Below are 57,671 nucleotides of genomic sequence, written 5' to 3'. Positions count from 1 at the left end.
CAGGGGGTAGGGTTTTAGTTGAAGGTGTTGATTATACCGTGAACTATCAAATGGGTAAAGTAAACATTTTAGACCCTTCTTTAGCTACAACGCCAATTGAAGTCTCAGTTGAAAACAACGCGGTATTTGGTCAGCAAACAAGAAGATTTTGGGGTTTTAATGTAGAACATAAATTTAATGATAAGTTTGTGGTAAATGCTACTATGTTAAATTTATCAGAGCGACCATTCACAACTAAATCAAATTATGGACAAGAATCAGTTAATAATACTATTTTTGGATTTAATGGGAATTACTCAACTGAAGTTCCTTTTTTAACCCGATTAGTAAATAAACTTCCAAATATTGACACTGATGTTCCTTCTAATATTTCCTTAAGAGGAGAAATAGCTTACTTAAAACCCGGTGCGTCAAAAGCAGATCAATTTAATGGCGAACCCACTACTTATATTGATGATTTTGAAGGTTCTCAATCAACAATCGACATGAGAAGTCCACAAGCGTGGTCATTAGCAAGTGTGCCATTAGAAGAAGGATTTGATGGCGATATAACCTCGAACGAACCTCCAGTTGATGCTTTAAATGTTGGTTATAAAAGGGCTAAATTATCTTGGTATACAATTGACCCAATATTTTATGTACAACCACCAGCTGGAATTTCAGATACAGATTTATCCTTTAATAGAACAAGAAGAATTTTTAGCCGAGAGTTATATCCAGTTACCGATATTGCTCAAGGACAATCTACTGTAATCAGTACATTAGATTTAACCTATTATCCAAAAGACAGAGGACCTTATAATTTTAATCCAACGCTAGCATCAACAAATCAATTTACTGATGCTGAAGCTCCTGAAAATTGGGGAGGAATTATGAGAGCAATTAATTCAACAAATTTTGAGCAATCGAATGTTGAGTATATTCAATTTTGGGTATTAGATCCTTATTATGGTAATCCTGGCGATGTAGCCGATCCAACAAATACAGGAAAAATTGTTTTCAATTTGGGTGAAATTTCAGAAGATATACTAAGAGACGGTAGAAAACTATACGAGAATGGATTGCCAGAAGTCAATTCTAACCAACCTGTTGTGTCAACGTCATGGGGTCAGGTTCCTGCATCTCAATCATTAATTTATGCTTTTGATACTAACAATGCTAATAGAGCTGTTCAAGATGCAGGTTTTGATGGATTAACTGATGCTGATGAAGCTATAAAATTCTCAGCTTTTGCCTCTCAACCGGATCCATCTGCTGATAATTATCAATTTTATTTAAGTACAGGAGGCGATATTGTTAACCGATACAAAAATTATAACGGATTTGAAGGTAACTCTCCGGTTACAGTTACAGATACTAATAGAGGTAATACTACATTTCCTGATGTAGAGGATATTAATCGTGATAATACCATGAACACGATTAATGCGTATTTTAAATTTGAAGTACCAATTTTAAAATATCCTGATACTGATGATGGGGTTCCAGTAGGTCAAAATTACATTGTAGATTCAAGAAAATTTACAGATGTATTGCCAAATGGTCAAACCGCTAAAGCAAGATGGATTTTATATAAAATTCCAATTCAAGAATTTACCGATGCTAACAAAGTAGGACCTATTAACGATTTTAGATCCATTCGTTTTATGCGTATGTACATGACTGGATTTAAAGATGAAGTTACATTGCGTTTTGGAGCTTTAGATTTGGTAAGAGGAGAATGGAGACGTTTTGTGAATTCTTTAGATATTAATGATCCAAATCCAAATGATGACGAAACAGGATTTGATGTTGTAGCTTTGAATATACAGGAGAATGGAGATAGAACTCCTATTAAATATGTTACTCCTCCCGGTGTAGTTAGAGAGCAGTTATATAACAATAACACTGTTATAAATCAAAACGAACAATCTTTATCATTGCGTGTTTATGATAAAAATGGAGGTGTTGTAAATGGTTTACAGCCAAATGATTCAAGAGCTGTATTTAAAAATGTAAGTGTTGATATGCGCCAGTTTAAAAAACTACGTATGTTTTTACACGCCGAAGCAACTGAAAATGGAGGTTTACAAGATGATAATTTAACAGCTTTCATTAGATTTGGAAATGATTTTACCGATAATTTTTATCAGGTTGAAATTCCTCTAAAAGTTACAGCTTACGGAGAATCTTCTCCTGATGCTATCTGGCCTTCAGATAACGAAATTGAATTGCCGTTGTCTTTATTAACCAAATTAAAAATTTTAGCATTAGCAAGTGATCCATCAATTAGCTATGATCCAAATGGAATTGGTTTTGTTGAAGAAGAAGATTTAGGTTCTTCAAGAAACAGATTAACCCTAGGAATTAAAGGGAATCCAAATTTTGGATTGGTTCGAACTTTAATGATTGGAATTAAAAATAAATCGGGACAAATACAACGTGGTGAAGTTTGGTTTAATGAGTTGCGTATGTCAGATATGGACAATAAAGGAGGTTATGCAGCCGTTGCTAACTTAGATTCTAATTTGGCTGATTTTGCTACTGTTTCTGCCACAACAAGAATGAGTACTATTGGTTTTGGTTCTCTTGAAGAAGGTCCAAATGAAAGAAGTAGAGAAGATGTATTTCAATATGACATAGTAACTAATTTAAATTTAGGAAAATTGTTGCCAAAAAAATGGGGAATTAATCTTCCATTTAATTATGGTGTAGGCGAACAAACGATTACACCTAAATATGATCCGTTCTATCAAGATATTGAATTACAGCAATTATTAGATGTAACGCCAAATGCTACAGATCGCTCTAATATTGAAAATCGTGCAATTGATTATACTAAAAGAACTAGTATTAACTTTATTGGTGTAAAAAAGATAAAAGATCAAGAGAAAAAAACGCATTTTTATGATGTAGAAAATTTAACTTTATCTTATTCGTTAAATGAAACACAGCGTCATAATTATGAAATTGAAAATTTAATTGATCAACAAAATAGATCAACAGTTGATTATGCTTATTCATTCAAACCTCTAACTATTGAGCCTTTTAAAGAAACGAAAAGATTTAAAAAGAGTGGTTATTATAAAATGTTGAGCGATTTCAATTTTAATTTCTTACCAACAAATATTTCATTTAGTTCAACAATATTAAGACAGTTTAACAAGCAAAGATTCCGTTTGGTAGACGTTGAAGGAATTGGATTGGGCGATCTTTATAGAAGAAATTACTTCTTCAATTATCAATACGGATTCAATTATAATTTAACAAAATCATTACGTGTTAATTATACAGCAGCATCCAACAATATTGTTCGTAATTATTTAGATGAGAATAATTTACCAATTGATGGTTTAGGTATATGGGATGATTATTGGAATACAGGAGAAGCAAATCAACATAACCAGCAATTGGTTGTAAATTATGATCTTCCAATTAACAAATTGCCAATTTTTAGTTTTGTAAAATCAACTTATACTTATACAGGTGATTATAACTGGCAACGTTCTTCTGATGCTTTTTCAAGTATTGAGGCCGAAGATGGAACTTTGTATCAATTAGGAAATACCGTTCAAAATGCTAGTTCGCACAAATTGAATACAGCATTCAATATGGATATGTTTTATAAATACATTGGTTTAACTAAAACAAAATCAAACAAGAAAAGTGTTCCAGCACCTAAGGGGAAACAAGAACCGCCAAAACCAGGTCAAAAAGTTACGGCAGCAGGAAATACTAATATTTCTAATGAACGTAATCCATTTGTTGCAGGTTTAATTGGAGTTGTTACTAGTGTCAAAAATATTCAAGTAAATTATACTGAAAATAAAGGAACTGTACTTCCAGGATACTTACCAGGTTTAGGATTCTTTGGTTCGTCTAAGCCTTCTTTAGGATTTGTTTTTGGTAGTCAGGCGGATGTTCGTTATGAGGCAGCAAGAAATGGTTGGTTAACAACTTTCCCAGAGTTTAATCAAAATTTCACTCAAGTGCAAAACACAAAATTGAACTTTACGGCTCAATTAGAAGTATTTCCAGATTTTAAAATAGATTTGAATGCTGATCGTTCCTATACTTACAATTTTTCTGAGCAATATGATGTAACCGCAGGTAATTATAATTCGCGTTCACCATACGATTTTGGAAATTTCAACATTTCAACAATTTTAATAAAAACTGCTTTTTCGCAAAGTGATGTTAACTTTTCCGAAGCTTTCCAAGATTTAAGAGATAATAGATTAACTGTTGCAAATCGTTTAGCTGAAAGTTATTATGGTTCTCAAACTTTTCCTAGAGATGCAGAAGGTTATCCTATAGGCTATGGAAAAAATAGTCAACAAGTTCTATTGCCTTCATTTATTGCAGCTTATTCTGGACAAGATGCTAGTAAAGTTTCAACAGGAGTTTTTAGAAATACACCACTACCAAACTGGAATATTAAATACACAGGTTTAATGCGTTATTCTTGGTTTAAAGAAAATTTTAAACGTTTTTCAGTACAACATGGATATAGAGCAAGTTATAATGTTAATGCATTTCGTTCTAATTTGAATGATGCTCCAGTTGATGCTAATGGTAATTTCTTTGCAAATAAAATTGTTTCGAATGTTAACTTGGTAGAGCAATTTAATCCGTTAGTTCGATTTGATTTTGAGATGAAAAATTCAATCAAACTTTTAGCAGAAATTAAAAAGGATAGAACGCTTAACATGAGTTTTGACAATAACTTATTAACAGAGGTAACGGGGAATGAATATATTGTAGGTATTGGTTATAGAATTAAAGACGTTACCATTAACTCAGCTTTAGCCGATAATGTTTCTGGAATTATTAAAAGTGATATCAATATAAAAGCTGATTTTTCATTGCGCAAAAGTAATACTATTGTGCGTTATTTAGATTATGATAACAATCAATTGGGAGGCGGACAAGATTTATGGTCTGTTAGATTAACAGCCGATTATTCATTTAGTAAGTATTTAACGGCTATTTTCTTCTATGATCATCAATTTTCACAAGCTGTTATTTCTACTTCTTTCCCAACTACCAATATTAGAAGTGGATTTACATTGCGATATAATTTCGGAAATTAAAATACTAGCAACCTTGCATAAGACATCTTTTGAAAGCTTGACTTTAATGTAAAAAAAATAACAAAAACATTTTTTTCAATTCAATAAATACAATTACATTTGTACGTCAAAAAATTATAACTAATGAATATACCAACTAATTTAAAATACACTAAAGACCACGAGTGGGTTTCAGTTGATGGTGATGTTGCAACAGTAGGAATCACAGATTTTGCTCAAAAAGAATTGGGTGATATCGTATATGTTGAAGTGGAAACTTTAGATCAAACGTTAGATAAAGATGAAGTGTTTGGAACTGTAGAAGCAGTTAAAACAGTTTCTGATTTGTTTTTACCATTATCTGGAGAAATTATTGAATTCAATGATTCTTTAGAATCAGATCCAGAAAAAGTAAACACGGATCCTTATGGAGACGGTTGGATGGTGAAAGTGAAAATTTCTGATGCATCTGAAATAGATACACTTTTATCAAGTGAAGATTACAAAGCACTTATCGGAGCGTAGTTTTTTATTTCTTGCGATACTTTGGACAGTTATAATTACGGTTCTAAGTTTAGTAAGCCTAAATTCTATTCCCCAAGTAGATGTTCCTGGTAAAGATAAGATAGTACATTTTTTATTTTATTCGATATTTGTCATATTTTGGAGCTTTTCAAAAAACAAATGGTGTTCTAATTGGAACTATAGGTTGTTAATTGTTTGTTTGGCAATTGTATATGGCATAATTATTGAGGTTTTACAAAGTGTATTGACCCATACCAGAGAAGCAGATTTAAATGATATTTTAGCCAATTCATTAGGAGCTATTGTTGGATTTGTCTGTGTATACTGTGTGAAGAATAAATTTTTTAATAAATTTTTTTAAAACATTTCTAATATTAACTATATTAGCACCTCAAAATTAAAATTATGGAAGTAAAGAAAAACCCTAATGTTGACCCAAAGAGAAATAGTGCGCTATTTTTCCTTATTGGCCTTACTGCAGTTTTATTTTTAACCTATATAGGAATAGAACTTAAATCAGAAGACCCAAGAGTTGAGGTTGAAAAATTAGATATTACAGACAATTTTGTTGAAGAAGAAGAGACCATTTTAACAATGCCTCCTGTTCAAAAATTACCACCACCACCACCGCCTGCTCCAGAAGTAATTCAAATTGTTGATAACAAACAAGTTATTGAAGAAAAGAAAATTGAAGTTACTGAAGTGAATGAAAATAAACCAGTAGTTGTTACTCAAGCTTCTAATTATGGAAGTGAAGGGGGAACGGCTGAGGAATTAGACGAAGAAGTTCCTTTTGCAGTAATTGAAGATGTTCCAGTATTCCCTGGATGTGAAGGTGTTGATAAAACAAAACGTTTAGACTGTTTCATGGAACAAATGGCTAAACACATTAAAAAGAATCAGCAATATCCTGAGAAGGCGATGGAAGATAATATACAAGGTAGAGTGTCTGTTATTTTTGTTATTGATAAAGATGGAAGTATAACTAATGTGCAGGCAAAAGGACCGAAAGGTGGAGAATTGTTGGAAAAAGAAGCTTTAAGAGTAATCTCTAAATTACCAAAATTCAAACCTGGTTTACAAAGAGGAAAACCTGTAAAAGTAAAATATAGCCAGCCGATTACATTTAAATTACAATAATATAGAATCCCAACTTTAAAAGTTGGGATTTTTTTTGGCATGTAAATTGTATAGGTTAATTAACAAACTGTTAACTATTAATCTATATAAGTCATGAAAGCAAATGTTGATTTTCCGAAAAGAACCAAAAATAGTTTTATCTATTTTCAAGTGGGTTTAATTGCAACAATGGTTGTAGTACTTTTTGTTCTTGAATTTAATTTTCAGAATAAGAAAAGAGTAGTAACTGATAATTCTAAAATTGAAATTACGTCTGAACCTACATTTGTATATAACCCTGCTCCAGCAGCTAAACCATTAGAAAGTAGAAAACCGATTGTGGTAAAAGTTCCTAAAGTTGTTAATGCTTTTAAATCAACGAAACAAGAAGTAAAAAAAGAAGATAATACAACTCCTATTGCTACTCAGGATAATCAAGGCGAAAACAATACAACATCTGCTTCTACTTCTACAGATGATCCAAAAGGAACTGTGACAGAGGAAGAGCCAAAGGAATTTACTCCTTTTTCAGTAGATAATTTGCCTATGTTTGATGCTTGTAAAGGATTAAGTAGAGCAGCTCAAAAAGAATGTTTTGACGAACAAATGGCTAAGGCTATCACAAAACATTTAATTTATCCTGAAAGTGATTTAGAAAATGGAAGACAAGGTGTTGCTCTTGTAGAGTTTGTAATTGATGAAAAAGGGATGATTACTAATGTGAAAGCCTTGGATAACAACAGAGCTACTGCTGCAATGCAAAAAGCAGCTGAAAAGGCGGTAAAAAGAGTTCCAAGGTTAATCCCAGCGATGCATGGCAAAACACCTGTAAGAATAAAATATAGTATTCCAGTAGGATTCAGAATGAAATAAATAAATATAATTGCTTTAAAAATATCCCATTTCGATGGGATTTTTTATTTTTACACATTATAACCCTAAGCGAAATGAATATCAAACAATATTTAGATTCAACATATCTAAAAACGGCAACTCAAGCTAATCTTTCTGAAACAGAGAATGCCCAAGTAGTGGTAAATTGCATCCAAGAAGCTATTGATCATAATTTTAAATTAATCATGATTCGACCTGATAAAGTGGCTTTAGCAAAAAAAATGATTCAAGAAGCGAATTCAAAAGTTACCATAGGAACGGTTATCGATTTTCCATTAGGAAATGGAACCTTGGAAGAAAAATTAGCAGAAGCCAAACAAGCTATCGAAAATGGTGCTGATGATTTAGATTATGTAGTAGATTATGAAGCTTTCAAAAGAGGTGAAATTGACGCTGTAAAAGAGCAAGTTATTCAAGGAACAAAATTAGGATTGGCTCATAATAAAATTGTAAAATGGATTATTGAAGTAGCAGCTTTAGATAATCATCAAATTGTGCAACTTTCTACTTTAATTAAAAATGTTGTGATTGCTAATTTTAGCGAAAAAGAATATGATAAAGTTTTTGTGAAATCCTCTACGGGTTTTTATAAAACCCCTGAAGGTGTTCCAAATGGAGCTACAATCCCAACAATCAAATTAATGTTAGAAAATTCATTTCCCTTACCTGTAAAAGCGGCTGGAGGTGTTCGAACATATGAAGAAGCGGTTGAAATGATTCAATTGGGAGTAAAAAGAATTGGTACATCTGCTGCAAAAGCAATTGCAAGTGGTGAAATTTCAAATAGCGATTATTAAAAATAACCAAATGAAAAAAATATATTGTTTACTATTGTTGGTTTTTGGATTAACAACATATGCTCAAAATTCTTCCAATGAGCAATTTCCAAAATTTTCTGATTGTATTAATGCTATTGGCAAACAACAAGAATCTTGTTTTTATAGTACTATTCAAAATTATTTTTATAATAACTATAAAGTACCACAAGAACTTCAAGAGCAAAATTACAAAGGAACAGTAATAGTAGTTTTTGAAGTGGATACTATTGGGAAATTTAAGGTTTTATATGCGGATGCAACTCATGAGTCTTTAAAAAAAGAAGCTAATCGTGTTTTTGAGTCACTACCAAAAATTGCTCCTGCAACTTATTCTGGAAAACCTACCTATTCAAAATTTTCAATAAAAATTAATATACCTTTAGTAGCACCAAATACACAAGAAGATATAGCAACAAAGTATGCCAAAACAAATACTGTTTTAATTGACAACAAAAAAGAATTATCGGAATACGATGATATTGTTTATAAACCATTCGAAAATCCGCAATTTAAAAGTTCAGGAATTGTACAATTTTCACATCAAAACTATGGTGTTTTCGATGCGTTAATGAATCAAGTAGGAACAAATAATCACACGGCTTCAAAACCGTATTCGTATGATGAAGTAGCTAAGTATTATGATTTTGAATCAGCAAATCAATCTTTTTTGAAACAAAAAGCATCTTGGTGGGGAAGAAAATTATGGAACGAAAATGTAGTAGCGATTCAAGGTGAAGAATATTGGTTTACCTTAAATCCCATTTTCGATTTTAGAGTAGGGAAAGATACTGAAAGTGAAGCATCTAATACTTTTGTAAATACAAGAGGTTTGATTGTAAATGGTGGACTTGGAAAACAATTGACTTTTACTACTTCTATCTATGAAAGTCAAGGAAGATTTGCCGATTACTACAATGCGTATGCAGAAAGCATCAAACCATCAGGGGGAAATCCTGCAATTATTCCGGGAATTGGAATTGCAAAACGTTTTAAAGAAGATGCTTATGATTTTCCATTGGCAGAAGCAAACATCAAATACAAACCAAATCAATTTATCGATCTTCAATTAGGATATGGTAGAAATTTCTTAGGAGATGGTTATCGTTCTTTATTGCAAAGTGATGGAGCAAGTCCTTATCCTTATTTCAAAATAAATACAACCTTTTGGAAAATCAAATATACCAATACCTATATGTGGCTAAAAGATGTTCGAAATGAGGCTACAATAGACGGAACTTACGCTACAAAATACATGGCAAGTCATTATTTGAGTTGGAATGTAACCAAAAAATTGAATTTAGGATTTTTTGAAAATGTAGTTTGGACGAATACGAATGATAGAGGTTTTGATTTCAACTTTGTAAATCCGTTAATTTTTTACAGAACAGTTGAGTTTGGTTCCTCATCTAAAACTGGAAATGCATTACTTGGATTGACATCAAAATACAAGTGGAACAATAGTGTGAATTTCTATGGTCAATTTTTAATTGATGAATTTGCAATTGGTGATATAAGACAAAGCAATCAAAGTTGGAGGAACAAATTTGCCTATCAAGTAGGAGCAAAATATTACGATGCATTCAAAGTAAAAAACTTATTGCTTCAAGTGGAGTATAACCAAGTCCGTCCTTATGTATACTCGCACAGTAATCCGTTAACTAATTACGGTCACAACAATCAGAGTATGGGGCATATGTGGGGGGCAAATTTTAGAGAATTCATTGCGATTGCACGTTACTATAAAGGAAGGTATTTTGCTGATGCGAAATTAATCTACGGCCAACGGGGATTTGATTTCAATAACGGAACCGATAATTTCAACTACGGAGGAAATATCTATTTAGATTATGATGAAAATCGCCCATACGATACCGGGGTTTCCATTGCGCAAGGAAATAAAACTACGGTTATGATTGCTGATTTACAAGTGGGATATGTTGTAAATCCGGCTTATAATTTAAAAGTTTTTGGAAATGTAATGTTGCGAAATTTTGACCCAACAGCTGAAACTGCAGCAACAATAAAATCAAACACAACTTGGTTTTCAATTGGACTAAGAAGCGATTTATTTAACTGGTATTTTGATTATTAGTAGATTTAACGAATTTTCTAAATTCTAAATTCTAAATTCTAATTTTCATATCGTATCTTTGCACGCAATTTCAAAGCGAAAAACACTAAAGTGGACACGAATACACAACCTCAAATCAAAAAATCTCTTTACAAAGACTTTGTAGAAATCACAAAGGCGCGCTTATCTATTAGCGTAGTTGTTTCTACTATTGCAGGTTATTTGTTAGGATTTAATGAGGAGCAACCTTTTCAATGGCTAGTTTTAGTGCTGTTAATCGTTGGAGGTTATTGTATGGTTGGCGCTTCAAATGTTTTCAATCAAATCATCGAAATTGAATTAGACGCCAAAATGGACCGAACTAAAAATCGTCCATTACCTTCTGGAAGAATCTCTAAACAAAATGCTTTTATTTTAGGTTGTGTTTTAACTCTTTTAGGGTTAGCCATTTTATACAATGTAAATCCTAAAACCGCTATGTTTGGTGCTATTTCGATTTTTATGTATGTTAGTTTATATACACCATTAAAAACGGTAACACCACTTTCTGTTTTTGTTGGTGCTTTTCCTGGTGCAATTCCTTTCATGTTAGGTTGGGTAGCCGCCACAGGTCATTTCGGAATTGAAGCGGGAACTTTATTTATTATTCAATTTTTTTGGCAATTTCCACACTTTTGGGCAATCGGTTGGTTTTTATATGACGATTACAAAAAAGCAGGTTTCTTTATGTTGCCAACAGGAGAACGAGATAAGAAAACAGCACTACAAACCATTTTATATACGATTTGGATGATTTTATCTTCTATAATTCCTGCTTTTGGTTTTACTGGAAACTTGTTCTTGTCTAAAACGGCAGCAGTAATTGTATTTTTGTTAGGATTATGGATGTTGTTTTATGCGGTTGAATTGCATAAGAAGATGGATGCTAAGGCAGCAAGAAAATTAATGATAGTAAGTGTTTCCTATATTTCGTTGTTGCAAATAATATATGTTATAGATAAATTTTTACGATAGTTATGGAAAATAAAATGACTTTTGAAGAAGAACAAGCTCGTAAAGGCAGAACTTACAAAATGTTGCTATGGTTCGGTATGATTAGCATCTGTATGATTTTTGCCGGACTAACAAGTGCTTATGTAGTAAGTAAATCAAGGCCGGATTGGTTGAAAGATTTTGTATTACCTTCTGCATTTGTAATTAGTACAGTAGCAATGTTAGTTAGTAGTTTTACTTTCTATTTAGCTTTACAAGCAACAAAAAAAGACAACAGAGGTAGTGCATCCATGTTTTTATTGATTACTTTAGCACTTGGAATTGCATTTATAGTATTACAATTTAAAGGATTTGGGCAAGTAATCGATAACGGTTATTTCTTTACAGGAAGTGAGAGTAATGTAACGACTTCTTTTCTTTATATTGCTGTTTTGGTTCATATTGCACACCTTTTAGGAGGGATTATTTCACTTTTAGTAGTAATTTATAATCATTATAAACAAAAATACAATTCAGCTCAAACCCTTGGTATAGAGCTAAGTGCGATGTATTGGCACTTTATGGATTTTATTTGGGTTTATTTGTTTTTATTTTTCTATTTTTTCAAATAGAAAAAAAATAATAAATTTGGGAACTTTTTAACAATTAAAAAATTTATGGGAGCGACAGTTATTTCAAACGAACACGCTTTAGACGGAGGTCCAGGGCCATTAGGAGCAACCTATGGTAAAATGATGATGTGGTTTTTCATCTTGTCAGATGCATTAACTTTTTCTGGTTTCTTAGCCGCGTACGGTTTTTCAAGATTTAAATTTATTGAAACTTGGCCTATCGCCGATGAAGTATTTAACCACTTTCCATTTTTACATGGTGTAAATGCGCCAATGTATTATGTAGCGTTAATGACTTTTATCTTAATTTTCTCTTCAGTTACTATGGTTTTAGCTGTTGATGCTGGTCATCATATGAAAAAAACAAAAGTAGCAGTTTACATGTTGTTAACTATCGTAGGAGGTTTTATCTTCTTAGGTTCACAAGCTTGGGAATGGAAAAATTTCATTAAAGGTGAATATGGTGCTATAGAAACTAAAGGAGGTTCTATTTTACAATTTGTTCAAAAGCAAGAAGATGGAACTTTTAAAAGAGTAGCTTTAGCCGATTTTGCTGCAACTTTACCAGAAGCTAGAGAGCAATTAGATAGAAATGATGGCGTTTGGTTTATGAATGAAGCTACATTGCCAACTTATTCAATAAATGAAGTAGTTGAAGGTTTCAAAGCAGATGAATCTATTTTAGTTCGTTCTGAATATTTGAATGCTGAAAAACATAAAACAGTTTTATCAAGAGAAGAGTCTTTAAAAAGATTAGCTGAGGCAAAATATGTAGTAGAAGGTGCTAACTTAGTTAGAAACGAATACGGACATAAATTATTTGCTAATTTCTTCTTCTTTATTACAGGTTTCCACGGATTCCACGTATTTACAGGAGTATTAATTAATATCATCATTTTCTTTAATGTGTTATTAGGTACTTATGAAAAGAGAAAAAGCTACGAAATGGTTGAAAAAGTTGGATTATACTGGCACTTTGTCGATTTAGTGTGGGTATTCGTATTTACTTTCTTCTATTTAGTATAATTATATAATAAAAGTATATCATGGCACACGCACACGAATCAAATACAAAAAGAATTTGGATAGTTTTCGGAATTCTATCTGTAATTACTATCGTTGAAGTTTTATTCGGTATCTATAAACCAAAATCATTATTTTTCAACAATTTCTTAGGAATGAATTTATTGAACTGGTTGTTCATCATTCTAACTATTGTAAAAGCTTATTATATTACTTGGGCTTTCATGCACATGGAAGGTGAGAAAAAATGGTTTAGAAGATCAATTGTTTGGACTGTTGTTTTCTTAATCCTTTATTTATCTTTCATTTTATTAGTTGAAGGAGATTACGTTTACGAAGTTTTTAAGACTGGTCATTTAAAGTGGATATTTTAACACTTGTTTCTCATATTTAATCCCGATTTACATCGGGATTTTTTTTACTTTTGTACGAACATAATTAGTTCATTCTGATGAAAAATAAATTAGTTTTAATTTCTCTATTTATGCTGCCAATTGCCATTTATTTGGTTTTTTCAACAGCATCGCATAATTCACTTTTTTTACCTACAATTTCTAAAAATAATAACGATATACCTTCTGATTGGATAGGGTTAAACGGTTCGAAAGAATCCATGAAAGGTAAAATAACTGTTTTAGGTTTTGTGGGAGATAAAGTAATTGAAAATCGTGGCAATTTTTTTAATTTGAATCAGAAAATATACAACAAGTATAAAGGATTTAAAGATTTTCAAATGATAATGGTGGTTCCATCAGGAAATGAGAAAAAATGTCAACAAATCATCGATGAATTAGCGCCAATTACGGGTGATATGAAAGGATGGCGTTTTGTTTTTGCATCACCAGAAGCCATTCAAGATTTCTACGATAGTTATAAATTAATTGGACAGTTAGATCAAAACAAAGGAACTCCGGCTGTTATAATAGTAGATAAAGAATTAAATCATCGTGGGAGAAAAGGTAAGAACAAAAAGGGCGAAGAAGAATACAAGGAAAGTTATAACACTATTTCAGCTGCTGATTTGCACAATGAAATGACTGATGATGTAAAAATTATTCTGCGCGAATATCGCTTAGCTTTAAAAAAGAATAAAAACGAAAGAAAAGATGCTTTCCGTGATAACATCAAAGAGAACATTGATAAACAAAATAAACAATAATGAATAATAAATCTTATATAGGAATCTCTTTTATCATTTTAATTTTTGGAATTTGGGCCGTGCCTAAAATTGTTGCTAAATTTCAAAAATCTGATTTAGTTGAAATTGGTCCAGTTCCTGAATTCAAATTAACGAATCAGAATAATAAAACTATTACGAACAAAGATTATCATGGAAAAGTATATGTGGTAGAGTTTTTCTTTACAACGTGCCCTACCATTTGTCCAAAAATGAACGAAAGTATGTTGCAATTACAAAACGAGTTTTATGGCAATCCTAATTTTGGAATAGCTTCAATAACTATTGATCCGGCTAATGATACACCTCAAGTTTTAAAAAAGCATGCTGAATTATTAGGGGTAAAACATTATAATTGGTATTTTTTAACAGGTGATAGAGATTATATATACAATTTATCTAATAAAGGTTTTAATTTGTATGCTGGTGAAAACAATAAAGTTGCTGGTGGATTTGAACATTCAGGATTATTTGCTTTAGTAGATAAAGAAGGTAAAATAAGATGCAGAAAAGATGCTCAAGGAAATCCAATTTTGTATTATGACGGACTTGATGCTGCTGGTGTTGAAGCTATAAAAGAAGATATTAAAAAATTATTAGCCGAATAGTTATCAATGCTAATCCCGAAGCTTTAGAACAATTTCATGAACATTACTAAAAATCTTATATGAACTTATATTCCTGAAATTGTTAAAGAAATTTCAAGTTTAACTTATATGACATAAATGTTTAAAAAATAAAAAATGGAAAATAGTATAGAAACAAAATATAACAAACTTATTATAGTATTATCAGTTGCCATTCCTGTGGTAGTAGCTTTGCTTTTTGGAATTAATTTAAGAAAATTAGGTTTTGATGTTCAACCCTTATCATTTTTACCGCCAATTTATGCTACTATTAACGGGTTAACAGCAGTACTTTTAATAGCTGCAGTTGTTGCTATTAAAAACGGAAACAGAAAGTTACACGAAAACTTAATCAAAGTTGCCATTGCTTGTTCGGTTGCTTTTTTAGGAATGTACGTAGCTTATCATATGACGTCTGATTCTACTAAATTTGGTGGCGAAGGAGCAATTAAATATATATATTACTTCATTTTAATAACACATGTTGTTTTGTCTATCATTATTATTCCATTGGTTTTAACAACATATGTAAAAGCTTTATCAGAACGATTTGACAAGCATAGAAAAATAGCTAAAGTTACATTTCCTATTTGGTTATATGTTGCAGTTACAGGTGTGGTTGTTTACCTTATGATTTCTCCTTATTATGCACATTAAAAAAAATAGCACAAGGAAAATAGAACAAAGAGGGTTTAAGATGAAGATTTTTTTCTTTTTTCTTTTATCTATGTTATTTTCTCTTTCAACTCAAGCCCAATGTGCTATGTGTCGTGCTGCTCTTGAAAGTGAAGAAGGTGGTGTTCAAGCCGAAGCCGTTAACGATGGAATCGTTTATTTAATGGCAATTCCATACATTTTAGTTGGTGTTTTGGGCTATGCCATTTACCGATTGAAATACGGTAAAAAGAAATAATCTATTTCAAGATTAAGTAATCACTATTAAGCTCCAAGTGTAATGATAAGTTGGAGGTACTCGGTTAATTTCGGTCAAAAACTATTCTAAACCGTCTACTTTAATATCCATTTTACCACTAGTAGTGATGAATGCAATGATAGCTTTATCTGTTAATTCTACTTTTTCAAATTCAAAATCGTTGATTGTTCCATTTACGAAAACACCTTTCATTGGAGAATAATTATTTAAATAAGGTAACATATTTTGTTTTCCTTCTTCTAAGTTTCCTTTAATGGAATAACGACAATTGGCTTGAATGCTTTTCAAAATGGTGCCATGCAATAGCCAATTTGCTGATTTCATTAAAATACTTTTTGTGTTTAAAACATAATCCATTTGGTCAAAATATATTTCTTTGGTAATTGGATTGTAATTTGGAATTCCAGTTAGATAAATAGTACCATTAATACTTCCTAAAACATCTAGGGCTATTATCATTTTACTGTCTTTTTGCCATAAATCTACTTTCTTTACTATAATCTTTCTGCTTCCAGAAGTAAATTCTTGACCTTGAAAATTTTTAGTTACAATTTTGCTAGCACTTTCAAATGTAGAAACCGCTACTACTGAAACTGTTGTTTGGTCAGGAATTCTTTCAACAGGTTTCAAAACAATCTTTGAAGCATCAAAACCATTTTTTGGTTCTTGTCCTACTATGGTTTGCATGTTACATTTCAAGCCCATATTCAGCATAATTTTGGTTTTGGTCAATTTAGCTTCAGTAACATACAATTCCATCGGAATCATTTTAAACCACGTTTCGTATTGTTCGCTTGTTAAAATAGGTTTGCTTAATTTTTCCAATGCATTCAAAACATGAGGTTTAAAATCACAAGTTTTATCTATGGCTTCATCGATTTTTTTTGAGATTTTCGATTTAAACATATTCAAAGTTGGATTAATAATGTAAGTGATAGGAATATTTTTTCCTGCCACTAAAATAGTTGGGCTTTCACTCCATTCAAAATCTTCAATTTTAGAAGTGGTAGTAAGTTTCCAATTGGTTAAATGTGTTTTACTGTTTAAAGTTATAATTCCGTTTAGATTAATTTCACGAGTGTCATTTAATCCCATAAAATCGGTTCCGTATTTGAATTTTGCCCAAATTTTCAATGGAATAACAGATACTATATTACCCTCTTTTTCATTTAATTTTATAGGAGCCGTTTTCCAAATTTTCATTTCGGTTTTATCATCATTCAAAATAGAATCGTTGTAAACTAATCCGGTTACATTTTTGTTTAATTGTTGTTCCAGTTCTTTCAATGTTATTTCAACAGGCATTGAAACAAAAGAAATCTTATTCTTAAAAACAATAGGATTATCGTTTGAAGGTGCTGGTTTTAAAGCTTCAATTTTATTTGTGGTTCCGCAAGACACGGTAAATAGGATAGTAAAAAGTAATGTAAAAACTACAAGAAAGGTTTTCATAGCAAATTAAATTTTCGACGTAAAAGTAAAATTTTAATTGATATGCTGTAACAAAATAATGAAAAAGCGGTCTTATAAGAAATGAGAATTAAAGCACGTAAAATGATAACAAAAAAAATAGTTTTTTTTCTATTGTTGATAGGTTTTCAACTTTCGGCACAAAGTAAAAAATGGACTTTGGAAGAATGTGTAGATTATGCTATTCAAAATAATATTTCCATAAAACAGTCTGAGTTAGATTTAAAGACTTCAGATATTGATAAATTAGAAGCTATTGGTGGATTTTTACCAACATTAAATGGTAATGCTAATTATAGTATTAATACAGGAGCTAGTATTAACCCGGTTACGAACCAATTTCAAAATCAAACTTTCAAATCATTTTCTGCTTCTGCTAATTCAAGTATTATGTTATTCAATGGATTGGCTAATTGGAAAACCATGCAAAGAGCTAAGTTAAATAAGATTGCAAATTCATATCGATTAGATAAAATGAAAGATGATATTGCACTTTCTATTGCAAATTCTTATTTACAAATTTTGTTTAATAAAGAGCAATTAAAAGTTCAAAAAAATCAAAATTTAATTACTAAAGAAAATATCAAAAGAACTCAAGAATTAATTCAAGCGGGCTCACTTCCTGCGGGTGATATTTATGAGCTTCAAGCTACAGATGCTTCACAGGAGCAACAAATAGTAAATACCGAAAATGCACTTTTAATTTCTAAAATTGCTTTGTGCCAAACATTGTTATTGGATGATTATGCCAATTTTGATATTTCAGACGAAGTAATTGATTTGCCATTATCTAACATTACTAACGAATCTCAAGATGCTATTTTAGAAAAGGCAAAAGAATCGGTAAAAGATGTAAAAATTGCAATAGCAAACGTTGATGTAGCTAAAAAAGATGTGGCTTTATCACGTTCTTCTTATTTGCCAACTTTAACAGGTTTTTTAGGGTATAACACGCGTTGGGCAGAAAGTACACCTTTTAGTTTTATAGACCAATTAACATTGTTTGATGGTACTGCTGTGGGTTTACAATTAAGTGTGCCAATTTTAAATGGTTTTGCTACGAGAGGAAGAGTTCAACGTGCAAAAATTAACCAGGAACGTTCAGAATTTCAGTTGAAACAAGCAGAATTAGATTTGGAAAGGAATGTGTATCAAGCCTATAATGATGTTATTAATGCAAAAAAGTCATATGAAGCAGCTCAAAAAACATTAGAGGCTAGAAAGCAATCGTTTAATTTTTCTAAAGAACGTTATGAGGTAGGCTTAATGAATTCATTTGATTTTGCTCAATCAACTTCTGCATATGAGAATGCACAATCAGAAGTGTTAAGAACTAAATACGATTACATTTTTAGAACTAAAATATTAGAGTTTTATTTCGGAATTCCATTAGTAAAAAAACAATAGTTAAAAATATAAATACTTAGTCATGTCAAAGAAAACCATATACATTTTATCAGGAACTACAATTGGATTAATTTTATTGTTAGTTGGACTTAAAAAAGGTGGTGTTATTGGAAATAACGACGATTCTAAAGTTGTCGAATTGTCTAAAGTTGCCCAAACAACAATTATTGAAACGGTTTCTGCAACTGGTAAAATTCAACCAGAAATTGAAGTAAAATTATCTTCTGAAGTTTCTGGAGAAATCATTGCTTTACCAATAAAAGAAGGACAACAAGTTAAAAAAGGAGATTTGTTAGTACGAATTAATCCTGATTTATACGAATCGGGTGTCAATCGTTCAGTTGCTTCCATGTCAACTACAAAAGCAGGATTAAGTCAGGCAGAAGCACAAGTGAAAGAAGCAAAAGCAAATTACGATAGAAATCAAAAATTGTTTGAAAAAGGAATCATTTCAAAATCAGAATGGGACAGAATTGTTTCTGCTTATGAAGTAGCATTGGCAAACAAACAATCGGCTTTTTATCAAGTAAAAAGTGCTTCGGCTACAGTTACTGAGGCAAATGATAATTTAAGAAGAACAACAATTTATGCGCCAGCTGATGGAACAATTTCCTTATTAAATGTAGAGTTAGGGGAACGAGTTTTAGGAACGCAACAAATGGCAGGAACTGAAATTCTTAGAATAGCCAACTTAAACAATATGGAAGTTGAAGTAGATGTAAATGAGAATGATATTGTAAAAGTAAACATTGGTGATTCTGCTAAAATTGAAGTAGATGCTTATTTAAAAAGAGAATTTAAAGGAATTGTAACGAGTATTTCAAATTCGGCTAGTACGGCTTTAACAGCAGATCAAGTAACAAATTTTAAAGTAAAAGTTAGAATTTTAAAAGAATCTTACCAAGATTTATTAGAAGGTAAACCTGAAAATTACTCTCCATTCCGTCCAGGAATGACGGCTACAGTTGATATTATTACCAAACGTAAAGAAAATATTGTGGCTGTTCCAATTAGCGCTGTCGTAGTAAAAGATGATACCACTTCAGTTAAGAAAGATGTTGTAGCAGAGTTAGAAAAGAAAGAACAAGAACAAAAAGGAACGGCTCCAAAAAGCGATAAAAAATACGAATGTGTTTTTGTTAAAGTAGGAGATAAGGCAAAATTAAGAGTTGTAAAAACTGGAATTCAAGATGATAGTAATATCGAAATTATTTCAGGATTAAAACCAGGGGAAGAAATCATCATCGGACCCTATACAACAGTTTCAAAAGATTTAGTTTCTAACGATAAAGTTCGTGTTGAAACTGAAAAAGATAAAAAAGAAAGTAAGAAATAGATTTCTTATTAGTTAATTTGGGTAAATAAGGCGTGGGAAACTGCGCCTTGTTTTTTTTACGAGTTTATCTTCTTAACTTTGCCTTTCAAAAATCGGATTATGTCAATTATTCTAAATATAGAAACCGCAACTAAAAATTGTTCAGTAGCTTTAGCAAAAGAGGGAAATACCATTGCTTGTAAAGAAATTGCTGAACAAAATTTCTCTCATGCTGAAAAATTGCACGTTTTTATTGAAGAGTTACTGGGTGAAAATAATTTAAAGTTTTCTGATTTGAATGCCATTGCAGTTAGTCAAGGTCCAGGTTCTTATACAGGGTTGCGTATTGGCGTTTCTTCAGCAAAAGGTTTTTGTTATGCCATGAATATTCCGTTGATTGCAATTGATACATTACAACTTTTGGCAAAACAAATTCAAATAGAAGACGGTATCATTATTCCTATGATTGATGCGCGAAGAATGGAAGTTTTTAGCGCTTTTTACGATAAAAATCATCATCAAATTAGAGCTACTCAAGCGGAAATAATTGATGAAAATTCGTATCAAGAAATTTCTGAAAAAATACATTTGGTTGGAGATGGAACAGAGAAATTCAAAAACACGCTAACTCATGAAAAGTTTGTTTTTCATTCAAATGTAACATTTCCTTCGGCTAAAGAAATGAGTGAATTGTCATTTGAGAAGTACAAAAAAAGCGACTTTGTTGATGTCGCTTACTTTGAACCTTATTACTTAAAAGATTTTGTTTTAACTAAGTAATTATTCTTTATGAATTTCCACTTGGTGTGGAAACGGAATTTCGATACCCGCTAAATCAAATGCTTTTTTAGTTTTTTCTAAAACATCCGATTTCACTTTCCAAAAATGTTCGTTTTTTGCAAAAGGTCTAACTGCAAAATCAATTGAACTTGTAGCTAAATCATTAATAAACACAACAGGTTCGGGTTCTGATAAAACTTCTGGAATTGATTTTAAAACGTTTTCTAAAGTGGTTTTTGCTAATTGCAAATCGGTTTTATAATCAACAGAAATAATTAAGTCTATACGTCTAAAGCCATTTGCAGTGTAATTCGTAATCACGCCATTTGATAAAGCAGCATTTGGGATAATTATTTGTTTGTTATCTGGCGAAGTAATTACGGTAGAAAATATTTTGATGTCTTTCACAGTTCCTAAAACACTCTGCGCTTCAATAAAATCACCAATTTTAAATGGTTTGAAAAGAATAATTAAAATTCCTCCCGCAAAATTAGATAGTGAGCCTTGCAAGGATAAACCAATAGCTAAACCTGCAGCTCCTAAAACAGCAACAAATGAAGAAGTTTCAATACCTAATTTAGAAATTACAGTTACAAATAATAAGATTCGTAATGTCCAAAAAATTAAATTTCCAATAAAAGTTGAAAGAGTAACTTCTACATTTCTGGCCAGCATTAATTTTTTTGCAGCTTTTGTTATAAAACTAGTTGCCCACAGTCCAATTAATAAGATTAGAACTGCAACAACAAATTTAGGAGAATACTCTAAAACTAATTCTTGAATTTTAATATAATAGGTTTTAATTTCTAATGCGTTCATGATTTTAGTTCAATTTTATTTTGCAAAGGTAAAGTTTGAATGTAAAAGAAGCTAATGTCTCTGTACTTTTAAGACTAGAAAGTTTAATTTAATGTTATGAAATGTTTTATAATTTGTTTCAATAGTAAAAATTGATAACATTAAATTAACGTTGGTTTGAAAATCTTGAAGGACTTTTGCACAAAATTAATTCATAAAAAAAATGGAGCAGATTTATATTATTATGTTAATTGCATTAGCTGTTCTTGCTATTACCGATTTAATGGTTGGAGTAAGTAATGATGCGGTTAATTTCTTAAACTCAGCAATTGGTTCAAAAGCGGTTTCGTTTAAAACAATTATGATTGTTGCGAGTATTGGAGTTGCTGTTGGGGCACTTTATTCTAATGGTATGATGGAAATTGCCAGAAATGGAATTTTCACCCCTAGTATGTTTAGTTTTAATGATGTAATTATTATCTTTTTAGCAGTAATGATTACCGACGTATTATTACTAGATGTTTTTAATACATTAGGTTTACCAACTTCAACAACAGTTTCTGTAATTTTCTCATTATTAGGAGCTTCTGTTGCTTTGGCGGTTTATAAAGTTTATTCAAGCGGAGATAGTTTTAGTACTTTAGGGAAATACATCAACACTGATAAAGCATCAGAAATTGTATATAGTATTTTACTTTCTGTAGCGCTTTCTTTTGCTTTGGGTTCGTTAGTGCAATATGTTTCAAGGTTAATCTTTACTTTCCATATTGAAAAAAGATATAAGTATGTAGCAGCTCTTTTTGGTGGAGTAGCAATGACGGCTATTACTTTTTTCATCTTAGTTAAAGGATTAAAGTCAATTACTTTTGTTCCTTCAGAAGTAAAAGATTTTATTAAAGAAAGTCCGTTTACTATCATTGGTTATTCTTTGATTTTATGGACAGTTGTTTGTCAATTATTAATTAGTGTTTTCAGATATAGTGTTTTCAAATTTATCATCATTGTAGGAACATTTGGATTAGCGCTTGCTTTTGCTGGAAACGACTTAGTTAACTTTATTGGGGTACCAATTGCAGCTTACCAAGCTTTTGAAATTTGGGCTGCTCCTGGGCAAACAGTAGCTGCTAACGAATTTATGATGTCTGGACTTGAAGGTGAAAATTTACCAGCACCGTTCATCTTTTTAGCATTAGCAGGAGTAATCATGGTTTACACATTATGGACTTCTAAAAAAGCAAAATCTGTAATTGAAACAGAACAGAATTTGTCAAGACAAGGTGAAGGAAACGAAAAATATAACGCAAATCCGCTTTCAAGAAATATTGTAAGAGCAATGATGTATCTTGGAAATATTATTAGTTTTATTTTACCAAAATCGCTTCAGAAAAAATTAGATGCCCAATTCGTTCAGCCAGAATATACTGGAAAAAGAGATGAACAACCAATGTTTGATATGGTTCGTGCATCAGTAAACTTAATTGTTGCTTCTATATTAATCTCCATAGGAACTTCAATGAAGTTACCATTATCTACAACTTATGTAACTTTTATGGTGGCAATGGGTTCGTCTTTTGCAGATAGAGCTTGGGATAGAGAAAGTGCTGTTTATAGAGTTGCGGGTGTATTTAATGTAATTGGAGGTTGGTTTGTAACTGCTTTTGCAGCGTTTTTATCATCAGCTATTATATCTTACACTTTATTTATTGGTGAAGTATTTGCTTTCTTTGCATTCATGATAGTAGTGGCTATTTTCTTCTATAGAAGTAACCAAATTCACAAAAAGAAAGTTAAAGAAGAGGAAGAAATTAAAAGTTTAAGAAAAGAAGATATTGTAACATTAAAAGAAATGATTACAGAAAGTTCTTCTCAGATTTCTAAAGTTTTAAGAAAAACAAGTGCTTTATATTCAAGTGTGGTGGATAATTTAGGATTGCAAGATTTAGCAAAACTTAAAGAGAATAAAAAAGCACTAAAAAAGGTTGAAAAAGAAATTGACGAATTAAAAAGTAATGTTTTCTATTTTATTAGAAACTTAGATGAAAATTCAGTTGAGGCTAGTAAATTCTATATTTTGATCTTAGGATATTTACAAGATATGGTACAATCTATTGATTATATTACTACAAGTAGTTATTCTCACGTAAATAACAATCATAAAAAATTAAAATTCAATCAAATTAGAGATCTTAAAACGGTTGATTCTCAATTACAAGAATTATTTAATCGTTTAGAGACAAGTTTCAAGAAAGAAGATTTTTCTAAATTGGATGAAATTTTGAAAGATAAAAAAGTATTTTTAGACACAGTTTCAGAATTAATTACTAAACAAATTACTAGAATTAGAACAACAGAAACAAGTCCAAAAAATAGTAAATTGTATTTCTCTTTACTTCTTGAAACAAACGATTTGATAAAATCTATCATGAATTTATTAGAGTTGTTTAAAGAATTTAATCAACAAAACAAGTAATAAAAAAAGAGCCGTAAGGCTCTTTTTTATTTTATATAATCGGAGAATTAACCATTAATAGCTTCCACTTTTATAGCTTCATCTTTCAACATGTCTTTAAGCATGTTTTCTATTCCGTTTTTCAAAGTAAATGTTGAAGAAGGGCAACCACTACAAGCGCCTTGTAAAACTACTTTTACTCTTTTCTCTGTAGGGTCAAACGATTCAAACATAATATTTCCACCATCGCTTTGAACAGCTGGCTTTACATATTCTTCAATGATATTGATGATTTGTTGAGAAGTAACATCTAGTGAATCAAAGTAAGCTTCTTGTTGTTTTTGATGTACTTCAGTTTTAGTAATTGCGTTTTCATCTATAACAACATTTCCGTTTTCTATATATTCTTTAATAAAAGTTCTTAATTCTAAAGTAATTTCATCCCATTCTGTTACTGCAAATTTTGTAACTGAAATGTAATTTTCATCAATAAAAACTTCTTTAACAAAAGGAAATTTAAATAATTCTTTTGCTAATGGAGAAGCGGTTGTTTCGTAAATGTTTTTGCATTCTAAAGCTGTTTTTGTTAAAAGTTTATTGCAAACAAATTTTAAAACAGCTGGGTTTGGAGTTGTTTCTGCATAAACTGTAATAGGCTGTTTCTTTGGTTTGGTTTCATCTATTTTGATAATTTGACCACCATTCGAGATAAACTCGTTAATTTGATTAGCAACATCCTCTTGAACATCTTCCCATTCAACAATTGAAAATTTTTCTATTGCAATGAAATTCCCCGAAACATACACTGTTTTAACAAATGGAAGAAAAAATAATTGCTTTGCTAGCGGTGAATTTTGAGTTTCATCAATGTTCTTGAATTCAAAATTTTCTGTTCTTACAATAATTTCATCCAATTCAAACTTAACAATGGCTGGATTTTGAGTTATTTTAGTTGCGATTACTTGCATGATTTTTGTTTTTTTGCAAAGATACAAAGTTCAATAGATATGTTGATTGTTTTAACGATTCACTTTTTTATTTAACTTTTTATTATATTTTGGTGATTAAAAAAATAAAAAGACTATTTTTATGATTTTTATGTGAAAAATCACAAATTAAAGCTAAGAATATTTTAAGTGAATTGTAAAAGAAACACAAAAATTTATATCTTTGGCAAGTTCGTAGTAAAAAATCATTTTTTATGGTGGTTTTTTATTAGTAATATTTTAATTTTAAACTTCAGTTTTTAATTAGAATAGTAAGAAGTATGTTTCCATTAAACAATAACTACAATGAATTTTAAAAAGAGTTATTTTATTTTAGCATTTTTGTTAGCACAATTTTCTTTTGCTCAAGAAGGAATTGCTGTTTATTCAGATTATTTATCGGATAATTATTATTTGATTCACCCATCAATGGCAGGTGCTGCAAATTGTGGTAAAATTAGATTGACAGGTCGTCAACAATGGTTTGGTCAAAGTGAAGCTCCATCGTTGCAAACGGTTAGTTTTAATACAGCAATTGATGAAGACGGAATATCTGGAGTAGGTATGATTTTGTTTAATGATAGAAACGGTTATCATTCTCAAAAAGGAGCAAAATTAACTTATGCACACCATTTGAGATTTTCTAGAGGAACTGTTGATTTAAATCAATTATCTTTTGGTTTAAGTACAGCTTTTGTTCAAAGTACACTTGATGGTTCAACTTTTACAGGTAACGATCCAGTAATTGTTAACGGAGTTATTCAAAAGGATGCTTATTTTAATATCGATTTAGGAGTTTCCTACCATTATATGGATTTCTTCACTCATGTTACTATGAAAAACTTCTTAGCAAGCCAAAGACGAGAATTATATTCGGAAGGTTTTGAATCCGATAATTTAAGTAAATTGCTTTGGAGTGTAGGTGCTGTTTTTGGAAATGAAGATAGATTGCTTTTTGAACCTTCATTAATGTATCAACGTATTTCTGAGACTAAAGAATCATCAATTGATTTAAACTTTAAAGTATATAAAGCTGTTGATTTTGGGAAATTATGGGCAGCAATGTCATACAGAAGAAGTTTTGATAGTGCTGAATATGAAGGAGGTAAACAAAATTTACAATGGGTTTCACCTATTTTAGGTGTAAATTACAAGAACTTTATGTTTTCTTATACATATAGTCATGTTATGGGAGATATTAAGTTTGACAATGGTGGTTTTCATCAAATTACTTTAGGTATGAATGTTTTCTGTAAAGACAAACAATGGGATTGTAACTGTCCAGCAGTTAACTAATAAAATATTATAATAATATCTTTGTCCCGATTTATCGGGACATTTTTTTTAAAATAATTAATTATGTTGATTAAAGAAGTAAACGGAAAATTTCCGCAAATTCCAGATGATTGTTATGTGGCTGAAAATGCTACTATTATAGGCGATGTAACGTTTGGTGCCAATTGTAGTGTTTGGTTTAATGCTGTTGTAAGAGGTGATGTAAATTCAATTAGCATTGGTAATAAAGTTAATATTCAAGATGGTGCCGTTATTCATTGCACCTATCAAAAACATCCTACGGTTATTGGAAACAATGTATCTATTGGGCATAATGCGATTGTTCATGGTTGCACAATAAAAGATAATGTATTAATTGGAATGGGTGCCATTGTTATGGATAATTGTACTATTGAGAGCAATTCAATAGTTGCTGCGGGTTCTGTTATTACACAAAACACAATTGTGGAATCAGGTTGTATTTATGCAGGTGTTCCAGCTAAGAAAGTAAAAGATATCAACCAGAGTGATTTTGCAGGAGAAATTGAACGAATTTCAAATAATTATGTAATGTATTCCGGATGGTTTAAAGAGTAAATTAAAAATTTTTATAGATTACAGTTTCTTTATTTCCAAGAATATTTTTTAAAACTTCAGGCTCACTATTCGTATAGAATATTTGTGAGCTTTTTTTATTTGAAACATTCAATAATTGATTTTGCTCTAATATTTTTTGTGTTTGTTTAGCGACTGCTTCACCCGAATCAATAATCTTTATGTGCTGTGGAATAATTTTTTTAATTTGAGGAATCAAATAGGGATAATGGCTACAACCTAAAACTAAATAATCAATGTTGTTTTGAACCATTGGATCTAAATAGCTTCTTAATAAATCTTCCATTTCTGCGGAGTCTTTATCACCATTTTCAATCAATTGAACTAAGCCATGGCCTATTTGTTCAATTATTTTCACATCAGGATGGTTTGCCACATTTTTATGAAATAATTCGCTGTTAAGAGTTCCTTTGGTGGCTAGTATACCAATGGTTTGTGTTTTAGATTGTAGAGCTGCAGGTTTTATAGCGGGTTCAATACCTATAAAAGGAACATTATATTTTGCACGAAGTTCTTTTATGGCATTCGTGGTGGCTGTATTGCATGCTACAACAATTATTTTACAATTGTTTTCTAATAAAAACTCGGTATTTTTACAACTAAGTGCAATAATCTCATCTTTTGATTTTAATCCATAGGGAGCGTTCTTACTATCTGCAAGATAAATAGTGTTTTCATTTGGCATTAAAGCGTGTATTTCTCTCCATATCGATGTTCCACCAATACCTGAGTCAAATAAACCTATTGGATTCTCTTTCTTCATATAAGCAAAAATAAAAAAAAACTGCTCAATCTTATACAAGTTTGAGCAGTTTTTGAAAATGGATTTATTGTAATTAGAATCCTAATGCTTTTTTAACATCAGCTAATAAATCAGTACCGTCAGCAACTAATACACCGCTTCCAGTTGTAGAATCTAAAACATAATTAAATCCTTTTTCCTTAGCTACCTTTTGGATTGCTTTTTGAGCTTTTTCCATGATTGGCTTAATTAAGTCCATTTCTTTTTGGCTCAATTCTTTTTGAGCTGTTTGTTGAAATTGTTGAATACGAGCTCCCATATCTTGCATTTCTTTTGATCGAGTCTCGTTTAATGCATCTCCAGCTGTTGGAGCTTCTTGCTCATATTTTTGCAATTTAGTTTGGTATTCAGCCACCATGTTTTTATAATCTTTATCATAGCTGTCCTGAATTTTCTTCATTTGATCTTGAGCTGTTTTCATTTCAGGCATAGCTGTCATTAAAGCTTGAACGTCTATATGTGCAACTTTTGTTTGAGCTGAAACTTGCGTTCCAATAAAAAGTACGATTGCAATTGCTAAAGTTTTTAATTGTTTCATTTTTAATTTTAAAATTTAAGTTATTTAATTTTTATTCTCTGTTTCTTTTTTTTGTTCTTTAGATTTTTTAGCGGCTTCTTTTTCTTCAGCTAATTTTTTCTTTTTTTCTTCTAAGGCTTTTTTTCTTTCTTCTAATTTTCTATTTCTTTCATCAATAAGTTTTTGACGAGCTTCTTCAGCGCTTGTTTTCTTTGTTTCGCTTTTATTAGATTCTTCATCTTTGCCCGATTTTAAATCTGTTTTAGAGTTGTCGTCTTTTTTACCTTCGGTTGTTTTACCGTCTTTATCAGTTTCAGAATTTTTATTTTCAATTACTGTGCCATTTTTTTTAGCATCGCGTTCTTCAAGTAATTTTTTTCTTTTTTCTGCCGCATCAGCCTTTTTTTGTTCGTTAGCTAATTTGCGTTCTTCAATTAGTTTTTCTCTTGCAGCTTTTTTCTCATCTAAAATTCTTTGTCTTTCTGAAACAGCAGGATTTCCTTCCATTGATTCTTCAAGCGCTTCTTTAGCTTCTAAAGCTTTAAGCTGTTTTTTAGACATTTCTTCTCTTTTTTGAGAAGCGGTTAATTTTCTCACAACAAAATCACTTATGTCATATTTTTGAGCCGCAAACAACATGGTTAAATCGGATGATTTATCAAAAATAAAATCATATTTTCTTTGCTCTGCTACATCTTGAACTATTGTAAATATTTGATCTTGAATAGGTTTAATTAAGACTGATTTTTGAATAATTAAATCGCCTTTAGGTCCAAAACGTTTTTCTTGATATTCTAGTAAAGTTTTTTCCAAATAAGAGATTTCTTCTTCTCTTTCTTCAATTAATTCTTTTGTTAAAAGTACTCTTTCAGTTTTTAGAGCATCTTTTAGTTTAGTTATTTCTGTTTTTTTAACTTCTATTTCTTGCTTCCACTTCTGTGCTTTTTGTTCTAATTGGTTTAATGCATCTGCATAATCTGGAACTTTTTCTAAAATATATTCCATATCAATGTAACCAATTTTCACCCCTCTTGCTGTTTGTGCTTGGGTAGACAATGTGATTAAAGCAAGTATAAATAGTATTTTTTTCATTTTCACTTAAATTTTCATTAGAGGTTGAACCAAATCGATTCTACTTAATAGCTATAAACGTAATAAATAATAAAATATTTTTACGAATTTAACAAAAAAGTACTAACAAACCCTAAAATTGTTGACCAATAATAAAGTGTGTTTGCCAACCACTTTTAACTGTTTGTCCTGGAATTGCATCAAATCCATGAGCAAAATCGATACCTAATAGTCCAAATGCTGGCATAAATACACGCAAGCCTAAACCTGCAGAGCGTTGAAGTTGAAATGGATTATATTGTCTAAAATTATCAAAAGCTGAACCTGCTTCTAAAAAGGTTAAAGCATAAATTGATGCTGATTGATTTAATGTGATAGGATATCTCATTTCTAATGAAAACTTGTTATAGACAGTTCCTCCATTGCTTGATGACAATGAATTGTTTGGGTATCCTCTCAATTGGATAACTTCTCTTCCGTCTAGTGAAAAATTGGCTAAACCATCACCTCCTAAGTAAAATCTTTCAAAAGGAACAATACCCCTATCTTTGTTATAAGCTCCCATGTAACCAAATTCACCAAGTGTTCTCAAAACTAATTTATCCCAAACTCTTGTGTACCAATCTCCTTTAAATTTGATTTTGTAATATTCTAACCAATTAAATCTCTTTTGATCAACTTTTCCTATATCAGTTGCGGCATCTTCAAAGTTGTCTACTGGATATCCTTCTTCGTTCAAATACGCTCCTGGTTCCACGTCTGAACCATCAGGTGCGTTATAATTTTCTCCAGCTGTCTTTTTGTATTCTTTTAAGTTACCTAGATTCGCATAATCAATTCCGTTAAACAATGAATATGGTAAAGTAAACTTTCCTGTAATACTAAATTCTGATCCACTAGTTGGAAATATAGGATTAACTCCTTTGCTGTTTCTTGATAAACCTATTGTGTATGTTAGGTTTCTTGAAGATCCATTTCCGAAAGTAAATAGGCCTGTATTGTAATTATTCAAGTCATAGTATTGAAAAGATAAACCTTGTGAAAGTACAAAATAATCATCAGGAACAGTAAGTCTTTTTGCTATACCTGTAGCTAAAGTTATAATATTGAAACTTTGATTTCTTGTTATATCACGCGTTTGAAAATTATAAAGATATTGTTTACTGTAGGAAAATGAAGAAGAAAAACTTACAGGTTTTTTTCCTCCAAACCATGGTTCTGAAAAAGATAAACTATAAGTTCTAAAATAGGAACTTCCTTGTAAACGTAATGCCATTTTTTGACCGTCTCCCATTGGTAAAGGTTTGTAAGCATCTTTTTTGAAAATATTCCTTGCTGAAAAATTATTGAAAGACAAACCTAACGTTCCAATGAAACCTCCACCGCCATAACCTCCTTGAAGCTCTACTTGACTTGATCCTTTTTCTACTACATTATATTCAATATCAACAGTACCAGCTTGTGGATCTACATTTTTAAAATCTGGTTTAATAGCTTCTGGATCAAAAAAACCTAATTGACCAATTTCACGAATAGAACGTATTAAATCTTCTTTACTATATTTTTGTCCTGGCTTAGTTCTTAATTCTCTATAAATAACGTGATCATTTGTTTTGTCATTACCAACTACAGTAATTTTGTTGAAATAAGCAATTGGACCTTCAGTTATTCTAATCTCAAAATCAATAGTATCATTAACAGTTCTAATTTCTACAGGATTAATATTTGAAAAAAGATAACCGTTATTTTGATATAAGTTGGTTAAATCTTCTCCGTCTGGTTTTGTTTGATCAGCAATTCTTTTTTGTAAAATAGTACCGTTGTAAACATCTCCTTTTTTTATACCTAAAATTGCATTCAGTTGGCGATCTGTATATACGGTGTTACCTAAATAACGGATATCTCCAAAATAATATTTTCTTCCTTCTTCTAATTTTACTTTAATAGCAACAGTGTTACTTTTCTTGTTATAAATAACAGAGTCACTTATAATTCGTGCATCTCTATATCCGTTTTCTTTGTATTTGTCAACAACTGAATTTAGATCAGATTTATACTTGTCTTTGATGTATTTTGAAGCTTTAAAAATTCTTAAAGGATTTTTAACTTTAGTATTTTTAAATGCTTTTTTTAGTTTCGAGTCTGATATTTGACTGTTACCTTCAAAATCAATTTTACTCACTTTTACCTTGCTTCCTCTGTCTACATTAACTACCATTTTTACTTCAGTTTCGGTGCTGTCTAGTATGGTATTAATGGCTACTTTTGCATTGTAAAATCCGTCCTTCTTGTATTTGTTTTCAATGTAATTCTTGGTTGTAGTTAATAAATTTTCATTTACTATTTTTCCTTTTTTTAAATCTGTTTCTTTAATTAGCTCTTCAGATTTTCCTTTTTTTACACCTTTAATTTTTACATCTGAAATTTTAGGTAATTCATTTATATTAAGTTCCAGGTAAATACTATCTCCTTTTATTTCATTAACATAGAAAGCAACGTCAGAAAATAAACCTAATTTCCATAATTTTTTAATTGCTAAACTTATATCTTCACCAGGAACCATAATAGATTGTCCTTTTTCTAAGCCAGTAAAAGTGGTAACGGTTTGTTCGTTATATGAAATTTTACCGGTAACTTTAATTTTAGCTAAAATGTATTCTTTTCCATTATCAAGTTTTGTTTCTTGAGAAAATAGAGATGAACTGTTCAGTAATATGAAAATTGAAAGTAATTGTAGTCCTTTTTTAAACATTTTTTTCGGGTATAATTTGTTCGCTGGTTTTTCCAAATCGGCGTTCTCTTTTTTGATAACTAATAATTGCTTCATATAAATGATTTTCTGAAAAATCAGGCCAAAGTACGTCAGTAAAATAAAATTCTGCATAGGCAATTTGCCATAGCAAGAAATTACTTATCCGATGTTCGCCACTTGTTCTGATTACTAAATCGACATCTGGTAAATTGTGCGTGTAAAGATGCTGATTAATAATTGATTCGTCAATAGCCTCTTCAGAAATTATATTATTTTTAACTTTGTCAGAAATTTTTTTAACAGCTTGTATAAGTTCTTCTCTAGCACCATAACTTAGAGCTAAAGTAAGGGTAAGCCTAGAGTTTTCGGAAGTTTTATTGATTACTTCTTGTAATTCTTTTTGTACGCTTGAAGGTAAATTTGTTAAATTTCCAATAGCGTTTAATTTAATATTATTGGTTTGTAAAGTCTTAATTTCTTTTTTTAATGAAGATACTAAAAGCTTCATTAAGGTGTCAACTTCCATTTTGGGTCGATTCCAATTTTCAGTGGAAAAAGCGTAAAGTGTAAGATTTTTTATCCCCAGTTTAGCACAAGTTTCAACAGTAGTTTTAACCGATTTTGTTCCACTTTCATGTCCCAAAGCTCGCATCAATCCTTTCTGTTTTGCCCATCTGCCATTTCCATCCATAATAATGGCTAAATGTTGGGGTAAGGCTTCTATATTAATTTGTTGAACTAAATCCATCTTTTATTTTGCACAAAAACAAGGGTTTTTACCAAAGGTATACGTTAATGTTAAACCAGTAAAAACATACCAATCATTACTATTTAAATTTCCAAAACGTAAGGTTTCAAAATTATCATTTTTTGGATTACTTCCATCTAAATTATCAGTAAAAGTATATCTAAAACCTACTTCAGCTCCAATTATAAATTTTTCAAAAAAACGTCCTTTAATTCCTACTGTCATTGGAATAGCAAAAGTACTACTCCTGTAATCTAAATGACTTTCGTTTCCTAAAATAAATATCTCATCATATATGAAGTAACTTATACCGCTGTAAACATAAGGTGAGACTTTTGTTTTTGAATCATGGAGATCAAAATCCATAAAATTAAATTCTAATCCAGCTGAAAATTCTTTAGTACTATTTTTAAATGAAAAACCTCTTTCATATCTACTAGGAACATCGCTGTCAATGTCTTTTGATTTTAAACTTCCTTGTGTGTATGAAAAACGATAAGCATGACGCGGACTTCTATTCCATTTATAAAGAATTCCTATTGCAGGCTCGTTTGGAGCAATGTAATCCGTTGGTCCCACATCACCAATATAGTTAACACCACCAACAAATATGCCCAATTCGTTTATTTGAGCAAATGTGCTGAACCCGCAGAAAATCAGTAATATATGAATTAAAAAGTGCTTCATTTTTTAAAATAGTTTGCAAATATAACAATAATGACTTCTTATCCCTATTTTAAAGGTTTTTTTTGTTCTTTTTTGTTTTGCTAAAACGTTAAAAAATGAAAAATGATATAAAAAGAGTGTTAATTTCTTTTGTCTTCTCCCCAAAGTAATTTTTTTCGAATAGTATTAAGGAAGGATTCTTCTTTAAATTCAATTATCGAAATTGTAAACTGTGATTTTTTAATTTTAACTATAGTATCTTTAGAAACGGCAGAAATTCTAGAATCTAATGAAATTAAAAACTGTTCTTCTCTCCCTGAAACGCGAAGTTCAATTTCCATGTCATCAGTTATAACTAAAGGTCTCGCATTCAAATTGTGAGGAGCCATTGGAGTAATTACTAAGCTTTCAACGTTTGGAGTTAACACGGGACCACCACAGCTTAATGAATAACCTGTAGAACCTGTAGGTGTAGAAACAATTAAACCGTCAGCCCAGTATGAAGTAAGATATTCTCCATTTAAATAGGTAACAATTGTTATCATCGAAGTAGTATCTTTTCGGGCTACTGTAACCTCGTTTAAAGCAAAGTCGAGTTCTTGAAAATTGTTGTATTTTGGTGTAGTTTCAATACTTAATAAAGTTCGTTTTGAAATAGCATAATCATTGTCTAACAGCTTTTGTAAAAGAGGTTCAATATTTTCAAATTGAATGGTTGCTAAAAAACCTAATCTTCCCGCGTTAATTCCTATGATAGGGATGTTTTTGTCTCTTACAAAAGTAGCGGCTTTTAATATGGTTCCGTCTCCACCAATACTAATTAGAGCTTTTAAATCAGTATCTAAAGTATCATAATTTGAATAGGTTTTGTATTCTTTTGAAATAATATTTTTTTCTTTTAAAGTGTTTAAAAAATGAGATTCAAAAGCGATTTCAATTTTTTTTGATTCTAAAAAAGATACTACTTTTTGAACCGTTTCTGCAGTGCTATTTTGATAATATTGACCAAATAGTGCTATTTTCATTACGATTTATTTTAAATATTTAAATATTTGTCTAAGTAATCTGAACGTTCTTTTAAACTATTCAAATAAGAATCTTCTTGATGTTCAGAAATAATTTCATATTCATAACGCCTAAAAGTCTGAATAATATCGTTCAATCCACTTTGACTGATTTTTACTGTAATTTCTACTTTATTTCCAACAATATTTGAGATGAATAGTCCTAGAATTTTAGCATTATTACTTTCTACAATTTGAGCCACTTGGCTCATTGAGAATTTGTCTGATTCTTTTTCTACAACTATAATTCCTCCTTCTTCTTTCAGAAAAGGAGTTTCATGGAAAAAACGAATAACATCTTCCAATTCATAATATCCTAAATAAACATTTTTTTCATCTAAAACCGGAATTAAGTTGCTTTCATTTTTGGCAAAAATTTCTAAAACATCAAGCCAAATGGTTGTGGTACGAACAAAAAAGCGTTCAAAATGAAATCTGCTATCATTAATAATAGCATCACTGTTTAAAAGTTCTACACTTTCTTTGCTTACACAACCTATATATACGCCATCTTCTGTAACAGGAAAGTGCGTGTAAGGAAAATCTAAAAACAAATCTTGCGCATCTGTAATAGAATCAGTGTGTTTTAGAGGTTTTATTTCGTTATTAATGTAACTTGTTAAATTGTTCATTGAGAATATGATGAAAATTTATCGCAAAATAATCAAAAAATCCCACATGCTAGCTAACTTATACTTTGTATTTTTGTATAAATTAAAAATTATTATGACAAAGTTATCAGTAAACATTAATAAAATTGCGACACTTCGAAATTCAAGAGGAGGGAATGTGCCTGATTTATTGAAAGTTGCAAAAGATATTCAAAAGTTTGGTGCTGATGGAATTACGATTCACCCACGACCAGATGAACGTCATATTCGTTATCAAGATGCACGTGATTTAAAATCTATTGTTTATACCGAATATAATATCGAAGGAAATCCTCAACACAACTTTATTGATTTGGTTTTAGAATGTAAGCCAACACAAGTTACCTTAGTTCCAGATGCTATTGGTGCTTTGACTTCAAATGCAGGTTGGGATACAATAAAACATCAATCTTATTTGATAGAAGTAATCCAGGAATTTCAACGTAACGGAATTAGAACTTCAATTTTTGTTGATCCGGATGAAAAAATGGTAGAAGGGGCAAAAGCAACTGGGACAGATAGAATAGAACTATATACCGAATCTTTTGCTCATGAGTATGGTTTAGGAAATAAAAAAGGAATTGAACCTTATGTAAAAGCTGCTATTAAAGCTAATGAATTAGGGTTGGGAATTAATGCAGGCCATGATTTAAGCTTGGATAATATTAAATTTTTTAAAGATAATATTCCACAATTGCTTGAAGTTTCGATTGGTCATGCTTTAATTTCGGAATCCCTATATTTAGGATTGGAAAATGTAGTGAATATGTATCTTCAAAAATTAAAATAAGATGTTGTTGCATTCAAGAATAGAAGGCGAAGGAAAGCCGCTGGTTATTATTCATGGTTTTTTAGGTATGTCGGATAACTGGAAAACATTGGGAACTCAATTTGCAAATGAAGGTTTTCAAGTACACGCTTTAGATTTGAGAAATCATGGAAAAAGTTTTCATTCGGATGATTTTTCATATGATATTATGGCAGAAGATGTAAAGCAATATTGTGAATACCATCAATTAAAAGATGTTACTATAATTGGACATTCTATGGGTGGAAAAGTAGCTATGCTTTTAGCAACAACTTATCCTGAATTGGTTTCTAAATTAGTGGTAGCTGATATCGGACCAAAATATTATGCACCGCATCATCAAACTATTTTAGCAGCATTAAACACGGTTGATTTTTCAAAAAAACCGAGTAGAGGAGAAGTTGAAGAGATTGTTTCAGGCTATATCAGAGATTTTGGAACACGCCAGTTTTTACTCAAGAATTTGTATTGGGAAGCCCCCGAACAATTGGCATTCCGATTTAATTTGAAGGTTTTTAATGAAAAAATTGAAGTTATAGGGACTGCTTTGCCTTTCGAAAATATTTTTTCTAAAGATACTTTATTCCTCAGAGGAGATAAGTCAGATTATATTTTGGATAGTGATTTTGAAACAATATATCATCATTTCCCTAAAGCACGTATTGAAACGATAAAAAATGCAGGACACTGGCTACATGCCGAAAATCCTAAAGATTTTTTCTCAATTGTGGTAAATTTTATTAAATAATCAGTAAAAAAATTATGCATGCATAATTTTTTAGTTAAAAAAATTGTAAAATTCATATTTTGTTATAATTTTGAAGTTAAGATTTTACAAACAAAGAAAAAACTAACACATTTTACATTATGAGAAAATTACTTTCTTTAACATTATTGGCTTTGGCTGGCTCTACTGCTTTTGCAGGTGGATATAGAGTTAGTATTCAAGGTCAAAAACAATTGGCTATGGGGCACACAGGTGTTGCAGTAGTTAATAGTGCTGAGGTTGCGTTTTTCAATCCAGCAGGTATGGCTTATTTGGATAAAAAATTCAATTTATCGATTGGTGGAAACGGATTGTTTGCAAATACTAAATTTCAAAATTCTCGATATGGATGGGAAGCTGATACAAAGAATGTGGGAACACCTTTTAGTGTTTATGCAACTTACAAATTAAACAATTGGTTTACTGCTGGTTTAGCGGTTTATACTCCTTATGGTAGTGCTGTAGAGTGGGATCAAGATTGGGTTGGTTCTCATTTAGTAAATAATATTGATTTAAAAGCAATTTTTGTACAACCATCTATTTCAATTAGAGTAGGTGAGCATTTTAGTGTTGGAGGAGGGCCAATTTTGGCATCAGGTTCTGTTAATTTTAATAGAAATGTTGATAGATCAACTTCAGGAGATAATGGAAGAACAGATTTAACAATTGAATCTAAAGGAATTACTGCTTGGGGTTATACAGCTGGTTTTATGTTTAATCCAACAGATAAATTAAGATTAGGGATGAACTACCGTTCTGAAATTATTATGGAGGCAAGAGATGGAGATGTTACTTTTGGAGATTATCCTTCATTCGGAACTGCGCCTACCACAAAATTTAATGCGGATTTGCCTTTGCCTGCAGAATTAACGGTAGGGTTATCGTATAAGTTTACAGATAAATTTTTAATGGCTTTTGATTATAACAGAGCTATGTGGAGTACTTACAAAAGTTTAGATGTAGATTTTACTAATCCGGCTTTGACAGATTCACATAACCCAAGAAATTACAAAAATTCTAGTACTTACAGAGTGGGTATGCAATACATTGCAAATAATAAATTTACATTTAGAGCAGGTTGGTATTTTGACGAAAGTCCAGTTCAAGATGGTTATTTTGCACCAGAAACTCCAAGAAACGATTCTATGGGATATACAGGAGGTTTAACGTATCAAGTAAATAATAAATTAGGTGTTGATTTTTCATTCCTTTATTTACATTTTGATGAAGTGGATAATTCTTACGATCACGTTAGTGATGGGAGTAGCTTTGGAGGAACTTACAAGTCTGTTGTGTTTTCACCAGGTATTGGTATAACTTACGGTTTTTAATTTTTAATATTTGAAAGATGAAAAATAAATTTATATATTTAGCTGTTTTAGCTGCTGGTTTTGCTTCATGTGAGCCAGAATTTGAAAATAGTGTCGATGCAAATTATTCGGCTGGAGAAGCTGATTTTACAACATATGTTGCAGTCGGAAATTCATTAACTGCAGGTTATATGGACGGTACTGTATCAAGAGTTGGGCAAACCTATTCTTATCCTAATCTACTAGCTCAAAAATTCGCATTAGTGGGAGGTGGAGAATTTACACAACCATCTTATGCAGATGATGTTAATAATTTAGGAGGTCTAATGTTAGGCGGTATTCAAATTGGAACAACACGTTTGGTTATTGACGCTTCTGAAAGTCGTCCGGAAAACATAGTGGGAACTCCAACAATTGAAGTTTCTAATCTACAAGCTACAGCTTACAATAATATGGGAGTGCCGGGAGCTAAATCGTTCCATTTATTAGCGTCAGGCTATGGAAATGTAGCTGGGGTGTCTTTAGGTCAAGCAAACCCTTATTTTGTTAGACATGCAACTTCTCCATCTGCTACCGTTTTAGGAGATGCAATGTCAAAAAATCCAACCTTTTTTACTAATTGGATTGGGGCAAATGATGTTTTAGCTTATGCAACATCAGGAGGAACTACTTCTTCTGGAGCTGCAGCTGCAGATCATAATACTACTGGAAATTTAAATCCAGCGACTTATGGTGGTAATGATATTACAAATGCAAATGTTTTTGCAAATGTTTACAATACAATTATAACAACTTTAACTTCTAATGGAGCAAAAGGAGTTGTTTGTACCGTTCCTAGTGTAACTTCAATTCCTTATTTTACAACTGTTCCTTATAATCCACTGTCGCCAACTGCTTTAGGTGGAGCAACTAACATTGCTACCTTGAATGCTCAATTATATGGACCTTTAAGTCAAATATTTTCTGCATATGGCGAGCCAAATAGAGTAAAATTATTATCCTCAACTGCAGCAAATCCAATTTTAATTTATGATGTTGATGCTGCTGATAGATCAGCTCAAATTACAGGAGCATTAACACCTACATTAGGATTAGCAACAGCAACAGCTTTTGGTCAAGTATTTGGTAAAGCACGTCAAGCAACTCGTGATGATTTGATAGTTTTACCAGCTTCTTCAGTTATTGGAACAGTAAATGCTGCAGCTCCTGCAGGAGTTAATATTAATGGAGTTACATATCCAATGGCTAATAAATGGGTTTTAACTGCTAATGAGAAAGCTAAAGTTGCTAATGCGACTGCTGCATATAATGCTTCAATTCGCTCAATTGCTGCTTCAAAAAATTTAGCAGTTGCAGATATGAATGCTGTCATGAATCAGCTTGTAGGTGGTTTAAGAATAGAAGATGGAACTATTTATACTGCAAATTATTTCTCTGCTGCTACAGCTAATACTGTTTTATTTTCTTTAGATGGTGTACATCCTAATCCTCGTGGTTATGCAGTTATTGCAAATGAAATTATTAAGGTGATTAATCGTCATTATAATGCTAATTTGCCTATTTATGCTGCGCCAAATTTCCCAGGAATTAATATTGTAGGTTCAAACTAAGTTTTTAAAAAATAGTTTTAAAAGGCATCATTATTGATGCCTTTTTTTGTAATTTTAAATTTTAAATAAAATCGAAAATGAATTTACTTATTAAACTTCTTATTAGCACAATTGTAGTTTTTGTATTGTCTTATTTTTTGCCTGGAGTCCATGTGACTGATTTAACGGGAGCGTTATTAGTTGCTGTGGTTTTGGGTCTTTTGAATGCATTTTTAAAACCTATTTTAGTCTTGCTTACTATTCCAGTAACCTTTTTTACACTGGGCTTATTCTTGTTGGTAATCAATGCTATAATCATTTTAATTTGTGATTATTTTATTGTAGAATTTCGTGTGGATGGTTTTTTGGATGCACTTTTATTTAGTGTCTTGTTATCAATAATACAATCAATTTTAAATAAAATCTTTGTTAGTGAAGATTAATTTTTAGCGAATTGAATTTCAATAAATTAAAAACTTGTTTGGGTTGTAAAAATTCTATAATTTTGCAACCCAAATTTTATGGTACTTAAACAAAAGAAATAATGAACATTACAAAAACGCAAGTTGATGATTTAAATGCTATCGTAACTGTAGCAATTACTAAAGAAGATTATTCAGATAAAGTAGAAAAAGTATTAGCTGATTATAGAAAAAATGCTTCTATTCCGGGATTTAGAAAAGGAGCTGTTCCAATGAGTTTAATTCATAAACAATATGGTAAAGCAGTATTGTTAGATGAAGTAAATAAAATTTTACAATCGTCTTTAAACGATTACTTAGTAGCTGAGAAATTAGATATTCTTGGTAATCCGCTTCCAAAAGTAACAGAAGACTTCAACTGGGATAATGATGATTTATCTTTTGATTTCGAATTAGGTTTAGCACCTCAATTCTCAGTAGATTTAACGGCTAAAAATAACATTACGAAATTTAATGTTGTTGCCGATGATAAAATGTTGAACGACCAAGTAGAAAGAATTCAAAAACAATACGGAAAATTAATTTCTCAAGCAGAAGTTAAAGCTGATTACGAAGTAAGAGGAACTTTTACTAACGAAGAAAAAGGTATCAATGCTCCAGCTAACTTTAGTTTAGATATTTTTGCGGATAAAAAAGTAACCAAAGCTTTCATTGGTAAAAAAGTTGGTGATGTGGTAACTATCGGAACTAAAGGTTTATTTGACGATGATCACAAATTAATGGATTACTTAAAAGTAAGTCATGATGATGTTCACGGTTTAGATATCAATGTTGATTTTACTATTGAAGAAATCAATGCAATTGAAAAAGCAGAATTAAACCAAGAATTATTTGATAAATTATTCGGACCTGGCGTTATTTCTTCAGTTGAAGATTTAAAAGCTAGAATCAAAGAAGATGCTGAAGCACAATTTGCGCAACAAGCAGATCAAAAATTTTTAAATGATGTTACTGAGTTTTTAATTGAAACTACAAAATTTGATTTACCAGCTGAATTCTTAAAAAGATGGATTCAAAATGTAGGTGAAACACCTTTAACTGCTGAACAAGCTGAAGAAGAATATGCAAGATCTGAAAAAGGATTACGTTTCCAATTAATCGAAGGTAAAGTAATGGCTGAAAACAATTTACAAATCACTTTCGAAGATTTAAAAGCGCATACTGCAGATTTAATTAAGAAACAAATGGCGCAATTTGGTCAGTTAAATCCATCTGAAGATGAAATTAACGGAATTGTTGCTCGTGTAATGTCAAACCAAGATGAGGTAAAACGTTTATCAGAGCAAGTAATGAGTGAAAAAATGTTAGGTCTTTACAAAGAAAAAGTAAAAGCGAAAACAAAAGAAGTAAATTACGAGCAATTCATCAAAGAAATGTACGGAGAATAATATCTCGCAAAAAATAATTATCTTTGAGCGTCAAACTAGTTTTGGCGCTTTTTGTTTCAAGACAATTTGTCACGAAAAGAGATAGGCATGAACTTTGTAAAATATTAAGGGTTTAAGTTTGATTTCTTTTTAAACTTATAATCTCATAAACTTTTAAACTTAATTTATGAATTACGGTAAAGAATTTAAGAAATATGCTACTAAGCATCACGGTGTAAATAGTTTATATTACGATAAAATCGTTGGCAGTATGACGCCATATATTATCGAAGAACGCCAATTAAACGTAGCTTCAATGGATGTTTTTTCACGTTTGATGATGGATAGAATCATTTTCCTTGGAACAGGAGTTGATGATTATGTAGCAAACATTATTCAAGCGCAATTGTTGTTTTTAGAAAGTGTTGATGCTTCTAAAGATATCAGTATTTATATCAATTCTCCTGGAGGAAGTGTTTATGCTGGATTAGGAATTTACGATACAATGCAATTCGTAAAACCTGATGTGGCTACTATTTGTACCGGTATGGCGGCTTCTATGGGAGCAGTTTTACTGTGTGCAGGAGCAGAGGGAAAACGTTCTGCTTTACCACATTCTAGAGTAATGATTCATCAACCATCTGGAGGAGCACAAGGTGTAGCAACCGACATGGAAATCAACTTAAAAGAAATGTTGAAATTAAAAGAAGAATTATATCAAATCATTTCACATCATTCAAAACAACCTTACGATAAAGTTTATAAAGACAGCGAAAGGGATTATTGGATGAAAGCAGCTGAAGCTAAAGAATATGGAATGATTGATGAGGTTTTAACAAGATAATTTAAAAAGTAATTAGTGATTAGTAAAAAGTGATAAGCTATTTACTAATCACTTTTTACTAATCACTAAAAAATGGCTAAAGAAGTATTAGAGTGTTCATTCTGCGGAAGGAAAAAGCCTGAAACTAATTTATTAATTGCAGGAATTAATGCGCATATTTGCGATAAATGCATCGAACAAGCACACGGAATTGTATTAGAAGAATTAAAACAATCAGGTAATTCTAATTTAGTTGCTGATTTGATTCTTTTAAAACCAAAAGAAATTCGTGCGTTTTTAGATGACTACGTTATTGGACAAGATCAAACTAAAAAGGTAATGAGTGTAGCGGTTTACAATCATTACAAACGTTTGATGCAAATTCAATTAGAAGACGAAGTTGAGATAGAGAAAAGTAATATCTTGATGGTTGGACAAACTGGAACAGGGAAAACATTAGTGGCAAAAACCATTGCTAAAATGTTGAATGTTCCTTTGGCTATAGTTGATGCAACTGTTTTAACTGAAGCTGGTTATGTAGGTGAAGATGTAGAAAGTATCTTAACTCGTTTGTTGCAAGCTGCCGATTATGATGTAGCCAAAGCCGAAAGAGGTATCGTTTTTATCGACGAGATTGATAAAATTGCCCGTAAGAGCGATAACCCATCGATAACCCGAGATGTTTCGGGCGAAGGAGTACAACAAGCTTTGTTAAAATTGTTAGAAGGAACCGTTGTAAACGTACCACCTAAAGGAGGAAGAAAACATCCGGACCAAAAATTTGTCGAAGTCAATACTCAAAATATCTTATTCATAGCTGGTGGCGCTTTTGATGGTATTGAAAGAATCATTTCAAAACGTTTGAACAGACAAGCAGTGGGTTATAGTTCGTCTATTGGAACTGACCATATTGATAAAGATAATTTGTTGCAATATTTGATTCCAAAGGATGTTAAAGATTTTGGATTAATCCCAGAAATTATTGGCCGTTTACCAGTTTTAACACACATGGATCCTTTGGATGCAGAAACGTTAAGAGCTATTTTAACAGAGCCTAAAAATGCCTTAGTAAAACAATATAAAAAATTGTTTGAAATGGATGAAGTGACTTTAGATATCGAAGAAGAAGCTTTGGATTATATCGTTTCTAAAGCTTTAGAGTATAAACTTGGGGCAAGAGGTTTACGTTCGTTATGCGAAGCTATTTTAACAGATGCTATGTACGAATTGCCAAGTTCTGACGATAAACATTTGCAAGTAACAAAAGAATATGCTGAGAATAGTTTAAGTAAAAATTTACTACAACGTTTAAAAGCAGTTTCTTAGCGAAATAAAGTTAAGTAAAAAGGTCGCCATTGGCGACCTTTTTTATGATTAAGCATTTTTCTTTTCCTCGATTGTTTTAATTGGTTTGGTGTGACAATACCTTGCTTTGCAACTCCAACCGCTTGAACAAGATGTTAATAATGCAATTGTAGATAAGGCCAATACTAGAGAGATTTTTTTCATTTTTTATAGTTGTATTTAAGAGAGAATATTATTTAACGATTTTGAATTCAACTCTTCGGTTAGTTTGGTCTTGTTTTGCAGTACATTTTTCGCACTTTTCTAATAATTGACTTTCACCAAAACCTTTATAAGTTAATTGAGTTGCAGAAACACCTTTTTTAAGTAAATATTGGTAAGCTGCTTGTGCTCTGCTTTCAGATAAGTCTTGATTGTACGATTCAGAACCTTTGCTATCGGTGTGAGCATTAATTGTAATACTCATTGTAGTGTTGTTTTTAAGAACTTCAACAATTTTGTTTAAAGATAATTCTGATTCTTTTTTTATTGTTGACTTATTGAAATCAAAATAAATATTTTCAATTACAATTGCATCTTCAGTAATAACTGCTTTTTTCTGAGTTAGAGCAATGTTTTTATCGGTGTCGCCCGTAGCAATAGTTAATTTTTTAGTTTCGTAACCATCTTTTACAACTTCCACATTATATCTGTTTAATGGTTCTAAAGCTAATTTAATTTTACCATTATTGTCAGAGTGTGTTTCAGCTAATTTTGTTCCAAATTCGTCTGTTACCACAACAGTTGCGTTTGGTAAAGCTGTTTTGGTTACTTCCTCTACAACAGTGTAAGTGAAGTGTAAGTTTTCTTGTTTTTTAATTTCAAATTTTAAAATATCAAAATTTCCTGATTGTTTTTTATCAGTTGAAATATATCCTTTTGATGGAGAAGTCATAACAAAAGCCACATCATCTCTTCTCGAATTTAAATCAGTTCCTAAATTCATGGCTGCTAAAAATGAATTATCAACATTAGCTGATCTAAAAACATCGTAGCCGCCTAAGTTGATATGACCTTTTGAAGAAAAATATAAATATTTGTTATCTGTAGACATGTACGGATATTTTTCGTCAGCAGCAGTATTTACATTCGGCCCTAAGTTAACTAGTTTTCCTATAGTTCCATCTTCTGCAATCGTAGCTTCATAAATATCAAATCCACCAAATCCGCCCGGAATATTTGTAGCTATATAAATTTTCTTTCCATCAGGCGATACACTTGGAGTTTCAACTGAGTATTCCTCTGGAACAACATTTAAATTCATAATGTTTGTCCATTTTTTTGGATCTTTCTCGTTAAGAGTTGCTTTGTGTAATGTGAAAATTTGTTTGTTGTTAGGGTTTTCTTGAGTAAAGAAAATGGTTCTTTGATCAGATGAAAAGCTAACAGAACCTTCTTCGTTTTCTGAATCCAACGTTTGTGAGAATAATAAAGGGAATGATAAGCTACCATCTTCTTTGATATCAACACAATATAAGTTATTATTTGGTGTGTTTGTGATTGGATTTATAGTTACATCAGCATGTCTTCTTTTTTTGTTAGATAAGATGATGTATTTATTTTTAAAAAAAGTGGTGCCAATTTCATTTAACTCAGAATTGATTCCTGTATCATTAAGAATAAAGCTAACTCCTCTTGAGGTTTTATTAATAGCGTTGATAATTGCTTCTGCTCCTTCTGAACGTTTTGGCTCTTGTCCAAATGAAGTTATACTTATTAAAAGTAATACTAAAATAAGAATTTTGTTTGGTTTCATAAATTTATTTGCTGTAGGGGTAAAGTGTTAATGATTCTTCAAAACGAGTGCAAAAATAAAGGTATTTCTTGTGAAAAAAATATTTGTTAAGGTAAATTGTTGATAATTTCTTAAAAATCGATGAAATGCAAAAAAAATCGATTTATTGCATCTACAAAAAATCGATTTTTTAATGAAAGTGTGAAAATATAAGTTTAACACTCATATGTTTTAACTAACGCCTTATATATTGATGGTTTTTTAGTTTTTTCTATCTTGTTTTCGCATTTTCTATACGGGCCGCATTTGTAGCGTCTTGGACCACAAGAAAACGTGAAGGCTAAAATGGCTAATAGTAAAAAACTAAGGATTATTTTCTTCATATTTATTGTAAGGATAATAAACTTTCTAAATATATTCTATCATTTGAAAGTCGCGGTACTTTGTGTTGTCCGCCTAATTTATCTTGTTGTTTTAACCAATCATAAAAAAGGTTTTCACGGGCCACATTTAGTACTAACGGATTTAAAGTCATATTATTATAACGCTTTGCTTCGTAATCCGAATTTACATTTTGTAAATTTTCATCTAATGCCTTTCTGAAGTTTTCTAGATTATCAGGTTTAGTTTTAAATTCAATAATCCATTCGTGCGCTCCTTTTTGTTTTTCGTTCATGAAAATGGGAGCAACAGTATAATCGGTAATTTCACAATTGAATTCTTTGCAAGTTTTGGTTAAAGCCGTGTCGGTATTTTCAACCATTAGTTCTTCTCCAAAAACATTAATATGATGTTTTGTTCTTCCGGTAACTTTAATTCGGTAGGGACTCAAAGAAGTAAAACGAATCGTATCCCCAATTAAATAACGCCACAAACCAGAGTTAGTAGTAATGACCAAAGCATAATTTTTATTCAATTCTACCTCATTTAATCGAATAACGCGTTGATTTAGAGTTCCAAAAGTATCCATCGGAATAAATTCATAAAAAATTCCGTAGTCTAACATTAATAACAATTCGTTGGAATCATTTTGATCTTGAATAGCAAAGAATCCTTCTGATGCATTGTAAATTTCGTAATATTTAAAATTGTCTTTTGGAAATAATTTCTTGTATTGTTCTCTGTAAGGATCAAAATTTACACCGCCATGAAAATAAACTTCAGCATTAGGCCAAAGTTCTAACATGTTTGATTTTCCAGTAGTTTCTAAAGTTTTTTGGAGTAAAACAAGCATCCAACTTGGTACGCCAGCTAAACTGGTGACATTTTCATTAATGGTTTCGTTAATAATAGCTGGTAGTTTGGTTTCCCAATCACCCATTAATGAAGTTTTGTTGCAAGGTGTAGAACTAAATTCTGCCCAAATAGGCATGTTGTCAATCAGAATTGCAGATAAATCGCCAAAGAAGGTGTTGTTGTCTTCATACAACTGCTTGCTTCCGCCTAAGCGTAAACTCTTTCCAGTAAATAGTTGTGAATCTTCATTGTTGTTCAAGTACAAACATAATAAGTCTTTACTGGCTTTGTAATGACAATTTTCCAAGGCTTCTGGGCTTACAGGAATAAATTTGCTTTTTGCATTGGTAGTTCCACTTGATTTTGCAAACCACTTGATATTGGAATTCCAAAAAACATTTTGTTCACCTTGTCTTGTTAGTTCAATCAAAGGTTCTAAATCTTCATAAGTAGAAACAGGAATTCGCTCACTAAAAGTGCCATAATTTTTCATAGTAGAAAAATCGTACTTTTTACCTATTTGTGTATTCTCTGCAGATTTTATTAGGCTTAAAAGTAATTCTTCTTGTACTTCATGCGGATATTTTAAAAACAATTCCATTTGATGAATTCGTTTCTTTAAAATCCAAGTCGCTACAGAATTTATAATTTGTAATGGCATTTACCTACTTCTAATTTTGAATTATTAAATGGGAATAATAACTTTACCAAAAATAGCATTTTTTTTAAATAATAAGGCTAAAAAGTAAATCTTAACATAAATGATATATCAAGGCACACTTACCAAAATGCAAACGGAGTTTGGAAATCCAATTCAATATTACTTGGTTTTTGAAAATAGTTTTTTAAATCTAAACCAACTTTTAGGAAAATCATTAGCAATTGAATTTCAAGGTTATCAATGTTTAAATTGTGGTAAAGCCAAGAAAATTTTTCGTCAAGGATTTTGTTATGATTGTTTTATGAGCAGTCCAGCAGTAGGCGATTGGATTATGAAACCCGAATTAAGCACTGCGCATTTAGAGATTGAAGATCGTGATTTGGACTACGAAAAACGCGTACAATTGCAACCTCATGTAGTGTATTTAGCCTTGTCAAGCGAAGTTAAAGTGGGAGTAACAAGAAAAACTCAAATTCCTACTCGTTGGATTGACCAAGGTGCTGTGCAAGCCATTCCAATTGTGGAAGTGCCCAATAGATATTTAGCTGGAATTACTGAAGTTGCCTTGAAAAACCATTTTTCTGATAAAACCAATTGGCAAAAAATGTTGAAAAACGAAGTGCCTGATATGGATTTAAGCGCTGAACGCAATAAAGTATTCGATTGGTTGCCTGTCGAAGTAAAAGATTATTTTCCAACCGAAGAAAAAATCATTCAACTTGATTTTCCTGTTTTACAATATCCAAAAAAAGTAACGAGTTTAAATTTAGATAAAACACTTAATTTTTCAGGAACGCTAACCGGAATTAAAGGACAATACTTGCTTTTTGAAGACGGAACCGTTTTCAACGTAAGAACGTATGAAGGTTATGTGGTGAAGATGAGTTTGTAAAACAAAACCCTTTCAAATTTGAAAGGGTTTTGTTTTTCTATCAAGATTACTCATCTTTTTTCTTCTTTCCGCCAAACAAATCTTTTAGAGCACCGGTTGCTTTATCTTTAACGGTGTTTTTAATTTCCTCTTTTGGAGTAGTTTTAGGTTTTGTGGTATCAGTTGCTGTTGTGGTTCCTGTTGTATTCGCTTTGGTACCATTAAGCATATTGGTCAAGGTTGATGTTCCTTGATTTATTAATTTTTCTTTCTGCATTTTTACCAATTGTGTAGTCAAATTGGTTGTTGATTGTTTTAAATCGGTATTGAATTTAGGTTGCGAAAAATTACCTGTCATCAATCCTGTTACTGGAATACTTGTAATTTTTTGTTGGTCAGCAGGCGTTAATTTTGCAATTAAGTTGTTAACTTCTGTGCCTAAATATTTCACTGGAACATCAAATTTTAAATTGTAATTCATTGTTTGATCAAAACCATGACTTCCGCCAACATTTACTGTGATATCTTGATATTTGATATCAAAAGGTTTTACGTTTACTTTCCCATCTTTGAAAGTTAAAGCCGCTTTGATATCATTTAAATTAAGCTTATTTAAGTCGATGAATTTTAAGTTAGAACTCAATGTAGTTAACATAGCCGAATTCTTTTCATTAACTGTTGTAGATAATAATTGCCCAAATAAATCTCCAGAAATCGTTTTTAAATTTGGTGTCATATCGTTTTGTAAATCACCCGAAAGTTTAATGGTCGAATTCAGTTTTCCATTGATTACACCTGCAATTGGAGCAATCGATTTTAACATGTCTAATTGCGTGAATGATTCGGCAATATTAACGGCATTTAGACCTAGATCCATATCAAATTTTGGAGTATTTCCTTTGGTTGAAACGGTTCCAGTTAAACCAATATTTCCACCAAAAACACCCATTTTTAAATTGTTTAGGGTTACCGCTTCATCTCTGATAAGCATAGTTCCTGAAACATCTTTCAAATTCAAATTGTCATAAACCACCGTTCCAGCTTTTGCCGAAATACTACAATCTAAGAAAGAAGGGATTTTAACTGCTTCCGTTGTTTTTTTTCCATCTGTTGTAGTAGTGGTTGTTGGTGCCATGAAATCAGAAACTACTAGTTTAGTTGAATTCATGTTGAATTTTCCTTTCAAGATTTGGTTTTTAAACATGAATCCGTAGAAATTATCTAAAGTTCCATTCACTTGAATATCAGAAGAACCTGTTTTTGCATCAAATTTGCTCAAGTTGATATGGTTCGGATTAAAAGCTACATCCGCTTGATTAATTTTAAAAGGTTTTGCCATTTCTGGACCTTCGTAATTAAATCCAGTCAGACTAATTGTTCCTGAATTTTGTATGTTTTGATACTGACTTTTCTCAACAGATTGCATGTCGAATTTCGTTTTTACATCCGCTTTTAGAATTCCAGTTAACGGTTTGTCTAATTTTACAGGATATGCTTTAGTAACGTTTGCCAAGTTGATAATTCCTTTTAATTCCGCATCCACTAAAGCGTTTGTTGCAATGTTTCTAATATTAGCTTTCGCATTAAAAACGTCTTGGTCAATAGCAAAAGAAAGTTTGTTCAAATTTACATAAGTGTCGTTCATTGCTCCCGTTTCGTTGATAATATGAGTATCAATCACAATGTTTTTAACCGATTTTGGTAAATCTGGATATTGGAATGATGCATTACTAGAAGCAATTTTAACATCAAAAGCTGGTATCGTTGTTTCGGTTAAATTTCCTTTTACTTTTCCATCTACAGAAAATTGCCCCGTTGTTTTTACTTTGTTGATATCGCCAGAATAAGCAGCAGGTACTAATCCAAGGAAGTTTTTAAAATCAGATGTTGGTGTTTTGAAAGTTAAATCATACGTTTGACCTGCTTCTGCCATTTGTATAAATCCATTAAATTCTAATGGTAATTGATTAATTAAGGCTTTGTTGTCTTTGAATTCGTATTTGCTTTTTTCTAAATCAATTCCCAAAATAGCGTCTAAAGTAATTCCTACATTGTTCATGTAGTTCATTTTTTCCATTTCAAAAGAAAGTTTAGCCGTAGTTTTGGTTTCCAAATCCAATTTTTGAGCAGCAAAGTTCCCTTTACCTTCATGATAAATGCTGTCTAAAACCATTTTCATGTTCGAACCTTGATCGATATAGCTGAATTTCAAATTTTCAACACCATATTTTTGAATGTCTAAAGAAAAAGGTTTACTGTCAGAAGGTTTTTTTTCTTCCGCTTCTTTAAGAGCAATATCAAAATTTCCTACACCATCTTTATTGAAAATAATATTTACAATTCCGTTTACAGCACTAAAACTTTCTAAACTCATGGTTTCACCTTCACCTTTAAAAAGTTCTTTAATACTCATGGTTATGTTGGTTTCGCCTGCATACAAAAGCGTATCGCCAGCAAAAGGTGCTTTGTTAATGATGCTTAATTTATCAATTGTAACATTAGCTTTTGGAAAGCTTTTAAATAGACTTAAATCTACATCTTCAAATGCAATATTGGCATTTACATTTTCGTTTAACGTTTTGGCAATCATTTCCTTGATTTTGTCTTTAAATAAAAAGGGTGCCGCAGCTAATGCGATAATGGTTACTAGAAGAAATATTCCAAGTCCTTTTAAAATTTTCTTTAACATAATTGTATTTTTAGGGTGAATATAATTGTAAGCTATACAAAATTAATACCAAATGCTTTATAATCTATTAATTTTATGTGAAACTTATAAAAAAAATCCCAAAAACAAGTTGCTTTTGGGATTTCATATTTTAATGTAAATTATTAATGAATCTCAATTTCGTAAGGCATCATCGCTTGAATACCTTTTCTGCTTTTCACACGTTTGATTTGTTCTAGCATTTGGAAACCTTCTTCGCCAAGTTGTTCTTTTAATAATTGTTCTTTAGTTTTAAACATCGCCATTCCAGTGAAATTAGCTAATAAATCTTCAAAACTCTTCTCGTATTCAGGGAAGTTTTCTGTTCTGTAAGAAGTGGTTTTTCCAAGTTTAGCTGCGTATTTGATGGCTGCATCTAAACCTCCAATTTCGTCAACTAATCCAAGTTTATGAGCGTCAATTCCTGTCCAAACTCTTCCTTGTGCAATTTCGTCTACTTGTTGAGTTGTCATTTTTCTTCCATCAGCCACACGTTTTAAGAAAGTAGCATAGGTTTTTTCGATGCTTTCTAAAACAAAACCTTTATATTTTTCGTCAATTGGTTCGAATACACTATATCCACTTGCGTTTTCGTGTGTTTTTACTTGTTCAGCATTGATTCCGATATTTTTGCCTAACTGGCTCATGTTAGGTAGCATTCCAAAAACTCCAATAGAACCTGTAATTGTATTTGGTTCTGCGAAGATTCTATCCGCATTAGCTGCAATGTAATAACCTCCAGAGGCGGCATAGTTCCCCATAGAAACTACAACAGGCTTAGTTTTTTTTGTGATTTCAATTTCTCTCCAAATTAATTCAGAAGTTAAAGCACTTCCTCCAGGACTGTTTACTCTTAATACAATTGCTTTTACATTTTTATCTTCACGTGCATCTTGTAAGGAACGTTTGATAGAACCTTCGCCAATTACATTTACATCGCCTTCACCACTAGCAATTTCACCTTGAGCATAAATTATAGCAATAATATCTTTTTTAGAATAATCTTCAACAGTTGAAGCTGCTTTTTTTGCATAATCCGTAATGCTAACAATTTGATATTTTTCTTTTTTATCTAATTTTAGTTTTGCTCTAATCATGTCATGATACTCGTCTTCATAAGCTATTTTATCAACTAATTTGTTGGCTAAAGCTAATTCTGGAGTACGAGCGCCAAGTGAATTTGCAATAGCATTAAGTTGAGCCACAGTTAATTTTCTGCTTTCAGCAATATCAGTGACAATTGTATTCCAAACCGAATTTAATAAAACCGACATTTGTTCGCGGTTTTCTGGACTCATTTCTTGTGCTAAGAAAGGTTCTACGGCACTTTTATATTTTCCATGACGAATAACTTCCATTTTTACACCTGTTTTCTCTTGCAAGTCTTTCATGTATAAAATTTCAGCAGATAATCCTTTTAAATCCACTTCTCCCATTGGATTCAAATATACTTGATCAGCAACCGAATTAATGTAATATTCTTTTTGTGAATAACTGTTGGCATAGGCATAAACAAATTTCCCCGATTTTTTAAAATCTTCTAGTTTGTCACGAACCGCTTTACTTTGCGCTAAACCAAGTTGTGATTCATTATTCAAAATGGAAATACCTTTAATTTTGTCATCCGATTTTGCTGCTTCAATTGCATTTAAAATATCCGTAACCCCATCATGATGGGCTTCAAAATAATTAAAGTCTTTAAAATTAGTCTTTCCTGCGTAATCCAAAGATACTTTTGATAAATCTAATTCAATAACCGAATTCTTTTTTACGGTAACGGTATCTTCGCCACTACCAGCTATGGCGCCAATAATGATAATCCCGAAGAAAAAAATCATGCAAAAAATAAATATCCCTACAATTGTAGCTAATACATTTCCTAAAAATCTCATTTCAATTTCATTTTAATTTACCATATTAGTAGTTAAAACCATAAAATTGTTACATGTTCATAAAAAAACCAAAAAGGTAAATTAGAAGTCTAAAATTGTTTGTTATTTTGCCAATATGAGTCAACATCAAGTCGTTTTATCTCTAGGAAGTAATCAGGGTAATCGTTTAGAAACGATTCAATCTTGTATTGATTTGATTCATAGTGAAGTAGCAACTGTGGTGAAGATTTCTAAAATTTATGAAACACCAGCTTGGGGTTTTGAAAGTGCTCCTTTTTATAACGCTGCTATTTTAATTCATACGACAAAATCGGCTCAAAAAATTTTAAATCAGGTTTTGAAAGTAGAGAAGAAGTTAGGTCGAATTCGCTCTAAAGATTCTGGTTATCAAGCTCGAATTATTGATGTGGATATCATTGCTTTTGATGAAGAAATTATTTTGACCGAAAATCTCCAAATTCCGCATCCATTAATGCAAAATCGCAAGTTTGTGTTGCAACCTATGTTGGATTTAGGTTTGAATTGGGAACATCCTACTTTAAAGAAATCTATTGCACAACTAGTACTACAAACAGATGACAAAAGCGAAATTAAAGCCGTTCATTCCATAGTTTCTCCAATTGAAAAATTACAATTACAGCAATTCAATTATATAGCCATTGAAGGAAATATTGGCGCTGGGAAAACCACATTGTCAACTAAATTATCAGAAGATTGCAATGCGAAATTAGTTTTAGAACGCTTTGCAGATAATCCGTTTTTACCAAAGTTTTACAAAGACCAAAGTCGATACGCGTTTCCTTTAGAAATGTCGTTTTTAGCTGATAGATACCAACAATTATCAGACGATTTAGCGCAATTTGATTTGTTCAAAGACTTTGTAGTAGCGGATTATCACATTTTTAAATCGTTGATTTTTGCTAAAGTAACGCTTCAAGAAGACGAATACCGTTTATACAAAACCATGTTTGACATCATCCACAAAGAAATGCCAAAACCTGATTTGTATGTGTATTTGTACCAAAATACCGAAAGATTGTTGGAAAACATCAAAAAACGTGGCAGAAGTTACGAACAAGAAATTCCAGCAGATTATTTAGAGAAAATCAATCAAGGTTATTTAGATTACATCAAAACTCAAACCGATTTGAATGTGTTGATTATCGATGTTTCTGATTTGGATTTTGTGAAGAAACAGGAGGATTATGTTTTTTTGTTGAATGAAATTAATACCAAGATTAAAAATTGATTTTGTAACACAGATTAAACGGATTTCTACAGATTTTAAAAATTTATTTAATTTCTTCAATCAGTGTTCTGAAAAATTATTTCATCTTCTGAAACAAATCCCAAATCACAATTCCAGCACTCACCGAAATATTCAACGAATGTTTACTTCCTAATTGGGGAATTTCAATAACACCATCGCTTAAATTAATAGCCTCTTGCGAAACACCTTTTACTTCGTTTCCAAAAATTAAAGCGTATTTTGTATTGGTTTCAGGTTGAAAATCATCCAACATAATGGCATTCTCGGTTTGCTCCACAGAATACACTTTTACATTTTCTTGTTTCAATTGCTTCACTACAGCTAAAACGTCTTTTGCATATTCCCAAGTCACAGTTTCAGTAGCACCAAGAGCTGTTTTGTGAATTTCTTTATTAGGCGGAGTAGCCGTAATGCCACACAAATAAATCTTTTCAATCAAAAAAGCATCCGAAGTTCTAAAAACCGAACCAATATTGTGTAAACTTCTGATGTCGTCTAAGATTACAATAATGGGTGTTTTTTGAGCTTCTTTAAACTCGTTGATGTTTTTGCGTTCTAATTCTGCGTTGGCTAATTTTCTCATGTGGCAAAAATAAAGATTAATTATAAAACTTTAAAACTTGATTTTTGAAATTGATATTGTCATTGTCTTTGAAATTATTACCTTCGCAATCATACTTAAAATTTGAAATTGTGGCTAAGAAATCTGCAGCAGCTCCCGATAAAGCACCCAAGGAAACACCTTTAATGAAGCAATACAACGAGATAAAAAACAAATATCCCGATGCGTGTTTGTTGTTTCGTGTGGGTGATTTTTATGAAACTTTTGGAGAAGATGCTGTTCGTGCCGCAGGAATTTTAGGTATTACGCTAACCAAGCGTGGTGCTGGAAGTGATAGTGAAACAGCGTTGGCAGGATTTCCACATCATTCTTTAAATACGTATTTACCTAAATTGGTTAAAGCAGGACTTCGAGTAGCGATATGCGACCAATTGGAAGATCCAAAAATGACAAAAACCATTGTAAAACGTGGTGTTACTGAATTAGTCACGCCCGGAGTTTCCATGAATGATGAGGTGTTACAGTCGAAGTCGAATAACTTTTTAGCATCGGTTCATTTTGGGAAGAAAATGGTTGGTGTTTCATTTTTAGATGTGTCAACAGGCGAATTTTTAGTAGCCCAAGGTAATGAAGAATACATCGATAAATTGTTGCAAAACTTTCGCCCGAGTGAAATTTTAATTCCGAAACAGTTTAAAAATCAGTTTCATACTGTTTTTGGTGACGATTTTCATACGTTCTTTTTGGAAGATTGGGTGTATAAAGAAGATTATGCCTTAGAAAGTTTGACGAAACATTTTCAAACCAATTCATTAAAAGGTTTTGGTGTGGAAGAATTAACCGAAGGTTTGATTGCTTCGGGTGCTATTTTATATTATTTATCGGAAACGCAACATAATAAAATCCAACATATCACAAACATTCAACGTATTGCCGAAGATGCTTACGTTTGGATGGATAAATTCACCATTCGAAATTTAGAATTATATCACAGTTATAATCCAAATGCAGTAACGCTTTTAGATGTGATTGATAAAACGCTTTCACCAATGGGAGCAAGGCTTTTGAAACGTTGGTTGGCACTTCCGTTGAAAGACATTGCAAAAATTAGAAGTCGCCATGAAGTGATTTCTTATTTGAAAACCAATCCCGAAGTTTTACAACAAATTCAATATCAAATCAAACAAATTTCCGATTTAGAACGTTTGATTTCAAAAGTAGCAACAGGAAAAATTTCGCCAAGAGAAGTCAATTTCTTGAAAGATTCCTTAGATGCGATTATTCCAATTAAAACATTGGCATTAGGTAGCGATAATGAAGCGTTACGAGTTATTGGTGATAGTTTACATGCTTGTGAATTATTGAGAGAAAAAATAAAAACCACCATTCAAGAAGATGCTCCTGTAAGTGTGAATAAAGGAAATGCAATTGCTGTTGGAGTTCATCCCGAATTAGATGAATTAAGAGCCATTTCATCAATGGGAAAAGGTTATTTAGAAGAATTAGAACAACGTGAAAGTGCTGCTTCTGGAATTCCTTCTTTGAAAGTTTCTTTTAATAATGTTTTTGGTTATTACATAGAAGTTCGAAATACACATAAAGATAAAGTTCCAGCAGAATGGATTCGCAAGCAAACCTTAGTGAATGCTGAGCGTTACATTACAGAAGAATTAAAAGAATACGAATCTAAGATTTTAGGCGCTGAGGAAAAGATTCATCAATTAGAAACACAATTGTTTGAGCAATTAGTGAATTGGATTGCTACGTATATCAAACATGTTCAGTTGAACGCGAATTTAATTGCACAATTGGATTGTTTGACGTCTTTCACGCAATTAGCGATTGATAACAAATACATCTGCCCAGATTTAGATGAAAGTTTCGATTTGGAGATTAAAGATGGTCGTCATCCTGTAATTGAAAAGCAATTACCGGTTGGTGTTCCGTATATTTCTAATGATGTTTATTTAGACAGAGAAACCCAACAAATTATCATGATTACCGGTCCGAATATGTCGGGTAAATCGGCTATTTTGCGTCAAACGGCTTTAATTGTATTAATGGCGCAAATGGGAAGTTTTGTTCCAGCAGAAAGTGTGAGAATGGGAATTGTAGATAAAATTTTTACCCGAGTAGGAGCGAGCGATAATATTTCGATGGGTGAATCTACTTTTATGGTGGAAATGAATGAAACCGCTTCGATTTTGAATAATATTTCGGAAAGAAGTTTGGTTTTGTTAGATGAAATTGGAAGAGGAACTTCAACTTATGACGGAATTTCGATTGCTTGGGCGATTTCAGAATATTTGCACGAACATCCGAATAAACCAAAAACCCTTTTCGCTACACACTATCACGAATTAAACGAAATGGAAGTTACGTTTGATAGAATTCAGAATTATAATGTTTCGGTAAAAGAATTAAAAGATACGGTTTTATTTATTCGTAAATTAGTGAAAGGCGGAAGTGCGCATAGTTTTGGTATTCACGTAGCAAAAATGGCAGGAATGCCTCAAATTGTAATTCAAAAAGCACAAAAACTATTAAAGCAATTAGAAAAAAGACATTCAAGCGAAGAATTATCCGGAATTAAATCAGCAAGTGATGAATTACAATTGAGTTTTTTTAATTTAGATGATCCGCTTTTAGAAGAAATTAAAAAAGAAATTGTAAATATCGATATCAATACATTGACTCCCGTAGAGGCTTTGATGAAGTTGAACGAAATAAAACGAATGTTGGTGAAAAAATAATTTCAAAATAAAAGATTCGTTATCAAAAGGTTAAAGAAAAGTTCTGAAAAAGTTTTGATTTTTATTCAAAAAGTGCTTGCAAGAATAAAAATATGTTCTATATTTGCACTCGCAATACGGAACAAGTATAGCAAAGTTCTTTAAAAACGCAATGCGAAAATAGCTCAGTTGGTAGAGCGCAACCTTGCCAAGGTTGAGGTCGCGGGTTCGAGCCCCGTTTTTCGCTCTAAACCAATGCTCGAGTGGTGGAATTGGTAGACACGCTGGACTTAAAATCCAGTGAACAGT

General features: G+C 31.4%; 49 protein-coding genes and 1 tRNA gene (1 of these 50 running past the window's edge). 33 read left to right on the top strand and 17 right to left on the bottom strand.

Annotation, left to right across the window (positions count from 1 at the left end):
* The 15 genes from sov to V7P59_RS11870 all read left to right on the top strand — a co-directional run.
* On the top strand, positions 1–5,072 hold the 3' portion of the coding sequence (gene sov / locus V7P59_RS11935) for a T9SS outer membrane translocon Sov/SprA (protein ID WP_333810393.1). 2,092 nt of this gene lie to the left of the window's left edge; the window shows 5,072 of its 7,164 coding nt (coding positions 2,093–7,164); the start codon falls outside the window, past its left edge; it ends in the stop codon at positions 5,070–5,072.
* Positions 5,073–5,195: 123 nt separating this feature from the next.
* Positions 5,196–5,576, top strand: coding sequence for a glycine cleavage system protein GcvH (gene gcvH / locus V7P59_RS11930; RefSeq protein ID WP_333810377.1), 381 nt, complete (start codon positions 5,196–5,198; stop codon positions 5,574–5,576).
* The gene (locus V7P59_RS12755; RefSeq protein ID WP_442902425.1) at positions 5,545–5,937 is read left to right on the top strand and encodes a VanZ family protein; all 393 of its coding nucleotides are present in this window, start codon (positions 5,545–5,547) and stop codon (positions 5,935–5,937) included. Before gcvH ends, V7P59_RS12755 begins: the two co-directional genes overlap by 32 nt.
* Before the next feature lie 44 nt (positions 5,938–5,981).
* Positions 5,982–6,716, top strand: coding sequence for an energy transducer TonB (locus V7P59_RS11925; protein ID WP_333810376.1), 735 nt, complete (start codon positions 5,982–5,984; stop codon positions 6,714–6,716).
* A gap of 93 nt (positions 6,717–6,809) precedes the next feature.
* Positions 6,810–7,568: an energy transducer TonB gene (locus tag V7P59_RS11920; protein WP_333810375.1), complete on the top strand. Its 759-nt coding sequence runs from the start codon at positions 6,810–6,812 to the stop codon at positions 7,566–7,568.
* Between the two features lie 74 nt (positions 7,569–7,642).
* Positions 7,643–8,386 carry a deoxyribose-phosphate aldolase gene (deoC, locus tag V7P59_RS11915; RefSeq protein WP_333810374.1) on the top strand — a complete coding sequence of 248 codons (744 nt, stop codon included), beginning with the start codon at positions 7,643–7,645 and terminating at the stop codon, positions 8,384–8,386.
* 10 nt (positions 8,387–8,396) lie between these two features.
* A complete protein-coding gene (locus V7P59_RS11910) occupies positions 8,397–10,499 on the top strand; it encodes a gliding motility protein RemB (protein WP_333810373.1) in 2,103 nt (700 codons plus the stop codon).
* A gap of 90 nt (positions 10,500–10,589) precedes the next feature.
* Entirely contained in the window at positions 10,590–11,492 is a 903-nt protein-coding gene (gene cyoE / locus V7P59_RS11905; RefSeq protein ID WP_333810372.1) for a heme o synthase, read from the top strand.
* Between the two features lie 2 nt (positions 11,493–11,494).
* The gene (locus tag V7P59_RS11900; RefSeq protein ID WP_333810371.1) at positions 11,495–12,082 is read left to right on the top strand and encodes a cytochrome c oxidase subunit 3; all 588 of its coding nucleotides are present in this window, start codon (positions 11,495–11,497) and stop codon (positions 12,080–12,082) included.
* 45 nt (positions 12,083–12,127) lie between these two features.
* Positions 12,128–13,108, top strand: coding sequence for a cytochrome c oxidase subunit 3 (locus tag V7P59_RS11895; RefSeq protein ID WP_333810370.1), 981 nt, complete (start codon positions 12,128–12,130; stop codon positions 13,106–13,108).
* Positions 13,109–13,128: 20 nt separating this feature from the next.
* On the top strand, positions 13,129–13,479 hold the full coding sequence (locus V7P59_RS11890; RefSeq protein ID WP_333810369.1) for a cytochrome C oxidase subunit IV family protein: 351 nt from the start codon (positions 13,129–13,131) through the stop codon (positions 13,477–13,479).
* Between the two features lie 77 nt (positions 13,480–13,556).
* Entirely contained in the window at positions 13,557–14,264 is a 708-nt protein-coding gene (locus V7P59_RS11885; RefSeq protein WP_333810368.1) for a hypothetical protein, read from the top strand.
* Positions 14,261–14,890 (top strand): SCO family protein, encoded by a 630-nt coding sequence (locus V7P59_RS11880; RefSeq protein ID WP_333810392.1) that lies wholly within the window; start codon positions 14,261–14,263, stop codon positions 14,888–14,890. The genes V7P59_RS11885 and V7P59_RS11880 overlap by 4 nt, the downstream gene beginning before the upstream one ends.
* Positions 14,891–15,025: 135 nt before the next feature.
* Positions 15,026–15,565 carry a DUF420 domain-containing protein gene (locus V7P59_RS11875; RefSeq protein WP_333810367.1) on the top strand — a complete coding sequence of 180 codons (540 nt, stop codon included), beginning with the start codon at positions 15,026–15,028 and terminating at the stop codon, positions 15,563–15,565.
* Positions 15,566–15,605: 40 nt separating this feature from the next.
* A complete protein-coding gene (locus tag V7P59_RS11870) occupies positions 15,606–15,821 on the top strand; it encodes a hypothetical protein (RefSeq protein ID WP_333810366.1) in 216 nt (71 codons plus the stop codon).
* A gap of 81 nt (positions 15,822–15,902) precedes the next feature.
* Here V7P59_RS11870 and V7P59_RS11865 read toward each other — a convergent pair whose 3' ends face one another.
* On the bottom strand, positions 15,903–17,294 hold the full coding sequence (locus V7P59_RS11865; RefSeq protein ID WP_333810365.1) for a DUF4403 family protein: 1,392 nt from the start codon (positions 17,292–17,294) through the stop codon (positions 15,903–15,905).
* Positions 17,295–17,399: 105 nt separating this feature from the next.
* On the opposite strand from V7P59_RS11865, the gene V7P59_RS11860 reads away from it, so the two are divergent.
* The 3 genes from V7P59_RS11860 to tsaB all read left to right on the top strand — a co-directional run bounded on the left by V7P59_RS11860 (position 17,400) and on the right by tsaB (position 20,814).
* Positions 17,400–18,719 (top strand): TolC family protein, encoded by a 1,320-nt coding sequence (locus V7P59_RS11860; RefSeq protein WP_442902426.1) that lies wholly within the window; start codon positions 17,400–17,402, stop codon positions 18,717–18,719.
* Positions 18,720–18,741: 22 nt separating this feature from the next.
* Positions 18,742–20,055, top strand: coding sequence for an efflux RND transporter periplasmic adaptor subunit (locus tag V7P59_RS11855; RefSeq protein ID WP_333810363.1), 1,314 nt, complete (start codon positions 18,742–18,744; stop codon positions 20,053–20,055).
* Positions 20,056–20,154: 99 nt separating this feature from the next.
* A complete protein-coding gene (gene tsaB, locus V7P59_RS11850; RefSeq protein ID WP_333810362.1) occupies positions 20,155–20,814 on the top strand; it encodes a tRNA (adenosine(37)-N6)-threonylcarbamoyltransferase complex dimerization subunit type 1 TsaB in 660 nt (219 codons plus the stop codon).
* On the opposite strand, the gene V7P59_RS11845 is transcribed toward tsaB, so the two are convergent.
* Positions 20,815–21,633, bottom strand: a complete 819-nt coding sequence (locus V7P59_RS11845) for a mechanosensitive ion channel family protein (protein WP_333810361.1) — start codon at positions 21,631–21,633, stop codon at positions 20,815–20,817.
* A 202-nt stretch (positions 21,634–21,835) separates the two neighbouring features.
* On the opposite strand from V7P59_RS11845, the gene V7P59_RS11840 reads away from it, so the two are divergent.
* Positions 21,836–24,082 carry an inorganic phosphate transporter gene (locus tag V7P59_RS11840; RefSeq protein ID WP_333810360.1) on the top strand — a complete coding sequence of 749 codons (2,247 nt, stop codon included), beginning with the start codon at positions 21,836–21,838 and terminating at the stop codon, positions 24,080–24,082.
* Between the two features lie 47 nt (positions 24,083–24,129).
* On the opposite strand, the gene V7P59_RS11835 is transcribed toward V7P59_RS11840, so the two are convergent.
* Positions 24,130–25,029: a NifU family protein gene (locus V7P59_RS11835; protein ID WP_333810359.1), complete on the bottom strand. Its 900-nt coding sequence runs from the start codon at positions 25,027–25,029 to the stop codon at positions 24,130–24,132.
* 324 nt (positions 25,030–25,353) lie between these two features.
* Between V7P59_RS11835 and V7P59_RS11830 the strand changes: the two genes are divergently transcribed.
* Positions 25,354–26,343 carry a PorP/SprF family type IX secretion system membrane protein gene (locus V7P59_RS11830; protein ID WP_333810358.1) on the top strand — a complete coding sequence of 330 codons (990 nt, stop codon included), beginning with the start codon at positions 25,354–25,356 and terminating at the stop codon, positions 26,341–26,343.
* Between the two features lie 63 nt (positions 26,344–26,406).
* Positions 26,407–26,919, top strand: a complete 513-nt coding sequence (locus V7P59_RS11825; RefSeq protein ID WP_333810357.1) for a gamma carbonic anhydrase family protein — start codon at positions 26,407–26,409, stop codon at positions 26,917–26,919.
* Between the two features lies 1 nt (position 26,920).
* On the opposite strand, the gene murI is transcribed toward V7P59_RS11825, so the two are convergent.
* The 8 genes from murI to V7P59_RS11785 all read right to left on the bottom strand — a co-directional run bounded on the left by murI (position 26,921) and on the right by V7P59_RS11785 (position 35,189).
* Positions 26,921–27,700, bottom strand: coding sequence for a glutamate racemase (gene murI / locus V7P59_RS11820; protein ID WP_333810356.1), 780 nt, complete (start codon positions 27,698–27,700; stop codon positions 26,921–26,923).
* Between the two features lie 73 nt (positions 27,701–27,773).
* On the bottom strand, positions 27,774–28,277 hold the full coding sequence (locus V7P59_RS11815; RefSeq protein ID WP_333810355.1) for an OmpH family outer membrane protein: 504 nt from the start codon (positions 28,275–28,277) through the stop codon (positions 27,774–27,776).
* 24 nt (positions 28,278–28,301) lie between these two features.
* Positions 28,302–29,348, bottom strand: coding sequence for an OmpH family outer membrane protein (locus V7P59_RS11810; RefSeq protein ID WP_333810354.1), 1,047 nt, complete (start codon positions 29,346–29,348; stop codon positions 28,302–28,304).
* A 112-nt stretch (positions 29,349–29,460) separates the two neighbouring features.
* Entirely contained in the window at positions 29,461–32,154 is a 2,694-nt protein-coding gene (bamA, locus tag V7P59_RS11805) for an outer membrane protein assembly factor BamA (RefSeq protein WP_333810353.1), read from the bottom strand.
* Positions 32,072–32,827: an isoprenyl transferase gene (locus V7P59_RS11800; RefSeq protein WP_333810352.1), complete on the bottom strand. Its 756-nt coding sequence runs from the start codon at positions 32,825–32,827 to the stop codon at positions 32,072–32,074. Before V7P59_RS11800 ends, bamA begins: the two co-directional genes overlap by 83 nt.
* Before the next feature lie 3 nt (positions 32,828–32,830).
* On the bottom strand, positions 32,831–33,514 hold the full coding sequence (gene porG / locus V7P59_RS11795) for a type IX secretion system protein PorG (protein WP_333810351.1): 684 nt from the start codon (positions 33,512–33,514) through the stop codon (positions 32,831–32,833).
* A 119-nt stretch (positions 33,515–33,633) separates the two neighbouring features.
* A complete protein-coding gene (locus V7P59_RS11790; RefSeq protein ID WP_333810350.1) occupies positions 33,634–34,518 on the bottom strand; it encodes an NAD kinase in 885 nt (294 codons plus the stop codon).
* 11 nt (positions 34,519–34,529) lie between these two features.
* Positions 34,530–35,189 (bottom strand): CBS domain-containing protein, encoded by a 660-nt coding sequence (locus V7P59_RS11785; protein WP_333810349.1) that lies wholly within the window; start codon positions 35,187–35,189, stop codon positions 34,530–34,532.
* 94 nt (positions 35,190–35,283) lie between these two features.
* On the opposite strand from V7P59_RS11785, the gene V7P59_RS11780 reads away from it, so the two are divergent.
* The 8 genes from V7P59_RS11780 (at position 35,284) to clpX (ending at position 43,678) form a co-directional block, all read left to right on the top strand.
* Positions 35,284–35,997, top strand: coding sequence for a pyridoxine 5'-phosphate synthase (locus V7P59_RS11780; protein WP_333810348.1), 714 nt, complete (start codon positions 35,284–35,286; stop codon positions 35,995–35,997).
* A gap of 4 nt (positions 35,998–36,001) precedes the next feature.
* Entirely contained in the window at positions 36,002–36,763 is a 762-nt protein-coding gene (locus tag V7P59_RS11775) for an alpha/beta fold hydrolase (protein ID WP_333810391.1), read from the top strand.
* 119 nt (positions 36,764–36,882) lie between these two features.
* Positions 36,883–38,112 carry an OmpP1/FadL family transporter gene (locus V7P59_RS11770; protein ID WP_333810347.1) on the top strand — a complete coding sequence of 410 codons (1,230 nt, stop codon included), beginning with the start codon at positions 36,883–36,885 and terminating at the stop codon, positions 38,110–38,112.
* 17 nt (positions 38,113–38,129) lie between these two features.
* Positions 38,130–39,701 carry an SGNH/GDSL hydrolase family protein gene (locus V7P59_RS11765; RefSeq protein ID WP_333810346.1) on the top strand — a complete coding sequence of 524 codons (1,572 nt, stop codon included), beginning with the start codon at positions 38,130–38,132 and terminating at the stop codon, positions 39,699–39,701.
* 77 nt (positions 39,702–39,778) lie between these two features.
* Entirely contained in the window at positions 39,779–40,123 is a 345-nt protein-coding gene (locus V7P59_RS11760) for a phage holin family protein (RefSeq protein WP_333810345.1), read from the top strand.
* A 101-nt stretch (positions 40,124–40,224) separates the two neighbouring features.
* On the top strand, positions 40,225–41,550 hold the full coding sequence (gene tig, locus V7P59_RS11755) for a trigger factor (RefSeq protein WP_333810344.1): 1,326 nt from the start codon (positions 40,225–40,227) through the stop codon (positions 41,548–41,550).
* A gap of 166 nt (positions 41,551–41,716) precedes the next feature.
* Positions 41,717–42,373: an ATP-dependent Clp endopeptidase proteolytic subunit ClpP gene (gene clpP / locus V7P59_RS11750; protein ID WP_333810343.1), complete on the top strand. Its 657-nt coding sequence runs from the start codon at positions 41,717–41,719 to the stop codon at positions 42,371–42,373.
* A gap of 72 nt (positions 42,374–42,445) precedes the next feature.
* Complete coding sequence (gene clpX / locus V7P59_RS11745) at positions 42,446–43,678, top strand: ATP-dependent Clp protease ATP-binding subunit ClpX (protein WP_333810342.1); 1,233 nt, start codon at positions 42,446–42,448, stop codon at positions 43,676–43,678.
* A gap of 48 nt (positions 43,679–43,726) precedes the next feature.
* Here the strand turns inward: clpX and V7P59_RS11740 are convergent, their stop codons facing one another.
* From V7P59_RS11740 to V7P59_RS11730, 3 genes are all read right to left on the bottom strand, one after another.
* A complete protein-coding gene (locus V7P59_RS11740) occupies positions 43,727–43,861 on the bottom strand; it encodes a hypothetical protein (RefSeq protein ID WP_333810341.1) in 135 nt (44 codons plus the stop codon).
* Between the two features lie 28 nt (positions 43,862–43,889).
* Positions 43,890–45,452, bottom strand: coding sequence for an OmpA family protein (locus V7P59_RS11735; RefSeq protein ID WP_333810340.1), 1,563 nt, complete (start codon positions 45,450–45,452; stop codon positions 43,890–43,892).
* 364 nt (positions 45,453–45,816) lie between these two features.
* Positions 45,817–47,328 (bottom strand): GH3 auxin-responsive promoter family protein, encoded by a 1,512-nt coding sequence (locus V7P59_RS11730; RefSeq protein WP_333810339.1) that lies wholly within the window; start codon positions 47,326–47,328, stop codon positions 45,817–45,819.
* A 100-nt stretch (positions 47,329–47,428) separates the two neighbouring features.
* On the opposite strand from V7P59_RS11730, the gene V7P59_RS11725 reads away from it, so the two are divergent.
* Positions 47,429–48,220, top strand: a complete 792-nt coding sequence (locus tag V7P59_RS11725) for a DUF2797 domain-containing protein (RefSeq protein WP_333810338.1) — start codon at positions 47,429–47,431, stop codon at positions 48,218–48,220.
* Between the two features lie 46 nt (positions 48,221–48,266).
* On the opposite strand, the gene V7P59_RS11720 is transcribed toward V7P59_RS11725, so the two are convergent.
* Entirely contained in the window at positions 48,267–50,888 is a 2,622-nt protein-coding gene (locus V7P59_RS11720; protein WP_333810337.1) for an AsmA-like C-terminal region-containing protein, read from the bottom strand.
* 143 nt (positions 50,889–51,031) lie between these two features.
* Positions 51,032–52,798 carry a signal peptide peptidase SppA gene (gene sppA / locus V7P59_RS11715; protein WP_333810336.1) on the bottom strand — a complete coding sequence of 589 codons (1,767 nt, stop codon included), beginning with the start codon at positions 52,796–52,798 and terminating at the stop codon, positions 51,032–51,034.
* Positions 52,799–52,913: 115 nt separating this feature from the next.
* Between sppA and folK the strand changes: the two genes are divergently transcribed.
* On the top strand, positions 52,914–54,047 hold the full coding sequence (folK, locus tag V7P59_RS11710; RefSeq protein ID WP_333810334.1) for a 2-amino-4-hydroxy-6-hydroxymethyldihydropteridine diphosphokinase: 1,134 nt from the start codon (positions 52,914–52,916) through the stop codon (positions 54,045–54,047).
* A 76-nt stretch (positions 54,048–54,123) separates the two neighbouring features.
* On the opposite strand, the gene V7P59_RS11705 is transcribed toward folK, so the two are convergent.
* A complete protein-coding gene (locus tag V7P59_RS11705) occupies positions 54,124–54,651 on the bottom strand; it encodes an RNA methyltransferase (protein WP_333810333.1) in 528 nt (175 codons plus the stop codon).
* Between the two features lie 164 nt (positions 54,652–54,815).
* Here V7P59_RS11705 and mutS point away from each other — a divergent pair, with 164 nt between their 5' ends.
* Both mutS and V7P59_RS11695 read left to right on the top strand, forming a co-directional pair.
* Positions 54,816–57,383 (top strand): DNA mismatch repair protein MutS, encoded by a 2,568-nt coding sequence (mutS, locus tag V7P59_RS11700; RefSeq protein ID WP_333810390.1) that lies wholly within the window; start codon positions 54,816–54,818, stop codon positions 57,381–57,383.
* Between the two features lie 153 nt (positions 57,384–57,536).
* Positions 57,537–57,609: transfer RNA gene (locus tag V7P59_RS11695), tRNA-Gly, on the top strand.
* Positions 57,610–57,671: the final 62 nt, after the last annotated feature.

The sequence above is a fragment of the Flavobacterium sp. genome (assembly GCF_036782315.1).
GTDB lineage: Bacteria > Bacteroidota > Bacteroidia > Flavobacteriales > Flavobacteriaceae > Flavobacterium.
Note: the sequence above shows the minus strand (reverse complement) of the source record. Positions and strands in the feature narration are given on the sequence as shown.

Coding starts and splice junctions, on each gene's coding strand:
- gcvH (WP_333810377.1), top strand. CDS start 5,196: ATGAATATACCAACTAATTTAAAATACACTAAAGACCACGAGTGGGTT.
- V7P59_RS11925 (WP_333810376.1), top strand. CDS start 5,982: ATGGAAGTAAAGAAAAACCCTAATGTTGACCCAAAGAGAAATAGTGCG.
- V7P59_RS11920 (WP_333810375.1), top strand. CDS start 6,810: ATGAAAGCAAATGTTGATTTTCCGAAAAGAACCAAAAATAGTTTTATC.
- deoC (WP_333810374.1), top strand. CDS start 7,643: ATGAATATCAAACAATATTTAGATTCAACATATCTAAAAACGGCAACT.
- V7P59_RS11910 (WP_333810373.1), top strand. CDS start 8,397: ATGAAAAAAATATATTGTTTACTATTGTTGGTTTTTGGATTAACAACA.
- V7P59_RS11900 (WP_333810371.1), top strand. CDS start 11,495: ATGGAAAATAAAATGACTTTTGAAGAAGAACAAGCTCGTAAAGGCAGA.
- V7P59_RS11895 (WP_333810370.1), top strand. CDS start 12,128: ATGGGAGCGACAGTTATTTCAAACGAACACGCTTTAGACGGAGGTCCA.
- V7P59_RS11890 (WP_333810369.1), top strand. CDS start 13,129: ATGGCACACGCACACGAATCAAATACAAAAAGAATTTGGATAGTTTTC.
- V7P59_RS11885 (WP_333810368.1), top strand. CDS start 13,557: ATGAAAAATAAATTAGTTTTAATTTCTCTATTTATGCTGCCAATTGCC.
- V7P59_RS11875 (WP_333810367.1), top strand. CDS start 15,026: ATGGAAAATAGTATAGAAACAAAATATAACAAACTTATTATAGTATTA.
- V7P59_RS11870 (WP_333810366.1), top strand. CDS start 15,606: ATGAAGATTTTTTTCTTTTTTCTTTTATCTATGTTATTTTCTCTTTCA.
- V7P59_RS11865 (WP_333810365.1), bottom strand. CDS start 17,294: ATGAAAACCTTTCTTGTAGTTTTTACATTACTTTTTACTATCCTATTT.
- V7P59_RS11855 (WP_333810363.1), top strand. CDS start 18,742: ATGTCAAAGAAAACCATATACATTTTATCAGGAACTACAATTGGATTA.
- tsaB (WP_333810362.1), top strand. CDS start 20,155: ATGTCAATTATTCTAAATATAGAAACCGCAACTAAAAATTGTTCAGTA.
- V7P59_RS11845 (WP_333810361.1), bottom strand. CDS start 21,633: ATGAACGCATTAGAAATTAAAACCTATTATATTAAAATTCAAGAATTA.
- V7P59_RS11840 (WP_333810360.1), top strand. CDS start 21,836: ATGGAGCAGATTTATATTATTATGTTAATTGCATTAGCTGTTCTTGCT.
- V7P59_RS11835 (WP_333810359.1), bottom strand. CDS start 25,029: ATGCAAGTAATCGCAACTAAAATAACTCAAAATCCAGCCATTGTTAAG.
- V7P59_RS11830 (WP_333810358.1), top strand. CDS start 25,354: ATGAATTTTAAAAAGAGTTATTTTATTTTAGCATTTTTGTTAGCACAA.
- V7P59_RS11825 (WP_333810357.1), top strand. CDS start 26,407: ATGTTGATTAAAGAAGTAAACGGAAAATTTCCGCAAATTCCAGATGAT.
- murI (WP_333810356.1), bottom strand. CDS start 27,700: ATGAAGAAAGAGAATCCAATAGGTTTATTTGACTCAGGTATTGGTGGA.
- V7P59_RS11815 (WP_333810355.1), bottom strand. CDS start 28,277: ATGAAACAATTAAAAACTTTAGCAATTGCAATCGTACTTTTTATTGGA.
- V7P59_RS11810 (WP_333810354.1), bottom strand. CDS start 29,348: ATGAAAAAAATACTATTTATACTTGCTTTAATCACATTGTCTACCCAA.
- bamA (WP_333810353.1), bottom strand. CDS start 32,154: ATGAAGCAATTATTAGTTATCAAAAAAGAGAACGCCGATTTGGAAAAA.
- V7P59_RS11800 (WP_333810352.1), bottom strand. CDS start 32,827: ATGGATTTAGTTCAACAAATTAATATAGAAGCCTTACCCCAACATTTA.
- porG (WP_333810351.1), bottom strand. CDS start 33,514: ATGAAGCACTTTTTAATTCATATATTACTGATTTTCTGCGGGTTCAGC.
- V7P59_RS11790 (WP_333810350.1), bottom strand. CDS start 34,518: ATGAAAATAGCACTATTTGGTCAATATTATCAAAATAGCACTGCAGAA.
- V7P59_RS11785 (WP_333810349.1), bottom strand. CDS start 35,189: ATGAACAATTTAACAAGTTACATTAATAACGAAATAAAACCTCTAAAA.
- V7P59_RS11780 (WP_333810348.1), top strand. CDS start 35,284: ATGACAAAGTTATCAGTAAACATTAATAAAATTGCGACACTTCGAAAT.
- V7P59_RS11770 (WP_333810347.1), top strand. CDS start 36,883: ATGAGAAAATTACTTTCTTTAACATTATTGGCTTTGGCTGGCTCTACT.
- V7P59_RS11765 (WP_333810346.1), top strand. CDS start 38,130: ATGAAAAATAAATTTATATATTTAGCTGTTTTAGCTGCTGGTTTTGCT.
- V7P59_RS11760 (WP_333810345.1), top strand. CDS start 39,779: ATGAATTTACTTATTAAACTTCTTATTAGCACAATTGTAGTTTTTGTA.
- tig (WP_333810344.1), top strand. CDS start 40,225: ATGAACATTACAAAAACGCAAGTTGATGATTTAAATGCTATCGTAACT.
- clpP (WP_333810343.1), top strand. CDS start 41,717: ATGAATTACGGTAAAGAATTTAAGAAATATGCTACTAAGCATCACGGT.
- clpX (WP_333810342.1), top strand. CDS start 42,446: ATGGCTAAAGAAGTATTAGAGTGTTCATTCTGCGGAAGGAAAAAGCCT.
- V7P59_RS11740 (WP_333810341.1), bottom strand. CDS start 43,861: ATGAAAAAAATCTCTCTAGTATTGGCCTTATCTACAATTGCATTATTA.
- V7P59_RS11735 (WP_333810340.1), bottom strand. CDS start 45,452: ATGAAACCAAACAAAATTCTTATTTTAGTATTACTTTTAATAAGTATA.
- V7P59_RS11730 (WP_333810339.1), bottom strand. CDS start 47,328: ATGCCATTACAAATTATAAATTCTGTAGCGACTTGGATTTTAAAGAAA.
- V7P59_RS11725 (WP_333810338.1), top strand. CDS start 47,429: ATGATATATCAAGGCACACTTACCAAAATGCAAACGGAGTTTGGAAAT.
- V7P59_RS11720 (WP_333810337.1), bottom strand. CDS start 50,888: ATGTTAAAGAAAATTTTAAAAGGACTTGGAATATTTCTTCTAGTAACC.
- sppA (WP_333810336.1), bottom strand. CDS start 52,798: ATGAGATTTTTAGGAAATGTATTAGCTACAATTGTAGGGATATTTATT.
- folK (WP_333810334.1), top strand. CDS start 52,914: ATGAGTCAACATCAAGTCGTTTTATCTCTAGGAAGTAATCAGGGTAAT.
- V7P59_RS11705 (WP_333810333.1), bottom strand. CDS start 54,651: ATGAGAAAATTAGCCAACGCAGAATTAGAACGCAAAAACATCAACGAG.
- mutS (WP_333810390.1), top strand. CDS start 54,816: ATGAAGCAATACAACGAGATAAAAAACAAATATCCCGATGCGTGTTTG.